This window comes from Ruegeria sp. CI8, assembly GCF_056536865.1.
Genome location: NZ_JBQFQL010000005.1, coordinates 1 through 53,624 on the forward strand (window position 1 = coordinate 1; position 53,624 = coordinate 53,624).

Annotated in this window: 62 protein-coding genes and 2 tRNA genes (1 of these 64 running past the window's edge); 22 read left to right on the plus strand and 42 right to left on the minus strand. The window is 61.7% G+C overall.

The genetic code is table 11. From position 1 onward, the window contains the following. The first annotated feature begins 11 nt into the window (after positions 1-11). A tRNA-Met gene (locus ACR0DA_RS17085) sits at positions 12-88 on the plus strand. Between the two features lie 204 nt (positions 89-292). Here the strand turns inward: ACR0DA_RS17085 and ACR0DA_RS17090 are convergent. From ACR0DA_RS17090 to ACR0DA_RS17155, 14 genes are all read right to left on the minus strand, one after another. Beyond that, on the minus strand, positions 293-988 hold the full coding sequence (locus tag ACR0DA_RS17090; RefSeq protein ID WP_480755042.1) for an RraA family protein: 696 nt from the start codon (positions 986-988) through the stop codon (positions 293-295). Beyond that, positions 985-1,680 (minus strand): alpha/beta fold hydrolase, encoded by a 696-nt coding sequence (locus tag ACR0DA_RS17095; RefSeq protein ID WP_480755044.1) that lies wholly within the window; start codon positions 1,678-1,680, stop codon positions 985-987. Before ACR0DA_RS17095 ends, ACR0DA_RS17090 begins: the two co-directional genes overlap by 4 nt. After that, positions 1,677-2,804 (minus strand): cobalamin-independent methionine synthase II family protein, encoded by a 1,128-nt coding sequence (locus ACR0DA_RS17100; protein ID WP_480755046.1) that lies wholly within the window; start codon positions 2,802-2,804, stop codon positions 1,677-1,679. The genes ACR0DA_RS17095 and ACR0DA_RS17100 overlap by 4 nt, the downstream gene beginning before the upstream one ends. Positions 2,805-2,821: 17 nt before the next feature. After that, complete coding sequence (locus ACR0DA_RS17105; RefSeq protein ID WP_170448790.1) at positions 2,822-3,790, minus strand: cupin domain-containing protein; 969 nt, start codon at positions 3,788-3,790, stop codon at positions 2,822-2,824. A 179-nt stretch (positions 3,791-3,969) separates the two neighbouring features. Then, positions 3,970-4,959 (minus strand): nuclear transport factor 2 family protein, encoded by a 990-nt coding sequence (locus ACR0DA_RS17110; protein ID WP_480755048.1) that lies wholly within the window; start codon positions 4,957-4,959, stop codon positions 3,970-3,972. After that, positions 4,956-5,999, minus strand: coding sequence for a LacI family DNA-binding transcriptional regulator (locus tag ACR0DA_RS17115; RefSeq protein WP_170408007.1), 1,044 nt, complete (start codon positions 5,997-5,999; stop codon positions 4,956-4,958). The genes ACR0DA_RS17110 and ACR0DA_RS17115 overlap by 4 nt, the downstream gene beginning before the upstream one ends. Next, positions 5,999-6,763 carry an SDR family NAD(P)-dependent oxidoreductase gene (locus tag ACR0DA_RS17120; protein WP_480755049.1) on the minus strand — a complete coding sequence of 255 codons (765 nt, stop codon included), beginning with the start codon at positions 6,761-6,763 and terminating at the stop codon, positions 5,999-6,001. Before ACR0DA_RS17120 ends, ACR0DA_RS17115 begins: the two co-directional genes overlap by 1 nt. Beyond that, complete coding sequence (locus ACR0DA_RS17125) at positions 6,763-7,815, minus strand: ester cyclase (RefSeq protein ID WP_480755051.1); 1,053 nt, start codon at positions 7,813-7,815, stop codon at positions 6,763-6,765. The genes ACR0DA_RS17120 and ACR0DA_RS17125 overlap by 1 nt, the downstream gene beginning before the upstream one ends. Further along, positions 7,812-9,140: a histidinol dehydrogenase gene (gene hisD / locus ACR0DA_RS17130; protein ID WP_480755052.1), complete on the minus strand. Its 1,329-nt coding sequence runs from the start codon at positions 9,138-9,140 to the stop codon at positions 7,812-7,814. Before hisD ends, ACR0DA_RS17125 begins: the two co-directional genes overlap by 4 nt. 11 nt (positions 9,141-9,151) lie before the next feature. After that, a complete protein-coding gene (locus ACR0DA_RS17135; protein ID WP_480755054.1) occupies positions 9,152-9,682 on the minus strand; it encodes an ester cyclase in 531 nt (176 codons plus the stop codon). A 130-nt stretch (positions 9,683-9,812) separates the two neighbouring features. After that, positions 9,813-10,967, minus strand: coding sequence for a carbohydrate ABC transporter permease (locus ACR0DA_RS17140; protein WP_170361381.1), 1,155 nt, complete (start codon positions 10,965-10,967; stop codon positions 9,813-9,815). 1 nt (position 10,968) lies between these two features. Further along, a complete protein-coding gene (locus tag ACR0DA_RS17145) occupies positions 10,969-11,943 on the minus strand; it encodes a carbohydrate ABC transporter permease (RefSeq protein ID WP_244952478.1) in 975 nt (324 codons plus the stop codon). Between the two features lie 115 nt (positions 11,944-12,058). After that, positions 12,059-13,270, minus strand: coding sequence for an ABC transporter substrate-binding protein (locus tag ACR0DA_RS17150; protein WP_480755055.1), 1,212 nt, complete (start codon positions 13,268-13,270; stop codon positions 12,059-12,061). A 75-nt stretch (positions 13,271-13,345) separates the two neighbouring features. Beyond that, positions 13,346-14,395: an ABC transporter ATP-binding protein gene (locus ACR0DA_RS17155; RefSeq protein WP_480755056.1), complete on the minus strand. Its 1,050-nt coding sequence runs from the start codon at positions 14,393-14,395 to the stop codon at positions 13,346-13,348. Between the two features lie 165 nt (positions 14,396-14,560). Here ACR0DA_RS17155 and ACR0DA_RS17160 point away from each other — a divergent pair, with 165 nt between their 5' ends. Then, the gene (locus ACR0DA_RS17160) at positions 14,561-15,568 is read left to right on the plus strand and encodes an ester cyclase (RefSeq protein WP_480755057.1); all 1,008 of its coding nucleotides are present in this window, start codon (positions 14,561-14,563) and stop codon (positions 15,566-15,568) included. A gap of 35 nt (positions 15,569-15,603) precedes the next feature. Here the strand turns inward: ACR0DA_RS17160 and ACR0DA_RS17165 are convergent. Further along, positions 15,604-15,679, minus strand: a tRNA-Ala gene (locus ACR0DA_RS17165). Positions 15,680-15,823: 144 nt separating this feature from the next. Beyond that, complete coding sequence (locus ACR0DA_RS17170) at positions 15,824-16,144, minus strand: TIGR02300 family protein (protein ID WP_170342794.1); 321 nt, start codon at positions 16,142-16,144, stop codon at positions 15,824-15,826. Between the two features lie 100 nt (positions 16,145-16,244). Here ACR0DA_RS17170 and ACR0DA_RS17175 point away from each other — a divergent pair, with 100 nt between their 5' ends. From ACR0DA_RS17175 to ACR0DA_RS17185, 3 genes are all read left to right on the plus strand, one after another. Beyond that, positions 16,245-16,940, plus strand: a complete 696-nt coding sequence (locus ACR0DA_RS17175; RefSeq protein ID WP_254429025.1) for a M48 family metallopeptidase — start codon at positions 16,245-16,247, stop codon at positions 16,938-16,940. A 30-nt stretch (positions 16,941-16,970) separates the two neighbouring features. Continuing rightward, entirely contained in the window at positions 16,971-17,618 is a 648-nt protein-coding gene (locus ACR0DA_RS17180) for a GntR family transcriptional regulator (RefSeq protein ID WP_093965127.1), read from the plus strand. 112 nt (positions 17,619-17,730) lie between these two features. Next, positions 17,731-18,870, plus strand: a complete 1,140-nt coding sequence (locus tag ACR0DA_RS17185) for a lytic murein transglycosylase (RefSeq protein WP_170361404.1) — start codon at positions 17,731-17,733, stop codon at positions 18,868-18,870. 4 nt (positions 18,871-18,874) lie between these two features. On the opposite strand, the gene ACR0DA_RS17190 is transcribed toward ACR0DA_RS17185, so the two are convergent. After that, positions 18,875-19,837, minus strand: a complete 963-nt coding sequence (locus tag ACR0DA_RS17190) for an acetyl-CoA carboxylase carboxyltransferase subunit alpha (RefSeq protein ID WP_480755059.1) — start codon at positions 19,835-19,837, stop codon at positions 18,875-18,877. A gap of 120 nt (positions 19,838-19,957) precedes the next feature. Then, positions 19,958-20,554 carry a LysE family translocator gene (locus ACR0DA_RS17195; RefSeq protein ID WP_480755060.1) on the minus strand — a complete coding sequence of 199 codons (597 nt, stop codon included), beginning with the start codon at positions 20,552-20,554 and terminating at the stop codon, positions 19,958-19,960. Positions 20,555-20,626: 72 nt separating this feature from the next. On the opposite strand from ACR0DA_RS17195, the gene ACR0DA_RS17200 reads away from it, so the two are divergent. Together ACR0DA_RS17200 and ACR0DA_RS17205 are read left to right on the plus strand one after the other, a co-directional pair. Further along, positions 20,627-21,079, plus strand: coding sequence for an Lrp/AsnC family transcriptional regulator (locus ACR0DA_RS17200; RefSeq protein WP_170373309.1), 453 nt, complete (start codon positions 20,627-20,629; stop codon positions 21,077-21,079). A 119-nt stretch (positions 21,080-21,198) separates the two neighbouring features. Next, positions 21,199-21,774 carry a PA14 domain-containing protein gene (locus ACR0DA_RS17205; RefSeq protein WP_170372621.1) on the plus strand — a complete coding sequence of 192 codons (576 nt, stop codon included), beginning with the start codon at positions 21,199-21,201 and terminating at the stop codon, positions 21,772-21,774. A gap of 58 nt (positions 21,775-21,832) precedes the next feature. Here ACR0DA_RS17205 and ACR0DA_RS17210 read toward each other — a convergent pair whose 3' ends face one another. Beyond that, the gene (locus tag ACR0DA_RS17210; protein WP_480755062.1) at positions 21,833-22,795 is read right to left on the minus strand and encodes an L-malyl-CoA/beta-methylmalyl-CoA lyase; all 963 of its coding nucleotides are present in this window, start codon (positions 22,793-22,795) and stop codon (positions 21,833-21,835) included. Positions 22,796-23,088: 293 nt separating this feature from the next. Here ACR0DA_RS17210 and dgcN point away from each other — a divergent pair, with 293 nt between their 5' ends. The 3 genes from dgcN to ACR0DA_RS17225 all read left to right on the plus strand — a co-directional run bounded on the left by dgcN (position 23,089) and on the right by ACR0DA_RS17225 (position 26,038). Next, the gene (gene dgcN / locus ACR0DA_RS17215; RefSeq protein ID WP_170453004.1) at positions 23,089-24,090 is read left to right on the plus strand and encodes an N-acetyltransferase DgcN; all 1,002 of its coding nucleotides are present in this window, start codon (positions 23,089-23,091) and stop codon (positions 24,088-24,090) included. A gap of 72 nt (positions 24,091-24,162) precedes the next feature. Continuing rightward, a complete protein-coding gene (dgcA, locus tag ACR0DA_RS17220) occupies positions 24,163-25,128 on the plus strand; it encodes an N-acetyl-D-Glu racemase DgcA (RefSeq protein WP_170601411.1) in 966 nt (321 codons plus the stop codon). Between the two features lie 49 nt (positions 25,129-25,177). Further along, positions 25,178-26,038, plus strand: a complete 861-nt coding sequence (locus ACR0DA_RS17225) for a D-amino-acid transaminase (protein ID WP_005981128.1) — start codon at positions 25,178-25,180, stop codon at positions 26,036-26,038. 42 nt (positions 26,039-26,080) lie between these two features. On the opposite strand, the gene ACR0DA_RS17230 is transcribed toward ACR0DA_RS17225, so the two are convergent. The 3 genes from ACR0DA_RS17230 to ACR0DA_RS17240 all read right to left on the minus strand — a co-directional run bounded on the left by ACR0DA_RS17230 (position 26,081) and on the right by ACR0DA_RS17240 (position 27,530). Further along, positions 26,081-26,395, minus strand: a complete 315-nt coding sequence (locus ACR0DA_RS17230; protein ID WP_170601413.1) for a DUF1244 domain-containing protein — start codon at positions 26,393-26,395, stop codon at positions 26,081-26,083. 71 nt (positions 26,396-26,466) lie between these two features. Next, positions 26,467-26,706: a DUF6868 family protein gene (locus tag ACR0DA_RS17235; protein WP_093965143.1), complete on the minus strand. Its 240-nt coding sequence runs from the start codon at positions 26,704-26,706 to the stop codon at positions 26,467-26,469. Between the two features lie 86 nt (positions 26,707-26,792). Further along, positions 26,793-27,530 (minus strand): N-formylglutamate amidohydrolase, encoded by a 738-nt coding sequence (locus ACR0DA_RS17240; protein ID WP_170421867.1) that lies wholly within the window; start codon positions 27,528-27,530, stop codon positions 26,793-26,795. 117 nt (positions 27,531-27,647) lie between these two features. On the opposite strand from ACR0DA_RS17240, the gene pyk reads away from it, so the two are divergent. Further along, a complete protein-coding gene (gene pyk, locus ACR0DA_RS17245) occupies positions 27,648-29,093 on the plus strand; it encodes a pyruvate kinase (RefSeq protein ID WP_170361425.1) in 1,446 nt (481 codons plus the stop codon). A 2-nt stretch (positions 29,094-29,095) separates the two neighbouring features. On the opposite strand, the gene ACR0DA_RS17250 is transcribed toward pyk, so the two are convergent. Then, entirely contained in the window at positions 29,096-29,581 is a 486-nt protein-coding gene (locus ACR0DA_RS17250; RefSeq protein ID WP_093965149.1) for an Lrp/AsnC family transcriptional regulator, read from the minus strand. Positions 29,582-29,770: 189 nt separating this feature from the next. On the opposite strand from ACR0DA_RS17250, the gene ACR0DA_RS17255 reads away from it, so the two are divergent. From ACR0DA_RS17255 to rplT, 4 genes are all read left to right on the plus strand, one after another. Beyond that, positions 29,771-30,208: a universal stress protein gene (locus tag ACR0DA_RS17255; protein WP_480755064.1), complete on the plus strand. Its 438-nt coding sequence runs from the start codon at positions 29,771-29,773 to the stop codon at positions 30,206-30,208. 14 nt (positions 30,209-30,222) lie between these two features. Continuing rightward, a complete protein-coding gene (locus ACR0DA_RS17260; RefSeq protein WP_170361427.1) occupies positions 30,223-31,776 on the plus strand; it encodes an alanine/glycine:cation symporter family protein in 1,554 nt (517 codons plus the stop codon). Between the two features lie 181 nt (positions 31,777-31,957). Continuing rightward, positions 31,958-32,158: a 50S ribosomal protein L35 gene (rpmI, locus tag ACR0DA_RS17265; RefSeq protein ID WP_039523697.1), complete on the plus strand. Its 201-nt coding sequence runs from the start codon at positions 31,958-31,960 to the stop codon at positions 32,156-32,158. A 14-nt stretch (positions 32,159-32,172) separates the two neighbouring features. Further along, positions 32,173-32,538: a 50S ribosomal protein L20 gene (gene rplT / locus ACR0DA_RS17270; protein ID WP_170344760.1), complete on the plus strand. Its 366-nt coding sequence runs from the start codon at positions 32,173-32,175 to the stop codon at positions 32,536-32,538. A 55-nt stretch (positions 32,539-32,593) separates the two neighbouring features. Here the strand turns inward: rplT and ACR0DA_RS17275 are convergent, their stop codons facing one another. Continuing rightward, complete coding sequence (locus ACR0DA_RS17275; protein ID WP_480755065.1) at positions 32,594-33,238, minus strand: hypothetical protein; 645 nt, start codon at positions 33,236-33,238, stop codon at positions 32,594-32,596. A 255-nt stretch (positions 33,239-33,493) separates the two neighbouring features. After that, positions 33,494-33,673: a hypothetical protein gene (locus tag ACR0DA_RS17280; RefSeq protein ID WP_170448817.1), complete on the minus strand. Its 180-nt coding sequence runs from the start codon at positions 33,671-33,673 to the stop codon at positions 33,494-33,496. Between the two features lie 170 nt (positions 33,674-33,843). On the opposite strand from ACR0DA_RS17280, the gene ACR0DA_RS17285 reads away from it, so the two are divergent. After that, positions 33,844-34,620: a methyltransferase domain-containing protein gene (locus tag ACR0DA_RS17285; protein ID WP_480755066.1), complete on the plus strand. Its 777-nt coding sequence runs from the start codon at positions 33,844-33,846 to the stop codon at positions 34,618-34,620. A 120-nt stretch (positions 34,621-34,740) separates the two neighbouring features. Here the strand turns inward: ACR0DA_RS17285 and ACR0DA_RS17290 are convergent, their stop codons facing one another. Further along, positions 34,741-36,132: an aminotransferase family protein gene (locus ACR0DA_RS17290; RefSeq protein ID WP_170530340.1), complete on the minus strand. Its 1,392-nt coding sequence runs from the start codon at positions 36,130-36,132 to the stop codon at positions 34,741-34,743. A 222-nt stretch (positions 36,133-36,354) separates the two neighbouring features. On the opposite strand from ACR0DA_RS17290, the gene ACR0DA_RS17295 reads away from it, so the two are divergent. Next, complete coding sequence (locus ACR0DA_RS17295; protein ID WP_170601420.1) at positions 36,355-37,983, plus strand: acyl-CoA synthetase; 1,629 nt, start codon at positions 36,355-36,357, stop codon at positions 37,981-37,983. Here ACR0DA_RS17295 and ACR0DA_RS17300 read toward each other — a convergent pair. The 7 genes from ACR0DA_RS17300 to hmgA all read right to left on the minus strand — a co-directional run bounded on the left by ACR0DA_RS17300 (position 37,980) and on the right by hmgA (position 44,604). After that, positions 37,980-38,321, minus strand: a complete 342-nt coding sequence (locus tag ACR0DA_RS17300) for a DOPA 4,5-dioxygenase family protein (RefSeq protein WP_480755067.1) — start codon at positions 38,319-38,321, stop codon at positions 37,980-37,982. The two genes, ACR0DA_RS17295 and ACR0DA_RS17300, sit on opposite strands and share 4 nt — an antisense overlap. 90 nt (positions 38,322-38,411) lie before the next feature. Then, entirely contained in the window at positions 38,412-39,050 is a 639-nt protein-coding gene (gene maiA, locus ACR0DA_RS17305; RefSeq protein ID WP_480755069.1) for a maleylacetoacetate isomerase, read from the minus strand. After that, positions 39,047-39,238, minus strand: coding sequence for a DUF2783 domain-containing protein (locus ACR0DA_RS17310; protein ID WP_149776332.1), 192 nt, complete (start codon positions 39,236-39,238; stop codon positions 39,047-39,049). Before ACR0DA_RS17310 ends, maiA begins: the two co-directional genes overlap by 4 nt. Before the next feature lie 5 nt (positions 39,239-39,243). Continuing rightward, on the minus strand, positions 39,244-40,854 hold the full coding sequence (locus tag ACR0DA_RS17315) for an FAD-dependent oxidoreductase (protein ID WP_480755070.1): 1,611 nt from the start codon (positions 40,852-40,854) through the stop codon (positions 39,244-39,246). Positions 40,855-40,988: 134 nt separating this feature from the next. Further along, entirely contained in the window at positions 40,989-41,939 is a 951-nt protein-coding gene (locus ACR0DA_RS17320) for an MBL fold metallo-hydrolase (protein WP_170343371.1), read from the minus strand. A gap of 10 nt (positions 41,940-41,949) precedes the next feature. Next, complete coding sequence (fahA, locus tag ACR0DA_RS17325; RefSeq protein WP_480755071.1) at positions 41,950-43,206, minus strand: fumarylacetoacetase; 1,257 nt, start codon at positions 43,204-43,206, stop codon at positions 41,950-41,952. Positions 43,207-43,248: 42 nt separating this feature from the next. Next, on the minus strand, positions 43,249-44,604 hold the full coding sequence (gene hmgA, locus ACR0DA_RS17330) for a homogentisate 1,2-dioxygenase (protein WP_480755072.1): 1,356 nt from the start codon (positions 44,602-44,604) through the stop codon (positions 43,249-43,251). A 56-nt stretch (positions 44,605-44,660) separates the two neighbouring features. Between hmgA and ACR0DA_RS17335 the strand changes: the two genes are divergently transcribed. Both ACR0DA_RS17335 and ACR0DA_RS17340 read left to right on the plus strand, forming a co-directional pair. Next, positions 44,661-45,113 (plus strand): MarR family winged helix-turn-helix transcriptional regulator, encoded by a 453-nt coding sequence (locus ACR0DA_RS17335; protein ID WP_093965172.1) that lies wholly within the window; start codon positions 44,661-44,663, stop codon positions 45,111-45,113. 59 nt (positions 45,114-45,172) lie between these two features. Further along, positions 45,173-46,405 carry an adenylate/guanylate cyclase domain-containing protein gene (locus tag ACR0DA_RS17340; RefSeq protein ID WP_170343374.1) on the plus strand — a complete coding sequence of 411 codons (1,233 nt, stop codon included), beginning with the start codon at positions 45,173-45,175 and terminating at the stop codon, positions 46,403-46,405. Here ACR0DA_RS17340 and ACR0DA_RS17345 read toward each other — a convergent pair. Further along, complete coding sequence (locus ACR0DA_RS17345) at positions 46,402-47,211, minus strand: division plane positioning ATPase MipZ (protein WP_093965175.1); 810 nt, start codon at positions 47,209-47,211, stop codon at positions 46,402-46,404. The two genes, ACR0DA_RS17340 and ACR0DA_RS17345, sit on opposite strands and share 4 nt — an antisense overlap. Before the next feature lie 218 nt (positions 47,212-47,429). Here ACR0DA_RS17345 and ACR0DA_RS17350 point away from each other — a divergent pair, with 218 nt between their 5' ends. Both ACR0DA_RS17350 and ACR0DA_RS17355 read left to right on the plus strand, forming a co-directional pair. Continuing rightward, positions 47,430-48,317: an AEC family transporter gene (locus ACR0DA_RS17350; RefSeq protein ID WP_475142717.1), complete on the plus strand. Its 888-nt coding sequence runs from the start codon at positions 47,430-47,432 to the stop codon at positions 48,315-48,317. A gap of 25 nt (positions 48,318-48,342) precedes the next feature. After that, positions 48,343-48,663, plus strand: a complete 321-nt coding sequence (locus tag ACR0DA_RS17355) for a Dabb family protein (protein WP_480755074.1) — start codon at positions 48,343-48,345, stop codon at positions 48,661-48,663. 64 nt (positions 48,664-48,727) lie between these two features. Here the strand turns inward: ACR0DA_RS17355 and rpmE are convergent, their stop codons facing one another. Both rpmE and rplS read right to left on the minus strand, forming a co-directional pair. Next, a complete protein-coding gene (rpmE, locus tag ACR0DA_RS17360; protein WP_093965180.1) occupies positions 48,728-48,949 on the minus strand; it encodes a 50S ribosomal protein L31 in 222 nt (73 codons plus the stop codon). An 11-nt stretch (positions 48,950-48,960) separates the two neighbouring features. Then, positions 48,961-49,344, minus strand: a complete 384-nt coding sequence (gene rplS, locus ACR0DA_RS17365; RefSeq protein ID WP_039541573.1) for a 50S ribosomal protein L19 — start codon at positions 49,342-49,344, stop codon at positions 48,961-48,963. 395 nt (positions 49,345-49,739) lie between these two features. Between rplS and ACR0DA_RS17370 the strand changes: the two genes are divergently transcribed. Next, entirely contained in the window at positions 49,740-50,543 is an 804-nt protein-coding gene (locus tag ACR0DA_RS17370; RefSeq protein WP_170343377.1) for a glycoside hydrolase family 25 protein, read from the plus strand. Here the strand turns inward: ACR0DA_RS17370 and trmD are convergent. The 6 genes in view from trmD to rpsP are tightly spaced (at most 12 nt apart) and all read right to left on the minus strand, a layout consistent with a single transcriptional unit that may run on beyond the window. After that, a complete protein-coding gene (gene trmD / locus ACR0DA_RS17375) occupies positions 50,540-51,349 on the minus strand; it encodes a tRNA (guanosine(37)-N1)-methyltransferase TrmD (protein ID WP_170366215.1) in 810 nt (269 codons plus the stop codon). The genes ACR0DA_RS17370 and trmD overlap by 4 nt on opposite strands. Continuing rightward, positions 51,346-52,164: a hypothetical protein gene (locus ACR0DA_RS17380; RefSeq protein ID WP_480755075.1), complete on the minus strand. Its 819-nt coding sequence runs from the start codon at positions 52,162-52,164 to the stop codon at positions 51,346-51,348. The genes trmD and ACR0DA_RS17380 overlap by 4 nt, the downstream gene beginning before the upstream one ends. After that, entirely contained in the window at positions 52,161-52,664 is a 504-nt protein-coding gene (gene rimM / locus ACR0DA_RS17385) for a ribosome maturation factor RimM (protein ID WP_093965189.1), read from the minus strand. Before rimM ends, ACR0DA_RS17380 begins: the two co-directional genes overlap by 4 nt. Continuing rightward, complete coding sequence (locus ACR0DA_RS17390) at positions 52,657-52,806, minus strand: hypothetical protein (protein WP_480755076.1); 150 nt, start codon at positions 52,804-52,806, stop codon at positions 52,657-52,659. The genes rimM and ACR0DA_RS17390 overlap by 8 nt, the downstream gene beginning before the upstream one ends. A 6-nt stretch (positions 52,807-52,812) precedes the next feature. After that, positions 52,813-53,448 (minus strand): 5,6-dimethylbenzimidazole synthase, encoded by a 636-nt coding sequence (gene bluB, locus ACR0DA_RS17395; protein ID WP_480755078.1) that lies wholly within the window; start codon positions 53,446-53,448, stop codon positions 52,813-52,815. 12 nt (positions 53,449-53,460) lie between these two features. After that, positions 53,461-53,624 carry the 3' end of a 30S ribosomal protein S16 gene (gene rpsP, locus ACR0DA_RS17400; RefSeq protein ID WP_093965193.1) on the minus strand. The gene runs 232 nt beyond the window's last position, so only the last 164 of its 396 coding nucleotides appear in the window; its start codon lies beyond the right edge, outside the window — the gene reads right to left on this strand; the stop codon is at positions 53,461-53,463.

The window sequence follows — 53,624 nt, forward strand, 5'->3', positions numbered from 1 at the left end:
ACCCAAAGTGTCGCGGGATGGAGCAGCCCGGTAGCTCGTCAGGCTCATAACCTGAAGGTCGCAGGTTCAAATCCTGCTCCCGCAACCAAAACAGTCCAACAAAACACCGAACGAGCCGCCCAAGGGCGGCTTTGCTCGTTCTCAACCGCTCGTTCAGCACCAACCCAACAATCGCCGACAAATAAATGGTAAGAAACGCGCAAAATGCGCGATCGGATCTCCCAAGACGTAGGCTACGACCGACAAACGAACTGCCGAGCCACGTCAGGGATCAGTCAGACTGCGTACACCCTTACACGCGCGCTTTTTCAAATGCGGCCCAAGCGATTTCAAATTTCTCGAAGTTGAAGCCGGGTTCAGAAGCCGCATTCAGAATTATTCGTTCGGTTTCAAAGAGTTTCAGAATGGCGTGTTCGATCCGATCAATCAGATCAGCAGGTACGACAACAGCACCATGCCGGTCCGCATGGATGAGATCAGATGGATTGACCGTCAGGCCGAAGATCGAAACAGGCGTGTCGATTTCTCGGACGTGAACGAAACCATGGCTGGGCCCGATAGAGCCGGCGATGACCGGGAATCCTTGCTGCATGTCACCAAGGTCCCGCATGACCCCGTTGGTGAGTGCGCCGGCCATTCCGAACCCTTTGTGCACAGACGTATTGATTTCGCCCCAATAGGCGCCGATGCAGGAGGGGAAATCGACATCCTCAACCACTGCAACTGAGGGCGCCGGGGCCTCGGCCATGTATCTGTAATAGTCCATTCGCCGCTGCCTGATGACTTCCGGCGCTTCGGAGGGCGGTTGCACCGCAGCGATCTTGGCGGTGCGGGCAAATCCGACGATTGCGCCCTCGGACGGGGCCGAGCAGAACATCGTGCCACGCGTGAATTGATCAAACCCGCGCTTGCCTTGGGCCATCTCGATGGCATTGCAGACTGTGGGTGTGTCGACCTTGCGCAGCAAGGCAAGTAGGGACGGTGTCATGGAGCCTCCAACCAACGGCGCAACGCCGCTGTAGTTTCCTGGGGTCGCTCGAGGGTGGGCAGGTGCCCCGCACCGATTACGACCTCCAGCGTGCTGTTTCCGAGAAGCTTGTGCATCAGTTCGTGCCGCTCCAACGGACATAGTCTGTCATCCTCGCCGCATAGAACGAGGCTTGGACCTTGATAAACGGACAAGGTGTCCGTTTGATCCGGGCGGCCCATGAGTGCGATGGACTGGCGAAGAAAAACCTCGGGGCCCAGATCGGTTGCCATGGCCATGCACAGGTCCAAAATTGCGCCCTGCCGAGGGCCATCGGCCAGATAGTTCGGCTTCAACTCGTCACGCATGACCTGCCGCAATCCACCTTGGCGCACGGCCTCCATCTGCGGACCGCGCCGGGTTTTGACCTCGTCTGCTTCGGCCAGAGGGTTCGTGTCCAGGAGTGCCAGCCGTTCAACGCGTTCTGGCGCCTGGCGCAGGACCTCCATGGCAACGATCCCGCCCATGGAAAGCCCCGCAAGAGCAAATACCGGCGGCGCGTGGCTTAGCACATCGGCCGCCATTGCCTCGACGCTGTCCTGGACGCTCAGCGAGTGGGTCATCAACGGCACCCGTCCGGACAGGGCCTCGATTTGCGGCCCGAACAGTCGGGCATCGCACATCATTCCGGGAAGAAGAACCAGGGGCGTCATGCCGAGGCCAATCTAGCACCTTCGGCCAGGGAGGCCAGCTTGGCATAGGCGATGTCTGGGTCGACCGCCCCGAAGCCGGCAAAAGTGCCAAACCCACAGTCACTCCCTGCGATGACCCGATCCGGCCCGACGATGTTGGTGAACCGCTCGATGCGTTGCCGCACCAGCTCGGGGTGTTCGATGAAATTCGTTGTCGTGTCCACGACGCCGGGTACAAGGATCTTGTCGTCCGGGATTTCGCTCTTGCGATCCCGGAAGACGGTCCACTCATGGGCGTGGCGCGGGTTCGACGTTTCGAACAGAACATAGCGGGATTTGGTTGCCATCAGGGTCGTGAACACCTGATCCATCGCAATGTCGCAGCAATGCGGGCCTTCGTAGTTGCCCCAGCAGATATGCACCCGGACCCGATCCTGCGGGACATTCTGCAGCGCGTGGTTCAGGGCTTCGACATGCATTTCGGCGATCGCGATGAATTCGGCATCGGAAAGATCAGCGAACAGCATGTGCCGGGACAGGGCCAGATCGGGGCAGTCCAACTGAAGATCCAGTCCCGCTGCGACGATCGTTTCATATTCCTGCTTCATCGCATCGGCGAGCGCGGCCAAATAGGCCTCACGGCTGGGGTAGTGGGCGTTCTGCAGAAACAGAGAAATCACCCCGGGCGAGGCGGCGTTCATGAAGCCACGTTCGACTCCGTTCTCAGCCATTGCCTGCTTGAGGTTGCTGATATCCTTGTTCAGTTCGTCCTGGCCTTTGGAGCGAACGTCGCCCGTGCATTGCGGCCGGGCGTATTGGGGTGTGCCCCCTTCGTTGGCAAGACGTTGCAAAAAGCTGGGAAACATCTTCAGGTCCGCGGGGGCATTCCGTGGACTGTCCCCCGAGAAACCTGTGTAGCGGTCCTTTACGTATGTCGCATACGAGATTTTTGAGGTCTCTCCGTCGCTGACGATGTCGACACCGGCCTCGACCTGACGCCGAACCGTTTCAGATACGGCCTTGGTCATGCAACTGTCGAACGCATCGGCGTCATAGGGCTCATTCCGCTCGCGCGCAAAGATGAAGTCGACAACTTCCTGGGATCGGGGCAGAGACCCCACATGGGTGGTGAGTATCGTTGTCATGCGGGGTCCTTTCTTGATCAGTCGCCGGTCCAGGTTGCGCCAGCAGGATCGTCGGTCGCGGTGATGCGGTACAACCCGGCCGTTCCGGTCATGGATGGAGTGATGGTATAGGCCTCGCCGGGCAGCACCAGTACCGTATCCCCGCCCGAAATCGTGGTTTCGACATCCTCGACAGTGACCCGCCAATGGCCGCTTGCCGGCATCAGCACGACGGGCTTGGCCGATTTGGTGGGGTCTTGAACACCTGAGCCACGGGTCAGGAAGTCGACCTCAAAGCCGGGCTTGTCCTTGATCAGACCGTTTTCACCGATCACCTTGGCGGGTTTGTCGGCCGCCAGCGCCATCAGGTCCCAGTAGCGGGCCACGTATTTGCCGATCACGGCTTCGACCGGCACTTCGGGATAGGATTCCAGCTGCTCCTCGGTCAGCAGAGGCATGGGCCGGACGTTGTGCGGGAGGTCCTGGCCCTTCTTGCTGTCGTAGAGCACGCCGTTGTCACCCAGCATCAACCCGTGCGCCCGGGCGTCCTCAATGACCTGAGGTGCCCAGGTGACGCCGCCGCCGGCATCGTCACCACCCAGAATGGACATGATCATCCCGTAGTCGTCGCCCACGTTCTCGAAGCCGCGGAAGATGCCGGTGGGAATGTTGAAGATGTCTCCTTCCTCGGCAATGAACTCGCCCGCCGTGCCATAGCGACCCCAGAAAAACCGCCAGCGGCCCTTGGCGACAAAAAAGACCTCGGCCGTCGTATGGCTGTGCAGCGAGTTGCGGCATTTGGGCGGCTGGCCGGCGGCCCCGATATTGAAGCCGATCTTGTCGGTTATGTGCACATGCTGATCCGGAGACTCCGAAACTCCGCCGCCGATTATGGTAAAGTTCTCTTTTTGATCGCTGCCCGGCGTGTGGGCATCAATGAAGGCCGTCTTGCACGGCTTGAGCTCGCCATAACGGACGATGCGTGATGCGATGGTTGATTGTGTCATGGTTCTGGTTCCGGATTATGCGTTTGAGGGAATGGTCGGCAGATGCGCGATCACGTTCCCGGAGGCCGCAAATTCAGGCGGCGCGCTCGAAGGCTTTGCCGGAATAGGTGAAAGCGCCGGCTTGCACCGGTCTCGCGCAGGCCGCATGCCAGAACACGATATTTGACCGGAGCGTGCATTCAGACCTCTGCGCCTTGCAGAAGGATCTGCTTCCAGACCGAGGTTTCATCAAACAGGGTGTATTCGCGGCGCAGCTTGGGCTGGCCGCGGATCAGTTCGCCGAATTCGGCATGGCTGATGCCCAGAACATAGACCTGCGCCCCGGTGGGGGCGCCGAACACCCCCCATCCGTCATGCTTGCCCCACAGGCTCCAGCGCAGTGCGGCACGGGGTGGCATGTTGGGATCGTCGCGGCCGATCTGGTGCTCGATGCGGAACTCGGCGTTGGGGAAGCTGGCCCGCAATCCCATCCAGAACCGGTCGACCGTGTCCCAACCGTGTCCGGTGACCCCGCCGACATATTCCGACTGCACCGCACGGTCGTATTCAGCCCCGATCGCGCCCATGTCGGCGTTCATGATCCGGGTCAGAATATCGGCATAGCGCTGGCCCCATTCATTGTCGTTGCCTCGACCCTTGTAGGGGCCGGGCTGGTCGATCTCGGGCGTCAGAGGTTTCACGCAGTTTTCCGGCCCGCCCTCGCGAGCGATCAGGTCGGCTGCGTATTCCTTGGGGTCCCAGCCCATCTGGCGCACGATAGCCCCCTGATCGCGGATCAGCCATTCATCGTTGATCTGATTGTCGATCGCATGGCAATCGGCCAGAATCCGGTACCGCAGCTTGGTTCCGGTTGGTTTGCCATAGACACCTTCGGCAAGGTGCGTGGCGGTCGAAATAATGCGGTGGGAACTCAGCATCCCCTCTTCGGGCGTGCCTGACCAGATCACGTCTTCGCCCAGAAGCTGCCGGTCGGGAAACTCGGCGAGGGTCGCCATCGTCGCGCCGATGACGTTTTGGTTGCCCAGCACGACCGAACCCGGTGAACGGACAACGATGTCGTCGCTGTAATATTCATGCAGCGTGGCGATCCCGCGATCTTCCCAGATTTCCTTGGTGATGCCGATGATATAGTCGGGAAAATCCCGGAATTTGGGGTCAAATCCCTTCATGTGTTCGTCCTTTTCGGGTTCCATCCCTTGGGCAACCGGGCCGAGGTTCGTACGATCAGCGGTCCGTCAATTGCCACCTTGCGGGGTTCAGAAGTCTTGGGCTCTTCGATGTGATCAAGCAGCGCGGCAACCGTTTCCGCGACCATCAGGTTCGCCCGCTGCCGAATCGTCGTCAGATTGTATGCGGGCCATCCGGCAGGGGGCACATCGTCATACCCCACGACCGAGACGTCTTCGGGGATGCGCAGGCCCAGCTCAAAGCGTAGAACATCCATGACCGCCAAAGCCATGTGATCGTTGGCGACGAAAACCGCGTCAGGTCGGCGCTCCGGTGCCACGTCGAACATGGTTCGGGCCGCCGCACGGGCATTTTCGGTGTGAAACTCGCCGATCCCATGTGCAAAAAGATCGCTTCCGGCATCGCGCAGTGCGGCAAGGAAACCAGCCTCGCGGTCGCGCTGGGTCGAGGCGCCCTGCCAGCCTGCGATGTAGCCGATGCGCTGGTGCCCGCCCGCCAGCAAAAACTCGGCTACCTTGCGGCCGCCGGCATAGTTGTCCGAGGTTACTGTGGTGATGCCCTCGATATCCTGACTGCGGTTGAACAGCACCACCGGAACGCCCGCCTGCTGGCAGCGCGTAGCGATGTCCGACGACATCGGCACCGAGGCCAGAATGACCCCGTCCACCTGATAGTCGAGGATTTCCTCCATCACGTCGTCGATGTTTCCGGCCGAGCGCGAAGCCATGAAGATCAGCACGTGATAGCCATGCTCCTGCAGGCGGTTGGACAGTTTCTCCAACGCTTCGGGATAGAAGTAGTTGTCCAGATAGCCGACCACCAGGCCGATGATCCGGCTTTTGCCCGACACCATCGCCCGCGCCAGCACGTTGGGACGATAGCCCAATTCGGCCGCCGCCTTGCGTACCTTTTCCTCGGTCTTCTTGCTGACCGAGGCGCCGGGGGTGAACACCCGACTGACCGCCGACTGGCTGACGCCGGCCAGTTGCGCGACCTGAAGCGATGTGACCTTGTCCGCCATCAGTCCGCCGTCCATCCGCCGTCGATCAGCATCGACGTGCCGGTGACCAGCCCCGAGGCGTCGGACGCAAGATAGAGGACCGCGCCCATGATATCCTCGACCTCGCCCACACGGTTCAGCTTGATCTTGTCCATGATCCAGGCCGCGCGTTCAGGGTTGTCGAAGGTCGCTTGCGTCAGCAGGGTTCGGATGAAAGTCGGGCAGACCGTGTTGATGCGCACGCCCTGCTTGCCCCATTCGATCGCCATCGCCTTGACCATGCCTTCCAGCCCGTGCTTGGTCGCACAGTACAGCGCCCGGTCGATGCCGCCGACATGGCCCATCTGGCTGGAGATATGGATGATCGAACCGGGCCGCCCGGCCGCCATCAGCGCCTTGGCCGCGTAGGCCGACAAGAAATAGGCCGAGCGCAGGTTGACACTCGTGACCGCGTCGAAATCCTCGGGCGCGGTTTCGACCGCCGGCCCGTGCCGCGCGGTCCCGGCCGAGTTCACCACCACGTCAAAGACCCGGCCGTTAAACAGCGCATGCAACGCGGTCAGGTCGCCCTGATCCAGCACCCGCCCCTCGGCCGACCAGCCCTGCGCTTGCAGGGCGGACACCGCTTCGTTCAACCGCTCGGCCCCGCGCGCGGCGCAGACCACATGCGCCCCGGCCTCGGCCAGGGCGACAGCGCAGCCCAATCCGATACCCGAAGACGCGCCGGTGACCAACGCGGTCTTGCCGCTCAGCGAGAACGAAGGGGTGCGGGGCAGTTGGGTCATCAGCTCATTCCATCCGGGATTTCAATGCGGCCCAGGTTCCGGGCCTTGTTGAATTCCCGCAGGCGGGCAAAGACGTCAACGCCAAGCTGCGCATAGGCGTCCAAAAGATCGACCAGAACCCAGTTTTCGCGGATTCGTCCGTTCTCCAGCCGCCAGAAATCGAGGCTGCGCATGGTGATCCGCTTGCCCGAAGGCGCGATGCCCATCCACCCGTCATGGGTGACGGTCTGGATCATGTTGGGCCAGCCGGTCACTGCCGCGTATTCGCCATCGCCGAAGAAATGATAGGTGATGTCATCGACATATTGCCCGCGATCCGGCATCCCGTTCAGGAACGGGATCTGGTGCCAGTTGCGGAACCCGGCACAGCCGCGCCCGGTGCCGATGCCCGAAGGCCCGTACCAGTTCATGCGCGGATGCCAGAACCGCTCCATCTCCATCACCTCGGGGCCGCCCTGCGAGGGGTGCTTTTTCAGATGTTCCAGCATGTCGACGATGTGCTGGCAGGTGGCGCGGCCCTGGTCGGCGTCATAGGGCCCCGGCACCAGACCGTCCTGCGTGGCCGGGCCGGGCACATGCCATTCGCGGCCCAGGCTGGGCGCCATCGGCCAGGCACGGGCCTGCATCATCACCTCGGGGATGTCCCACAGGGCCTGCATTTCGACGATCCGGCCGTTCTCGAACCGGTAGAACTCGTGAAACCGCATGGTGACCTGATGGCCGGTGGGCGGGATGTCCAGCCACGGACCGGTGAAAGTGCCGGTGTAGTAGCCGCCGCAGCCGACCCAGTCGGCGCCGAACTCGTCCGGCCCGGCCATCACGATATAGTCGCGCCGTTCGAGGTCCGGCCAGGCATCCAGCAGGCCCTTGTAGGCCAGATCGTAGAACGCCTCGCTGCCGGTGCTGTCACCGAAGGGGTGGCACAGGCGGAACAGGGCGTCGGGCGCGGTCACCTGCGCCAGCGCGGCCCGCACGCCGGATTCGTCGAAATCATACATTGCCGCCCGAAGCGGCGCGATCAGCGCCTTGTGCTGCGTATGCCTGTCACTCATTCGGCGGCATCCCGGTATGGGGCCGGCGCGCCATAGGGCACGTTGATGCCGCCATAGCGGCGCACCCGCACGTTGCATTGTTCGGCATGCCCCACGAAGCCTTCCAGCAGACACAGGCGCGAGCCGTACTCGCCGATCAGGGTTGCCGCCTCGTCGGTCAGGATTTTCTGATAGCTGTGGGTCTTCAGGAATTTGCCCACCCACAACCCGCCGGTATAACGCCCGGCCTTCTTGGTGGGCAGCGTGTGGTTGGTCCCGATCACCTTGTCACCATTCGATACGTTGGTGCGCGGCCCCAGGAACAGCGCGCCATAGCAGGTCATGTTCTCCAGAAACCAGTCATCGCGGTCGGTCATGACCTGAACATGCTCCGAGGCGATCTCGTCGGCGACCTGCAGCATCTCGTCATAGCTGTCGCACAGGATCACCTCGCCATAATCTTGCCAGCTGACCCGCGCGGTGTCGGCCGTCGGCAGGATGCCCAGCAAGCGGTCGATCTCGGACAGGGTCTCTTCGGCCAGCTTGCGCGAATTGGTGACCAGAACCGCGGGCGAGTTGTAGCCGTGTTCGGCCTGCCCCAGCAGGTCGGTGGCACAGATCTCGGCATCGACGGTTTCGTCGGCGATCACCATGGTCTCGGTCGGGCCGGCGAACAGGTCGATGCCGACGCGGCCGAACAGCTGGCGCTTGGCCTCGGCCACGAAGGCATTGCCGGGGCCGACCAGCATGTGCACCGGGTCGATCGTTTCGGTCCCCAGAGCCATGGCGCCGATGGCTTGGATGCCACCCATGACATAGATCTCATGCGCGCCGCCCAGATGCATGGCGGCGATCACCGCCGGATTCGGCTTGCCCTGGAACGGAGGGGTGCAGGCGATGATGCGCGGCACACCCGCAACGCTGGCCGTGGCCACGGACATATGGGACGAGGCCACCATCGGGAACTTGCCGCCGGGCACATAGCAGCCCACCGACTGCACGGGGATGTTCTTGTGGCCCAGGATCACGCCCGGCAGGGTCTCGACCTCGATATCGGTCATCGAGGCACGTTGCGCGCGGGCAAAGTTCATCACCTGCTCCTGCGCGAACTTGATGTCGGCCAGTTCGCGGTCTGACAGCTGAGCGATCAGGGCGTCGATCTCCTGTTGCGACAGGCGGAACGAGGCGGGCGAATAGTTGTCAAACTTCTCGCTCAGCTCGCGCACTGCGGCGTCGCCACGGGTTTCGATATCCTTCAGAGTCGCCTCGACCACGGCGCGGGTCTTGGCGTCATCCTCGGCCCGGTCTGCGTCGGACTTGCCGCGTTTGAGATACTCGATTGCCATTGTCTTGATCCTCAGTTGTCGGGGCGGGGCGGAGTTTTCTCTCCCCGGTCATATGCTTCCCAGCCGTGGCCCTGGAACAGGTCGACGCCCAGCTGCGCGGCGACATGGGCGAAATCAACGTTCACCCAGTTGTCGACGATCTTTCCGTCGACGACTTTCCAGAAATCCATGTAGCGGATCTCGACCCGCTTGCCGGTGGGCGGGATGCCCAGAAATTCGCCCGAATGGGTCGCTTCCTGCCGGCCGAAGGCCGCGGCCCATTCACCCATGTAAAGCCGCGCCTCGTCGATGCAGACCTTGTCGGAAAACGCGGCCTGGAAGGGGCGCTGCCAGTTGTCCTGAAACCCTTGCAGACCGTTCTTCGTGCCGCAGCCCTGGTTGCCCATCCAGCGGAATCCTTCGGCGAAGAACTCGCCAATGTCGTTGATGCGGTGGTCATTCAGGCCGTCGACCATGGATTCGATCACGCGGCGCGTGTCTTCGGTCTTGCTCAGGTCAGTGTCGCGGGTCAGAACCGCTTGTTCAGGTCGGGAACCTTTCATCGTCTTGTCCTTGTCAAGTTGTCAGGGATTGGGGATCGGGGGGACATTCCCCCAAATCCGGGAAAATCCCTGGGCAACCTGTTCAGCGCCGGATGGCGCGTCAGGGCGTTATGGCGGAACCGGCGGCTCATCAGCCTTTGACCGCGCCGGCGGTCAGGCCGCTGACGATCTGGCGTTGGAAGATCATGACCAGGAAGAACAGCGGCGCGGTGATCGACACGGCGGCGGCCACGGCGACGACCTGGTCGGTGGTGGTGGTTTCGCGGTTGAACATGCCGGCGATGGCCGGAACCATGGTCTGGTTCTGCGCGTCCAGCAGCAGCGAGGTCACCAGAAAGTCGTTGTAGGCCAGCAAGAAGCTGAACAGCCCGGTGGTGATGACACCCGGCCACATCACGGGCATGATCACCCGACGGAAGGCCTGGAAATGGTTGCAGCCATCCACGCGCGCGGCTTCGTCCAGCTCGGCCGGGATGTTCTGGAAGAACGACCGCAGCATCCAGATGGTAAAGGGCTGGTTGATCGCCACCAGAACTGCGATTACGGCAAAGGGCTTGCCGTACAGCGTGGGCGCGTTTTCCCCCAAGATCGGGCGCAGCCATTCGGCCGAGTTGATGAAGACTGGCAGATAGCCCGCCACCAGAACCGAGTGCGGCAGCGCGCGAAACACCAACGCGACGATCAGGATCCAGAACGCCAGCGTCGAGCCCGACCGCGCCAGCCCATAACCCGCCAGCGTGCCCACGGTCAGCGACACGGTCACGACGCCCGCGGTAACGATCAGCGAGTTCTTGAAGTTGTTGGAAAAGCCGCGGTCGATCCAGACGGTCTTGTAGTGCTCGGTCGTCAGACCAACCACGTCCCGCCCCAGCGGGCCGAACAGTGGGTTCAACACGTTCAGAACGGCCGGCAAGATCACGAAAAACACCAACAGAAAACCCATCACCAAGGCCAAACCGCCGATGATCCAGCCGAACCAGGCCTGACCCGGCTTGGTGTAGGTTCTGACCATCGAGGGCAGTGTCTTGGTCGTCGCAATCACCGCGACCCAGATGGTGACAATGCCGAGGATGATGTCGAGGATGGAAAGGCCCTCTCCGGTCGCAAGTGTCGCTGGACCGAAGATCACGTTCAGCGCGTTGCTGTCGAATGCGTCCACGGGTGATTTGAAGCTCATCACCGCGATCCAGAAGATCGGGAAGGCCGCCACGAGGCACCAGAACGCCAGAAACAGGTTCGACGACAGGCGCAGGCCGAGCGGTTGGCGAAGGGCGCGCGAGGACATATCAGTGACCTCCTTTGTGGTCGCGCCATGTCCGGCGCAGCGGTGCGATGAGAAGGATGACGATGCCGACCATGGTCAGCATGGCGCTGGCCGAAGCCCGACTGATCGAACGGTTGCCCGCCTGATCCGGCACGAGGAAGTCATAGGTCAGCCATTGCAGCGAGATGACGTAGCCCTGGCTTGAGAAGCCGACGATTTCTTCGAACACCCGGTAGGAGTCCATCAGATGGATCATCGACACGAAGATAATCAGCGGCATCAGGTGCGGGATGACGATGTATTTCAGGCGCTGCCAGCGGCTTGCGCCGTCGATCACCGCGCTTTCAAGGCTGTCCTGGTTCACGGTCTGAAGACCGGCGTAAAACACGATCGCGGCAAAGGGTGCGACGTGCCAGACGCGGTACAGCATCATCAGCAACTCGATCGTCCAGGCCTGCGCGAACAGCGCGATGTCGCGGTTCAGCCACCATTCCAGCAGGGCCGTGAGGATACCGTCGCCGCGAAACAGCCAGTTGATCGAAAGGGCCCCGATGACCGGCGTGATGATGAAGGGCAGGAGCGACACAAAGATCACCGGACCACGTATTGCCGATGCAGCATTGTTGATCACGATGGCGATCAGCAGCCCGGTACCGATCACCAAGGGCAAAGTGATCAAGGTAAAGGTCAACGTAAAGCGCAGCGCCTTCCAGAAATTGATCGTGGACAGCACGCTCCAGCTGCCTTCGCTGATCGCGCGCCAGGCGCGTTCGGGCTCCAGCACGTTGCGATAGCTTTCCAGCCCGACAAACTGGGTCTGCGTGATGATCTCGCCCTCTTCGTCCAGCCTCGGAATGGACTTTTCCTCGGTCACGCAGGTCTGGGTCAGGAAGCCCGGCGTGCAGGTCTCGACCTCGACCGTCTCATAGATGGGCTGGGTGACGTAGAAACTCTGCTTGAACACGCTGACCAGCGGGAAAGCGATAAAGAGAAGCATCATAAAGACAGAGGGGCCGACAAAGGCGGCAAATGTCCGGAAATTCATGGCTCTGCCTTTCTCATGGTTCTCGTTGGATTGGGTGCGGGAGGGTCGAGGCCCTCCCGCGGCAGGATCAGTTGTTGACCAGTCCGGCCTCTTTCGCGGCAGTCAGATAGTCCGCCTCGATGTCTGCCAGCGTGGTCTGTGCGTCCTTGGCGCCAGTCAGGTAATCGGCCAGGCCATTGCCAAGCGCGGTGTGCATGATCCCCATCGGGCCAGATGCGGGATAGGCTTTGGCGCCGGCTTCTGCCGAAGCGGCTGCACCTGCGGCCAGATTACCGGGCTTGTAGGCAGGGTTCAGCCAGACGGCGGCGTTGTTGTTGGCCTCGACCATTTCTGCGTCCATGCCTTCCAGCGCCACGCGGAATGCGGCATCGGCTTCCTCGTCGCTCATGTTCGAGGCAAGAACGATACCGTCCCACCAGATCGTGGTTGCCGGAGCGGCCGAGCCCATCGGAGCGGCCGCCATGACGACCTTGCCGACGACCTGGCTTTCGGCCTCATCGTTCATTGCGGCCGCGCGGCTGGCCCACAGGTTGGCCATGGCGATCTTGCCTTGTTGGAACTGCTGCTGAACGTATGTGGAATCCGACACCAGATACTCGGGGTCCATGTATTCGGTCATGGCCTTGAGCGTCTCCAGAGCCTTCACGCCCTGATCGTTGTTGATCGCAGGCATGTTGCCGTCAGCAAAGAACTCACCGCCTTCGCCCAGATACATGTTCACGAATTCCTGACCCAGGTTCCAGCCGGTCTTGAAGGTGCCGCCGATGGGGTAATCCATGACGCCGGCCTCTTTGATCTTGGCTGCAGCGGCCAGAACATCGTCATAGGTCTTGGGCTCTTCGATCCCCAGATCGGCCAGAACGTCGCTGCGGTACATCAGGTGCTGGGCGTTCACCATCATGGCGATCGCCATGGTTTGGCCGTCCACCTTGATCAGCTGGTTCGGCAGCAGATCCTGGCCATATTTCGCGACCAGATCATCCAGCGGACGAATGGTGCCTGCGTTCAGCAACGGCACCAGCGTTGCGTTCGACACGCCGCCGATCTGGTACAGAGCCGGATCCGCCGCGAAGGCTTCGGGCTGCTTCTCGCGGAACTCCTGGTCCAGCGATGCGCCGAAATTGCCGCACTCGGCCATCGCGTCGGTGACAGCCTTCCAGGCTTCGAACCCGGCGGACAGTGATTTGAGCGGAACGGTGTTCTCGAACGAACACGCCGCCCATGCTGTGCTGGTCACCATGGTCATGGCGCCTGCCATCAGAATTGTCTTGAGTTTCATGCGTTTCTCCCTGTCAGGATCGGTCCGTCGTCGACGTCCGGACCGTTGGTTGGCCCTTTCGGGCTTTGGTTGGGGTCAGCCCCCGATCCGCGCACCGCTCTCTGCTTCGAACAGGTGACAGATTTCTTTCGGCACCGAGAACGAGACCATCTCGCCTATTTCGGCACGGAATGCTTTGTCGGCTTTGACCGAGACCAGTGCGCCGCCAACCCGGACCGAAATCATGGTGGCGTCACCCAGCAGTTCGAGCGTGTAGATCGGTGCAGTGATCTGGCCTTGACCTTCGGCCAGTGTCGCATCCTCGGCGCGGAACCCCAAGGTCAGCGGGCCATCAGCAACGTCCACCCCCGGGATTTCGACACCCTTGGTCCGGAAAACGCCGCCCTCGACCTGACCATCCATCAGGTTCATGGCGGGCGAGCCGATGAAACTGGCGACGAAAGTGTTGGCCGGGCGGTCGTAGATTTCGGTCGGGCTGCCGACCTGTTGCACGATGCCCTTTTTCATCACCACCACGCGGTCGGCAAGCGTCATGGCCTCGATCTGGTCATGGGTGACATAGATCGTGGTGACGGCCAGTTCGTGGCTGAGATTCTTGATCTGCGCGCGGGTGGATACACGCAGCTTGGCGTCGAGGTTGGACAGCGGCTCGTCCATCAGGAACACGTTCGGTTCGCGCACGATCGCGCGGGCCAGAGCGACACGCTGACGCTGACCGCCCGACAGTTCAGCCGGCTTGCGATGGAGAAAATCGTCCAGCTCGACCATGGCGCTGGCGCGGCGCACCTTCTCGTCATGGGTCGCGGGGTCGATCCCGCGGACCTTCAGCGGGAAGCGGATGTTTTCATAGACGTTCATGTTGGGGTAGAGGGCATAGCTCTGGAACACCATCGCCACGTCGCGGTCCTTGGGTTCAAGATCGTTGACCACCTTGCCGTCGATCAGGATGTCGCCCTCGGTCACGTCCTCAAGCCCCGCGATCATGCGCATTGTCGTGGTCTTGCCGCAGCCGGACGGGCCAAGCAGAACCAGAAACTCGCGATCGGCAATCGTCAGATCGAAGTTGTGAACCCCAACAAACGATCCCCATCGCTTGCCGACATTGCGCAGTTGAATTTCCGCCATGAAGCCCCCCGGGAAGGAATCGTTTTGCATACGTTTGCAAAAGGGTATTCTTGGTTTACCAATTCTGGCAAGACATTTTTGCATACGTATGCAAATATGCCGGAAATCAGTGATTCACCCCCAGGCAATAACAGGCGCAAGATGCTGCAAAACAATGAAAAACAGATGAGCTTTCAAAAAGAGAAAGGTCTGGTGAAGGAGTTCTATGAGGACCTGCAGTTGGCCACCAACGACAAACTGTCAGATGTCATGGGGCGATTCTGTGCGCCGAATCTGCTGTGGCGCGGCTTTCACCCGTTCGGTCAGATTTCGGGGGTCCACGACGTAGCAGAAAACTTCTGGGGCCCGCTGCGAAACAGCCTCAAACGCATGCAGCGGCGTCAGGACATATTCTTTGCGGGGTGCAACTCGCTGACCGACGAGCGCGAGGTCTGGGTGGTTTCCATGGGCCATCTGATGGGTCTGTTCGACCATTCCTGGTTGGGCATTCGACCGACAGGCAAAATGGCGTTCCTGCGCTATTGCGAGTTCAACAAGGTGCAAGACGGCAAGATCGTCGAGACCGCGATGTATTTCGATATCCCGCATCTGATGGTGCAGGCTGGTCAGAACCCGTTTCCGCCCCAGACCGCAGCCCATCTTGTACAGCCCGGGCCCCTGACACACGACGGTATCCTTGGCACGGATCAACCCGCCGAAGAAGGGGAGCAGACTCTGGCGCTGATCAACGCCATGATTTCTGACCTGGGTCAGTGGAATAGTGGCCTGACCCTGAGCGAAGAGCTGAGCCGCACCTGGCATGACGACATGATCTGGTGGGGGCCCGAGGGAATTGGCGCCACCTACACGATTGAACGGTATGGCAAGCAACACGCCGGTCCCTTCCGCGCGGCATTCGCCGAGCGGTCAAAGACCAAACATGTCTGCCGGCTGGCCGAAGGTCACTACGGCGGGTTTTTCGGCTGGCCGAACTTCACGGCTGTTCCGACCGGAGGGTTCATGGGTATGCCGGCGACCCAAACGCCCGGTGAGTTTCGGGTGATCGACATCTATCGCCGCGCAGGCGACAAGCTGGCCGAGAACTGGATCTTCATCGACCTTCTGCACTTCTGGAAACAGCAGGGCGTGGACATACTGGAAAGAACCACGGGCATCGGATCGGCGCAGGTGTAGCCCGAGTGGCGGAATGGATGCAATGGGAGGGGATTTGGTGGAGCCTAGGGGAGTCGAACCCCTGACCTCTTGCATGCCATGCAAGCGCTCTCCCAACTGAGCTAAGGCCCCTTTCCGGTACCGCCTGTGCGGTGGACGGACGTTTATGAAACGACGTGCGCGAGTGCAAGACCAAAAAATCGGATTCGGTGAAAAAAGATGCGCGGCGCACGGGGCGCATCGGGGCGCGGGGCAGCCTGCGCCGCCCCGGCCGGATCACGAGTCTTCGTCTTCCGACGCGACGTCGGTGATGTCGTCCAACGAGACGTTGTCCTCGTCGTCGTCCTCAAGCAGATCGTCGTCTAGATCGACATCGACTGCGTCATCATCGTCCAGCAGTTCGTCATCGGACGAGGCTTCGCGCGCCTTGACCGACGCTGCATCTTCGGCGTCGGCTGCGATCATCCGGCTTTTGCCGGTTTCCAATTCCACGATCTCGCCGGTGTAGGGGCTGATGATCGGGTCCTTGTTCAGGTCATAAAACCGCTTGCCAGTGGTCGGACAAACGCGCTTTACGCCCCATTCTTCCTTGGGCATGTCAATTCCCCTTGATATCAGGTGAGTCGTATCAACGATTCAGGTCACCTGCCACATGCGGCGGGTACTGTCAAAGCCTTTGCGCCAAGGAGATCGCACCATGGGGCGACATTCATTGCCCGGACAGCCTCCCGTTGCGCTGACCTTGCGCAAATCGGCTCGGGCACGCCGCATAAGCTTGCGGATTTCCCAGTTGGATGGCCGGGTTACGTTGACTTATCCGCAGGGTGTGTCCGAATCCGAGGCAATCGGCTTTGCGCGCTCAAAGGAGGACTGGATCCGCCAGCATCTGGGCGCGCGGCCCGTTCCGGCGTCAGTCGGCTTCGGGGAAACCCTGCCGGTCGAAGGTGTGCCAAGGCGAATCGTACCGGCGGAGGGGCGCCGGGTCAGTTTGCACGCCGATCAGGTTGCGGTGCCCGAAGGGGCCGAGGCGCGGCGCCTCGCCCGCTTTTTGAAAGAGTTGGCACGTGATCGACTGACCGAAGCCTGCGACGACTATGCGGCCATGCTGGGGCGGGGCTACTCTAGCCTGACGATGCGCGATACACGGTCGCGGTGGGGGTCGTGCAGTGCAGCGGGAGGGTTGATGTTTTCGTGGCGGCTGATCCTGGCGCCCCCTGAAATCCTGCACTATGTCGCGGCTCATGAGGTCGCGCATCTGGCCGAAATGAACCATTCGGCGGCGTTCTGGGCGCAGGTCGAGCGGCTTTTTGGGCCGTACAAAGCGGCCCGGCACTGGCTGCGCGACAATGGGGCCGAACTGCACCGTTACAGGTTCGATGCGCCCGCCGGTTGACCTCACGGGGATTTGTGATCACATAAGGGCATGTTGACCACCCGCAGCTCCGACTCCCAGATCGCGACCCATGATCAGGTATACCGCGCCCTGCGGTCTCGAATCATGCATGGGGAAATTCCACCCGGTCAGGCGCTGACGCTGCGCGGAATAGGCAAGGAGTTCGGTGTGTCCATGACGCCGGCGCGCGAAGCCGTGCGCCGTCTGGCCGCCGAAGGGGCGCTGTTTCTGTCCAACTCGGGTCGGGTCTCCACGCCCGAACTCAGCAACGACCGGATCGAAGAATTGGCCGCGCTGCGGGCCCTGCTGGAGGTCGAGCTGGCCAGCCGTGCGCTGCCTCGGGCGCATATGGCTCTGATCGACCGGTTGCAGAGCATCAACATGACCGTGGCCGAAATGGTGACCAAGCGCGATGCGGTCGGCTACATCCGCACGAACCTCGAGTTTCACCGCACGCTTTATCTGCGGGCGCAGGCTCCGGCCATGCTTGCGATGGCCGAAACAGTCTGGCTGCAGCTTGGTCCGACCATGCGGGCTCTTTATGGCCGCCTGCGACGGACCGAGCCGCCGCATTACCACAAGCTGATCATCGCCGCTCTGAAGGCGGGGGACGAGCCGGGTTTGCGGTTGGCGGTGCGATCGGATGTGACCCAGGGTCTGCGCCTGCTGGTCAGCTGAGCGGGCCTTTGCTCAAAGTGTGAAATCCAAACGGGCGGCGGTTGCGAAGCTGGCCTCAAGGCATTTGCTGCGCTACGCTGCTGCCAACAACAAACAAGAGCAGATTTCAGCCATGATCAATCGACGGACATTCTCACTGGGCCTCGGTGCAGGTTTCCTGAGCGCCTGCGCGGGCGGGTCCGCGCCTACCGGAACAACCGCGTCGCGAATGCGGGCAGTGCCCAATGCCGGCTGGGATTCCTGGGTTGCAAGTTTCAAGGCGCGCGCGGCAGGGCAGGGTATTTCGCAAGCGACGATCGACCGGGCGTTTCAGGGGGCCGGTTACCTGCCAGATGTGATCGAACGCGACCGCAACCAGGTCGAATTCAAGCGCTCGCTCGAAGACTATCTGGCCATTGCCGCGTCAGACGAGCGGATCAGTACCGGCAAGCAGATGCTGCAACGCCACAACGCCACCCTCACGCAGATTGAGTCGCGCTATGGCGTGGACAAAGAGGTTGTGGTGGCGGTCTGGGGGCTGGAAAGCCGCTATGGGCAGCGGCGGGGCGATGTGCCCGTGATTTCGGCCCTTTCCACGCTGGCCTATGACGGGCGTCGCGGGGCGTTCTTCGAAAGCCAGCTGATTGCGGCGTTGAAGATCCTTCAGAACGGTGACACGTCGCCGGCGAACATGACCGGTAGCTGGGCCGGCGCCATGGGGCATACGCAATTCATCCCGACCTCGTATCTGGCCTACGCAGTGGATTTCACCGGAGACGGCCGACGCGACATCTGGTCCGACGATCCGACAGACTCGTTGGCTTCGACAGCTGCCTACCTGTCACGGGCGGGTTGGGTGCGAGGGCAGCCTTGGGGAGGTGAGGTCGGATCTGCAGCGGCAAATTCGGGCACACCGGTTGCAATTCTGCAGCCGCAGAAACCCGGGCCGCGCATAGCGGTGTTCCGCAATTTTCAGGTAATCAAACGCTACAACAACTCGGACAGCTACGCGATCGGGGTCGGGCACCTGTCCGATCGGATCGCCGGTGGCGCACCTTTTCAGGCGTCATTCGGGCCCGATGAGACCGGCCTGACGCTGGAAGATCGCAAAGAGTTGCAGCGGCGTCTGACTGCTGCCGGGTATGACACGCAAGGGGCTGATGGGGTGATCGGCAAGAACACCACCGCGGCCATCACCGCGTATCAGCAAGCCAAGGGCCTGCCCGTTACGGGCGTACCCTCGGTCAGCTTGTTGCGCTCTTTGGGTGGTTGACGGATCAGGCCGCCAGTCCCTTGGATCCGAGCTCCAGGAACTTCTGACGCCGGTCCTTGATCAGCGCGGCGGCATCCTTGCCGTTCAGTTCCTTCAGCATCTTGGCGATCGCCTTGCCCACGGATTCGATCGTGGCCGGGCGGTCGCGATGCGCGCCACCTTTGGGTTCGGGGATGATCAGGTCGCAGACGCCCAGCTTTTGAAGGTCCTGCGCGGTCAGGCGCAGCGCCTCGGCGGCCTCGCGCATTTTTTCGGCATCTTTCCACAGGATCGACGCGCAGCCTTCGGGCGAAATCACCGAATAGATCGAGTGTTCCAGCATCGCTACCCGGTTGGCCGTGGCAAAGGCCACCGCGCCGCCCGAGCCACCTTCGCCGATGATGACAGACACCAGCGGCACACCGATTTTCAGACACATCTCGGTTGAACGGGCGATCGCTTCGGATTGCCCGCGTTCTTCGGCGCCCTTGCCCGGATACGCGCCGGCAGTATCCACCAAGGTGATCACCGGCAGACCAAACCGACCAGCCATTTCCATAAGGCGCACGGCTTTGCGATAGCCTTCGGGGCGGGCCATGCCGAAGTTGCGCTCGATCCGCGATTTGGTGTCCGAGCCTTTTTCATGGCCGATCACCATCACCGGCTGATCGTTGAACCGCGCCAGGCCGCCAATGACCGCCAGATCGTCGGCAAAATTGCGGTCGCCGGCCAGCGGGGTGAATTCGGTGAACAGGGCCTCGACATAATCCTTGCAGTGCGGACGTTGGGGATGGCGGGCTACCTGGCATTTTCGCCAGGGCGTCAGGTCCTTGTACAACTCGTCCAGCAGCTTGGCCGCCTTGGCGTCCAGCGCGGCGGCTTCGTCCGCTACGTCCATCTCTTCGTTGGCGCGGGCCAGGGCGCGCAGCTCTTCGGCTTTGCCTTCAATCTCGGCCAGCGGTTTTTCGAAATCCAGATACTGGGTCATGACGCCTCTCAACGCGAAAGTTCTCCGCTATATGACCCGAGGTCGCCCCGGATGCAACTCGGCACCGCATGTCGGGGTGCGTTTCCCGCGCGGGGCGGCAAGGTAGGCGGGCCGGCGACTTCAGCCCGGCCACAGCACCGGGTACAAGGAAATCACCAGAAGAACCGCCATCGACCAGTTGAACACGGTCAGACGTCGCCGGTTGGTCAGCACGCGCGCCATCTGCTGGCCCAGAACCGTCCAGGTGCTGACAGATGGCAGATTCACGCAGCCGAATACAATGGCAACCAGCGCAATGGCTTGCAGGGTCTGGCCCGGGGCATAGGCGGTCGTCGCCGTCAACGCCATGGCCCAGGCTTTGGGGTTCACCCATTGAAACGCCGCCGCCTGCAGAAACGTCATGGGTCGTCCGGCGTGTCCCGGGCCCTTGGCAGGAGCCGCATTGGCAATTCGCCACGCGAGGAATAGCAGATAGGCCACCGACGCGATTTTGAGGATCACGTGGCTGACGGGGTAGGCTTCGAACACCTGCACCAACCCTGCGCCGACCAACAAAACCATCAGCATGAAACCCAGGCCGATACCCAGCATATGGCGGACTGTTCGCCGGAACCCGAAATTCGCCCCTGAGGCCATGAGCATCAGATTGTTCGGCCCTGGCGTGATGGACGAGACGAAGGCAAACGCGACCAGCGCAAGTAGGATGTCGTAAGTCATGGCGCAAAGATCGCCCAGGTATGGTCAAATGAAATTGCGATTTCGCGCTCGATTACATAAAGCTTGCAACAAATGGCGAATATTGACCTCAAGAATCAGCAAATATTGCAAGAGCTGGCCCGGAATGGCCGGATCAGCAACCTTGAACTGGCGGACCGCGTAGGGCTTTCGCCGTCTGCCTGTCTGCGCCGGGTTCAAGAGCTTGAGCGGTCGGGCATTATCAGCGGGTATCGCGCCGTTTTGAACCCTGCGGCGATGGGTGTCGGTTTTGTCGCCTATATCGGCGTCGGACTGGGTGAGCATACAAAGACCGCCCAGGAAGGTTTTGAAAAAGCGGTGCAATTGGCGCCCGAAGTGGTCGAATGCCACAACATCACCGGTACGATCGAATACTTGTTGCGGGTGGAATGCGCCGACCTGTCGGCCTACAAGACCTTCCATACCGACGTATTGGGCACGTTGCCCCATGTCACCTCGATCACGTCCTACGTGGTCATGGGATCCCCGAAAGACCTGAGGGCCTGAGCTTGAACCCACTGCCGCAAGGACCTTGCAGGCATATGTATCCCGGAATATCGTCAGCCTGAAAGCGCCAGAAACTCGGCATCAGATCGAACAGGGCGCGATGTCAGGGAGACACGATCATGAGTTTTGTTCGGACAGGCGCACTGGCGGCCGTGATGGCGATTGTCGCCGGTGCCGCATTTGCCGCGCCTTTGAAATTGCAGCCCGCCAACCCGCAGCCCAATCCCAAGGCGGGGTTGAACGTGAAATATGTGGGGCAGGGTACTCAGAGAAAGATCCGCGATCTGAGCCAGGCCAAAAGCGTGTTGTCCAAGGCCAAGCCGGGCAAGCCACTGCGCGGGCTGGACTACGCCGACACCAACAAGGGCGAGCCGGTTTTGACATTCACGGACCCCTACAATGTTGCCGCTGAAATCACCGGGTACATGCGCTTTGATTCTCCGGGCATTTACGAGCTTGAAACATGGTCCAATGACGGGATCGAGGCCTATGTCGGTGGTCAGCAGATCGGCCGTGTCACCGGGATCCAGGGGTGTGAAGCCAACCAGCGCACGGAAGTCGAAGTTCCAAAGGCGGGCTGGTACCCTCTGAAGATCATCTATTTCCAGAAGCTGGGAACGTCCTGCCTGATGATGAAATCCGGCAAGCAGGGTGAGAAGTTTACCTGGACCCCAAACAACGTGTTCGGCCGCTGAGGCCAACCGAAGTCAGGAAAAGGCGCTCGGAACGAGCGCCTTTTTTCGTAAGTCCCTGTCAGCCGTTTGCGGCGATCAGCTCGGCCTGTGCTACGATCACCTCGGCCTGCTTGATCGAGGCGATGTCGACCAACCGCCCCTTGTAGACGGTAGCGCCTTCGCCCTTGGCCTTGGCTTGCTCCATCGCGGCCAGAATCTCGCGCGCTTCGGCCACCGCCTCGTCCGACGGGGTGAAGACTTGATTGGCCAGCGCGATCTGCTTGGGGTGGATCGCCCATTTGCCGACCATGCCCAGCGTCGCCGAACGGCGCGCCTGCGCGATATAGCCTTCGTCGTCCGAGAAGTCGCCGAACGGCCCGTCGACCGGCAGCACCCCATGGGTGCGGCAGGCAGCCACGATGGCAGCCTGGGCCCAGTGCCACGGGTCCGACCAGTATTTCTGACCCTCGCACAGCATGTAATAGTTTTCCTGCGTGCCGCCGATTCCCGTGGTCTGCATCCCCATCGAGGCGGCGAAATCGGCCGCGCCCAGGCTCATGGCCTGCAGGCGTGGAGAGGAGGCCGCGATTTCCTCGACATGGGCGATGCCGGCGGCGGATTCGATGATGACTTCAAAGCTGATGGGCTTGGTGCGGCCCTTCGCGCGTTCGATCGCAGTGACCAGAGCGTCAACCGCATAGACATCTTCGGCGCAACCCACCTTGGGGATCATGATCTGATCCAGCCGGTCGCCGGCCTGTTCCAGCAGGTCAACGACATCGCGGTACCAATAGGGCGTATCCAGCCCGTTGATGCGCACCGACATGTACTTGTTTCCCCAGTCCACGGTGTTCAGCGCCTCGATCACGTTGGCGCGGGCGGTGTCCTTGTCGGACGGGGCCACCGAATCTTCGAGGTCGAGGTTGATCACGTCCGCGGCCGAGGCGGCCATCTTGGGGAACAGCTTGGTGTTGGAACCGGGGCCGAACAGCTGACAGCGGTTTGGTCGCGCCGGGGCGGCGGGTTGGGTACGAAAGCTCATCGGCACCTCGTTGGGTAATGAAATTGCGATTTCAGTTGGCAATTGGGTATTAAATTGCGCGACCCTGCGCAAGCCTGATTGTGCAACTGCGGCAATGCTGTTGCAGAAAGCTGTGCGCACCCCCCGGAACGCGGCGGTCAAAGTTTCATCGTTTTGAAAATTTCGAAGTTTTTCGCGCCGCGCGGGGGAATCTTGCAAAATTCTCCGGCCGAGGTGCGGGAGGTCGGAGGAAAACGAGAAACGCTCGTTGACGGCCTTCAATAGGTTGGGGCGGAAGAAAAGGAGAGCGCGCGATGATCGAGACACCGTATCTGCTGTTTTTGGGCGATGCCCCCGACCAACTGGCCGCCAAGGTCGCGATCGGCATTCGGGATTGGCGCCCGGAAAACGCCGTGGGTCAGCTACGGATGGAAGGCTGCAAGGCCGACCTGGGCCTGACCGACATGACCCTGGCCGAAGGCAAGGCCGCCGGCGCCAAGACGCTGGTCATCGGTGTCGCGAACCGCGGTGGCGTCATCAGCCAGGCCTGGAAAGAGGTCCTGATCGCCGCGCTGGAAATGGGCTACGACCTGGCCTCGGGCCTGCACAACCTGCTGCGCGACGAAGGCGATCTGGTGGCCGCGGCCCAAACCCATGGATGCACCCTGCATGACGTTCGCGTGCCCACGGTGGGCTATCCGATCGCCAACGGGCGCAAGCGCAGCGGCAAGCGCTGTCTGGCGGTGGGCACGGATTGTTCGGCGGGCAAGATGTACACGGCCATGTCGATGGATGCCGAGATGCGCAAGCGCGGCATGAAATCGACCTTCCGCGCCACCGGCCAGACCGGCATTCTAATCACCGGTCAGGGCGTTCCGCTCGACGCCGTGGTGGCCGATTTCATGGCCGGTTCCGTCGAATACCTGACGCCCGAGAACGATCCCGATCACTGGGATCACATCGAGGGGCAGGGGTCGCTGTTCCACGTCTCGTATTCCGGCGTGACCATGGCGCTGATTCATGGCGGTCAGCCGGATGCCCTGGTCCTGTGCCACGAACCGACACGCACCCATATGCGCGGTCTGCCGGAATACTCCTTGCCGACGCTGGAGCAGCTGCGCGACACGGCCCTGCCTTTGGCGCGCGTCGCCAACCCCGCCTGCCAGGTTGCGGGTGTTTCGATCAACACACAGCACCTCAGCGAGGAGGACGCGAAAGCCTACATCGCCAAGGTCGAGGCCGAGATGGGCCTACCGGCGACCGATCCGTACCGGTTCGGCGCGGGCAAGCTGGTGGACGCGCTGGCCGCGATGTGATCCAACCGGGGCGTCGATGGCGGGGATACCTGCCTCCGGCGCTGGAAACTGCAAAGACAGAGGAGTGGGCGCGTGCAGATCGACGTCTCTCGTGATGTGTTCCGGCTGGCGCAGGTGTTCACCATCTCGCGCGGGTCGCGGACCGAGGCAAAGGTATTGACGGTGCGCCTGACGGGTGGGGCGCATCAGGGTTGGGGTGAATGTGTGCCCTATGCCCGGTATGACGAAACGCTGGAATCGGTCGAGGCTGAGATCCGCGGTCTGCCCGATACGTTCTCGAGCCAGTCGCTGATGGACCTGCTGCCCGCCGGTGCCGCGCGCAATGCGGTCGATTGCGCCCTGTGGGACCTTGAGGCCAAGCGGGCGGGCAAGCGCGCCTGGGAACTGGCCGGCCTGCCCGCGCCCAAACCCGAGGTCACCGCCTATACCCTGTCGCTGGACACGCCCGACGCGATGCGGGCGCAGGCGGCGAAGAACGCGCATCGTCCGCTGTTGAAGATCAAGCTGGGCACGCCCGACGACATGCCGCGGCTCGAGGCCGTGCGAGCCGGGGCACCGGATGCAAAGATCATCGTGGATGCCAACGAGGGCTGGTCGGCCGAGGTCTACGCCGATCTGGCGCCGCATCTGGTGCGTTTGGGCGTCGCGCTGGTCGAACAGCCGCTGCCCGCCGGCGATGACGAGGCGCTGATCGGGCTGGATCGCCCGGTGCCGGTCTGCGCCGACGAAAGCTGCCACGATCGCGCCAGCCTGCCCGGGTTGAAGGGCAAGTATGACGTAATCAACATCAAGCTGGACAAGACCGGCGGTCTGACCGAGGCGCTGGAACTGCGCCGCGCGGCGCAGGCCGAGGGCTATGGCATCATGGTGGGCTGCATGGTCGGCAGCTCTTTGGCGATGGCGCCTGCGACACTGGTGGCGCAGGGTGCCCTGGTGACGGACCTTGACGGCCCGCTTCTGTTGGCCGAAGACCGCGACACCCCCCTGGTTTTCGACGAGGCCGGAGTACATCCGCCGCAGGCGGCGCTCTGGGGGTGACGCGCTGAGGCGAGGAATGGGCGCAGCCCAAGGACGAGAAGGATATGACATGACCCGCACCGTTTACGTGAACGGCGAATACTTGCCCGAGACCGAAGCCAAGGTCTCGATATTCGACCGAGGCTTTCTGATGGCGGATGCCGTCTATGAGGTGACCAGCGTGCTGGACGGCAAGCTGATCGACTTCGAGGGTCACGCGGTGCGCCTGAAGCGGTCGCTGGACGAATTGCAGATGGCCGAACCCTGCAGCAAGGACGAGCTGCTCGAAATCCACCGCAAGCTGGTCGAGTTGAACGGCATCACCGAGGGGCTGGTCTATCTGCAGGTCACACGCGGCAGCGACGGCGACCGCGATTTCGTCTTCCCCTCGGCCGACACCAAGCCGACGCTGGTTCTCTTCACCCAGAACAAGCCCGGGCTGGCTGACAATCCGGCGGCGAAAAAAGGGGCCAAGATCATCTCGATCGAGGATATCCGCTGGGGCCGCCGCGACATCAAGACGGTGCAACTGTTGTACCCGTCCATGGGCAAGATGATGGCCAAGGCCGCAGGGTGCGATGATGCATGGATGATCGAAGACGGGTATGTGACCGAAGGCACCAGCAACAACGCCTATATCGTCAAGAACGGCAAGATCGTCACCCGCCCGCTGTCGAACGACATCCTGCACGGGATCACCCGCAAGGCCGTGCTGCGCATGGCGGCCGAGGCGCAGATGGAAGTCGAGGAACGCCTGTTCACCATCGACGAAGCAAAAGAGGCCGACGAGGCCTTTACCACCTCGGCCAGTGCTTTCGTGATGCCTGTGGTCGAGATCGACGGTGTCGCGCTGGGCGACGGCACGCCGGGCCCGATCGCCAGGCGGCTGCGCGAGATCTATCTGGACGAAAGCCGCAAGGCGGCGATCTGAACGCCATGGCCCGCCGATCTGGCGGGCCTTTTCGTTTTGGCGTCAGTCTTTCTTGCCGACGTTCTCTTCGAACGCGACCTTGAAGGCGGCCTGTTTCTCGGGGCTGGCCTCGGTATGGTATTTCGATTTCCACTCATCCATGGTCATGCCATAGAAAATCTCGCGGGCTTCGTCCTTGCCCATTTCGATGCCTTTTTCATTGGCGGCCTCCTGATACCACCGCGCCAGGCAGTTTCGGCAGAACCCGGCCAGATTCATCATGTCGATGTTCTGAACGTCGGTGCGGTCCTGCATCAGGTGTTTCTGCAGGCGGCGGAAAGCGGCGGCCTGAAGTTCGATCTCGGTCTGGGGGTCCATGGTCGGGCTCCGGTTCGTGGGATTTGATCCAGACCTAGCAAGCCCGAAGCCATTGCACAACGCGCGCCGGTTCAGACCAGCTTGAGAGCAATCCAGGGCATCAGGCAGAAGATCAGTGTCAGGATCTTGTAGTTCGCCAGATACTTGAAATAGGCCTTTCTGACCTCGGCCTTGTCCATCTGGAACATGCGACCGTGAATGGCGGCGATGCGGTCCTGCAGGGCCACCACCATCAGGGTCGACAGCAGCAGAACCGCAAAGTTCAGAACGGTCATCCAGCCGAAAAAGGCTGTCAGGGTTTCAGGTGTCATGACGGCCTCCTTTCAGCTCAAAAAATGGGGGCCGCCCTCGCGCCGCGCAAGAGCGCGGGCGTCGTTTGGTCGCGGATTTTCCAGCGTTACAGCCCGCTTGCGGCCAGCGCGTCCTGCAGGATCGGCGCCAGCCGTTCGGCCCAGGCGCGTTGCCCGGAATGATCGGCGATCAGGTCGTTGCGCAGCTCGATCAGTGCGTTGGGGCGGCCAAAGGCGGTGGCGTGCCGGTCGATCGCATCCCCCGGCAACACGCCGGTGTAGGGTTCGTTGACGCCGACGCACAGATCCTCCTCGGCCCGAAGCCGGTCGATCAGAGGGGCCGAGAACCGTTCGTCCGCAGTGTGCAGGATGCCGACATGCCAGGGGCGCGGCGGACGGCCCCGCAACTGGCGCGTGAAGGAATGCATCGACACGACAACGGCGTGGGGCAGGGCGGCCATCTTGGCCAGCGCCTCGTGATAGGGGCGATAGCACAGGTTCAGGCGTCGTTCGCGCTCGGCGGCGTCGGCATGACGGTTGGCCGGAATGATCGACCCGTCATACAGTTTCATCAGCAGGGTCGGGTCGTCCTCGCCCCGGTTAGGGTCGATCACCAGCCGCGAGAAATTGGCCGCGATCACCGGCGCGTTCAGGATCTCGCCCAGATGTTTCGACACCTCGTAGGCGCCTACGTCATAGGCGATGTGGCGCTCCATGTCCTCACGCGGGAGGCCCAGATCGCCGCCGTTGATCTGCGGCGGTACGGTGTTGGTGGCATGGTCACACGTGATCAGCCAGCGGGACGGGCGATCCGCCCCGTGCACATAAAACGGAGTGTATGTCATGAGCCTGTCATCTAGTTTGCCGCAGGTGTAGGACAGTTGCCACGGAAAGGGAATTGCGCAATAAGCGACCCGAACACTGTTTGCGGTAACATTCGGCCATCAAGGAGAGCAAGCGCGATGCGACGCCTGAGAAATGTGAAAATCGTGGCGACGCTGGGCCCGGCGTCCAACGACTATGATATGATCCGTGCTCTGCACGAGGCCGGCGCCGATGTTTTCCGCCTGAACATGAGCCATGGCAGCCACGACGAAATCCGTGAGCGCCACCGGATCATCCGTCAGATCGAAAAGGATCTCGACAGTCCGATCGCCATTCTGGCTGACCTTCAAGGCCCGAAACTGCGGGTCGGTGTGTTTGCGAATGATGCAGAAGAGTTGGTCGAAGGTGCCGCGTTCCGTCTGGATCTGGACGAAACTCCGGGCGATGTCAGCCGGGTCTGCCTGCCGCATCCCGAGATTTTTCAGGCGTTGGAAGCGGGGGCGCATCTGCTGGTCAATGACGGCAAGATCCGGCTTGTGGTTGAGAAATGCGGCCCCGATTTCGCTGATTGCAAAGTTGAAATCGGCGGGACCATCTCGAACCGCAAAGGTGTGAACGTGCCTGACGTAGTGCTGCCGCTGGCAGCCCTGTCGGAGAAGGACCGCGACGATCTGGAGTTCGTTTGCCAGCTGGGTGTCGACTGGCTTGCGCTGAGCTTCGTGCAGCGGGCCAAGGACGTGTACGAAGCGCGCGCCCTGGCCGACGGCCGCGCCGCCATTCTGTCCAAGATTGAAAAACCCGCCGCGGTCGAGGCGTTTGACGAAATCCTCGACGCATCGGACGGCATCATGGTCGCCCGTGGCGATCTGGGGGTCGAACTCCCGGTCTCGGCCGTGCCGCCGATTCAAAAGCGACTGGTCCGCAAGTGCCGCGCCGCCGCCAAGCCGGTGATCGTTGCCACCCAAATGCTGGAAAGCATGATCGAAAGCCCGATGCCCACTCGCGCCGAAGTGTCGGACGTCGCCACCGCCATCTATGAGGGAACCGATGCCATCATGCTGAGCGCCGAGTCGGCTGCGGGCTCGTATCCGATCGAGGCCGTTCAGACCATGAACAAGGTCGCGATCGAGGTCGAAGCCGACCCAACATACAAACAGATCATCGACGCCTCGCGCCAGACCAAGGGAACGACCGTTGCCGACGGCATCGTGGCCGCGGCCCGTGAAATTGCCGAAAAGACCGACATCAAGGCGATCTGCTGCTTTACCCAAAGCGGCACCACCGCGCTGCTCACCGCCCGCGAGCGTCCCGGTGTCCCGATCATCGCCATGACGTCGCTGCGGGGAACCGCGCGGCGTCTGTGCCTCAGCTGGGGCTGTCACTGCGTGATGACGCCCGAGCTCGAGCGGTTCAAAAGCGCCGTGGTCAATGCGGCGCGCGCCGCGCGTGCCAGCGGATTTGCCGGCGCCTCGGATCAGATCGTGGTGACCGCCGGTGTTCCGTTCAACGTGCCAGGCTCGACAAACATCCTGCGCGTCGCCCCCTGCGACGAGCGTCTGATCTACTCGACGGATCCCGAATAGGATCAGCCACCCGGTCCGCCGGGTCTTGCTTTGGCGCCGACGGGTTCTTTTACGGTCTCCATCACCGTGAAAGAGCTTGTCTGGTGTATCCCCGGAAGCTTGTTGATCTTGTCGCCCAAAACCGTTCGGAAATGCGCGATGTCGCGTGTCCGCACGGTCAGCATGTAGTCGAATGATCCGGCGACCATCAGGCAGGTTTCGATTTCAGGTACCCGTCGCACGGCCTCGTTGAAACGATCCAGCGAGTGTTCGGCTGTGGCCGTCAGCGAAACCTGCACCACCGTCAAGTGCCCCAGTCCCAGCCTCTCCTTGTCGATCACCGCGCTGTAGCCGGTGATGTACCCGCTCTTTTCCAGCCGTTTCACCCGCTCGGAACACGGCGTGTTGGTCAGGTTTACTCGGGCCGCCAGTTCGACTATTGGCAGGCGTCCATTGGCCTCAAGCTCGGCCAATATCCGTTGATCGATCTTATCCAAATCCCTGTCCATCAGGCAATTTCCCTGCGTTTTTGAGGTCTGACGGCATATTTTCCTGAAAATAGACCGAAAAAATCTCCTTTTCCTAGTGATTTTTCCTGATACTTGACCGAAGGGCAGTCTTGTAAAACGAGTTCCAGGTTCCGGCTGCCCTGCCGGGGGCACGGGCCCCGGCCAAATCAACAAAAACGGAGGAACGAGATGACAACGAAAATTGTCATAGGACTGGACGGGACAGAGACCGGGGATCGCGCGGTCGGCTTTGCCAAGGATCTGGCAAGTCGGATTGGATCGTGTGAACTGCTGGTTGCCTATGTCATCGAATGGTCGCCCTATACTTTCCAGACTCCCGAGGAAAACGCCTTGCCGCACAAGCGGCGCGAGGAGGAAATCGCGCTGGCCACCAGCCGCGTGGTGGAACCCGCCGTCGAGGCCCTGAAGGCCGCAGGCTTCAGCGCCCGCGGTATTGTCCGCCATGGCGATGTGGCCGAAACGCTGAACGCGATCACGGTCGAAAACGGCGGATCGCAGATCGTCGTGGGACGATCCTCGGCTGACGGCATCAAAAAGCGAATCTTCGGCAGTTCGACCCAGAATTTGGTCATGCACGCCGACGTTCCGGTCACAGTCGTGAACTGACGGGAGGAGCAGACATGAAATCGATCAAAACCCTGGGCCTGTCGGGTGCGGCCGCGGCCCTGCTGGCCAACCCCGCATTTGCGCAGGAGGCCCCCGGTCTGGATGAAAAGATCAACCAGACCTTCGCGAATCTGACGGGCCCCTTCGTCAGCTTCATCTTCGCACCGTTTCCGGGGACGAGCTTTCCCTGGATCGTGATGTGGCTGGTCGTGGCCGCGACGGTGTTCACGCTGTATTTCGCCTTTGTGCAGATGCGGTTCTTCAGCCATGCGATTAGCCTGGTCAAAGGTGACTATTCCGACCCCAACGATGCGGGCGAGGTCAGTCACTTCCAGGCGCTGGCAACGGCGCTGTCCGGTACGGTCGGCCTCGGCAACATCGCGGGCGTCGCGGTGGCGGTCGGCATCGGCGGACCCGGTGCGACCTTCTGGATGATCCTCGCGGGCCTTCTGGGCATGGCGTCGAAATTCACCGAATGTACGCTGGGTGTGAAGTACCGCAACGAGTACGAAGACGGCACCGTTTCGGGCGGCCCGATGTACTACATGTCCAAGGGCTTTGCCGAGCTGGGTCTGCCCGGCGGCAAGATCCTGGCGGTCCTGTTCTCGATCTTCTGTATCCTTGGCGCGCTGGGCGGGGGCAACATGTTCCAAGCCAACCAGGCGCACCAGCAGATCGCGGGTATCGTCGGTGACTATCCCGGTTGGATCACCGGCCTGGTCTTCGCGGCCGTGGTGTTCATGGTCATCGTGGGCGGCCTGAAGTCGATCGCCCGCGTGACCGAGAAGGTCGTGCCGTTCATGGGCATCCTGTATGTCGCCACTGCGCTGGTCATCATCATCATGAACGCCGACATGATCGGCTGGGCCTTCGGTCAGATCTTCGCTGGTGCCTTCACCGGTCTGGGTGTCGCCGGCGGCATGGTCGGTGCTCTGATCCAGGGCTTCAAGCGCGCCGCATTCTCGAACGAGGCGGGCGTTGGCTCGGCTGCCATTGCGCACTCGGCCGTCCGCACCAAGGAACCGATCACCGAGGGCTTTGTTTCGCTGCTTGAGCCGTTCATCGACACCGTGGTGATCTGCACCATGACCGCGCTGGTGATCATCATCACCCAGCAGCTGGTGATCGACCCGGCAACCGGCCTGTACGTGCTGAACGAAGCCGGCACGGCGATCGCAACCGTGGATGGGAACTCGGGCGTCAGCCTGACTTCGGCCGCCTTCGGCAGCGCCTTCAGCTGGTTCCCCTACATCCTGGCCATCGCGGTGATCCTGTTCGCCTTCTCGACCATGATCAGCTGGTCCTACTATGGCCTCAAGGCCTGGACCTATCTGTTTGGCGAGGGCCACACCAAGGAGCTGGCGTTCAAGCTGATCTTCTGCATCTTCGTGGTGATCGGGGCTGCGGCCAACCTGGGCCCGGTCATCGACTTCTCGGACGCGGCGATCTTTGCCATGGCCGTGGTCAACGTCTTTGCGCTCTACTTCCTGATGAAAGTGGTGCGTCAGGAACTGGCCTCGTACAGCGCGCGACTGAAAAGCGGCGAAATCCGCAAGTTTGCCGACTGATGACACCAACCGGGGCGGCCTTGCTGCCCCGGTTCCCGACCCCGGTGCAAAAAGCACCCGAACAGGTCAAAAACCCCTTGCCAGCATGACCGAACTTGCGTAAACGGCGCATCTGATCGCGCGACCGGCCGATGTGGCATGCCGAGTCGCGTTTCGGACCGAACCCTGAAAGGAGACGGAAATGCCCAAGATGAAGACAAAATCGAGCGCCAAGAAGCGCTTCAAGGTGACCGCGACCGGTAAGGTCATGTCGGCTCAGGCCGGCAAGCGGCACGGCATGATCAAGCGGACCAAGAAGTTCATCCGCGACGCCCGTGGCACCACCACCCTGTCCGCCCCCGACGCCAAGATCGTCAAGGGCTACATGCCCTACGACCGCTAAGAGGAGATACCGATATGTCCCGCGTTAAAGGTGGAACCGTAACTCACGCCCGTCACAAGAAGGTCATCAAGGCCGCCAAAGGTTACTATGGCCGCCGCAAGAACACCTTCAAGGTTGCCCGTCAGGCCGTCGACAAGGCCAACCAGTACGCAACCCGCGACCGCAAGAACCGCAAGCGCAACTTCCGCGCCCTGTGGATCCAGCGCATCAACGCCGCTGTTCGTTCGCATGACGAAGCTCTGACCTATTCCCGCTTCATCAACGGCCTGAACCTGGCCGGTATCGAAGTGGACCGCAAAGTTCTGGCCGACCTGGCCGTGCACGAACCGGAAGCGTTCGGCGCGATCGTCGCCAAGGCACAGGCCGCTCTGACCGCCTGATACTCTTTCGAGAGACAGTGAAAGAAAGGCCGTCCCGTTCGGGGCGGCTTTTGTGTTACGAAAGGCGCGTTCCCAACAGTTCTTTGGCCTTATTGGCAATAGCCTGTGCGAATCCGCTTTCAACTTCAGGGGCCAGCCTTAGATGGATATCAGTCCCTCCTGCGCAAAACGATGGTTTTGACAGCCCGGGACGTTCCTTCAGACCAGTTGTCTCACGTAAGTCGACGTATGGGAAGTTTCTTGCCTGAGCTGCGTCGCTCAGAGCCGTGGTAAGCTTAGTGTTGAGCTGACGGTGAACGTCGGTTGTGATCTTACGCAGACGCAGGGCCCGCACCACCTGCCGTTGCATAAGGCCGAGTTCCTGATGAAGGTTTCTGGCGACCATTCGGTGCAAGGCTGCCGTTTCGTGCAGTGTCGAAGTGTTCAGTCCTTTTATTAAAAACGGCCGACCATCCGCGACATCTTTGCAGGTGTCAAGATAGGAACCCAATTTGGCAATCCGCGTCTCAAGAGCGCTTTCCAAATTAATAGAATCGCGCAGGGCAACGAAGTAACAGCTTAGTTCAGCGTCAACTTGCCCGAACCCAAAAACCAAAAAATCAGGGTTCAGGCGCTTTATTGCTTTGGTTGCTTTCGCAAAAGGCGAGTTTTGATGATCCTTTTGTCGAAATCCAGCAGCGGTAGCGCCTTTTATGCTCAATAGGTGGGTCGCCCTGAAACCGGGTACTTCGGCGGGACAAAGGCGGCCATACTTAAAACGGGAGTTTTCAGGCTTTGAGCCGATGAGACGAGTGTGTGAATCCCCGATGCACAATAGGGCAGACATGGCAGGCCTTGGGACAAATTACATGTTTGTTGCAGTTTCATGCGGCGATGTAGTTAAGTTGCTTAGTACCCAATAGCAGAAAAGATCGACGACGAAACCTACTGGTCAATCCGTTGATTGCTGGGGGTGCTATTTGGGGCCCTTCTTCATCAATTGCGCCGCAAACGCCACGCCATTTCCGGGTCCGGCATAAGTCACCATGATTACATCATCCAGGAAGACCCCGTTGAATACTCCCGACGACACGGTTTCCCATGAAATCCTCGCTTCGGCCAGAACAAAGCGTGTGGTGTCGTCGCTGGGGTGCATGCCCCTCTGGCCTCCTGATCCCTATTCGCTAAACAGTGAAAGAAAAGCCGCCCCACTAGGTGCGGCTTTTTTGATGCCTGAGTGCCGCCTTTTTGCGAAGGCAGACAATCAGACCAAAAACCGCTAGGCTTGCGCATGCTGAATTGACCAACACTGGTTTTGCGAGTGCCATGCTTGAATTTGATGCAGCAACAACGCGTCTACTCGATAGCGTGTATCAAGGTGCCGATGTCACCCGGCGGCGGCGAGGGTCTTTTGACGCGTTGCGACCAGTCCCGGGTGATGCCATTGCGGACGTTGGATGCGGCAACGGTCTTTTGACAGCAGAACTGGCGCGGGCGGTTGGTCCGACCGGGCGTGTTTTGGGGATCGATCCAAGTGAGGCGATGCGGAGTTCCGCCAAAAACCGCTGCCACGAATATGACTGGGTCCAGATCATGGAGGGTGAGGCAGGCCAACTTCCGGTCGAGGATGCGTCACTCGACAAGGCGGTGTCGGTTCAGGTTTACGAGTATTTAGACGACATTGCCGCCGCGGTGGCGGAGGCCCATCGCTGTCTCAGGACGGCTGGTCTGCTTGTCGTGGGCGACATCCATTTCGACAGCCTGGTTTGGTACAGCAACGATCCGGCGAGAATGCATCGGATGATAAAGGCCTGGGACAAGCACTTTGTCGGGAGAGACGTGCCCGCTCTACTGCCGCCGATTTTGAGAGACCAGGGTTTCACAGTGGAAAGCGTCGCGCCGATCACGATTTGCGATAACGAACTCCGGCCAGATGGGCTGGCCAATATGATGATCACCCTGATGAAAAGGTTCGCCGAGTCCAACAAGCTCGTTCCGGATCAGGAAGCCAAGGAATGGGCGGATGAGCAGAGATCGTTGGCCGCGAAGGGCCGGTTTTTCTTTTCGCTAACCCATTTTGTCATCAGCGGGCGCAAATCCTAGACTTTGGTCTGGATGCGCTGATTGACTCAAACAAAGGCTATTGCCTGAGCAAATGGAGCTAAAAAAAGAAACCGGCGCGAAGAACGCCGGCTTCACTTGGTCTTTTATCCCGCGCTGGGTTTACCCGAACACACGCCCCAGTGCGCCATCAACCGCATCGGTGATTTGGTCGATATCGTCCGCCGTGGCGATCAAAGCCGGAGAGAAGCACAGCGTGTTGTTGCGGCCGGGGACCGAGCGGTTGGTGACACCGATGATTACCCCTTGCGCCATGCAATCGGCCACGACCGCTTGGGCCAGCTTTTCGTCCACCGGTTCTTTGGACGCGCGATCCGCGACCAGCTCGGCCCCCAGGAACAGGCCCTTGCCGCGCACGTCGCCGATGACATTGTGCTTGTCCATCAGTGCCTGCAGATTGCCCATCATGCGATCCCCCATCGCGGCGCAATTGCCCAGCAGGTTCTCTTCTTCGATGATTCGCATATTCTCGATCGCCGCGGCCGGCCCGGCGGTGCAGCCGCCAAAGGTCGAGATGTCGCGGAAATAGTTCATCGGGTCCGCGGCATCGTCTTTGAACATGTCAAAGACTTCCTCGGTGGTCACCATGCAGGCAATCGCGGCATAGCCCGAGGCCACGCCTTTGGCCATGGTCACGAAATCGGGTTTCACGCCATATTGCTGGTACCCGAACCAGGTGCCGGTGCGGCCCACGCCGCAGACGACCTCGTCGATATGCAGCAGGATGTCGTACTTCTTGCAGATCTCCTGCACGCGCTGCCAATAGCCCTCGGGCGCTTCGATCACGCCGCCGCCGGCAGTCACCGGTTCAAGGCACAGCGCGCCCACGGTGTCGGGACCTTCGCGCAGGATCACGGCTTCGATCTGATTGGCGGCCCATTCGCCAAAGTTCTCGTCGGGCGCGCCGTCCAGTTCGTGCTTGCGGTATTCCATGCAGTGCGGCACGCGCACGAAATCCGGCGCAAAGGGGCCGTATTGCGCGTTGCGCTCATCCTGACCGCCCGCCGACATCGCCGCCAGGGTCGAGCCGTGATAATCGCGGTCGCGATACAGGATCTTGGTCTTCTTGCCTCCGTACTTCTTGTGGGCGATCTGGCGGACCATCTTGAACGCCTTCTCGTTCGCCTCGCTCCCCGAGTTGGTGTAGTAGACCCGGCTCATGCCTGGCATCTTCTCGATCAGCTTTTCGGCAAACAGCGCCCCGGGGATCGAGCCCGCCGAGTTCGCAAAATAGCACAGCTTCATCAGCTGGTCGTAAACCGCCTTGCAGATGGATTCGCGGCCATAGCCCACGTTCACCGTCCAGACGCCGCCCGAGACGGCATCCAGGTGTTCCTTGCCTTTCTGATCCCAGACGCGCATGCCCTTGCCTTCGACGATGATGCGCGGATCGTTTGTCTCAAACGGCTTGTGCTGGATCAGGTGGTGCCAGATATGGGCGCGGTCGGCCTCGACCACGCGGGAAAGATCGTTTTCGTTGAACGTGCCGTCCATGACATGTCCTTTCATTAAGACGCGACGCGCGGGAATCAGGATGCCCGGCAGGCGCGGATGAACCAGATACCGCAGATCAGCCCGAAAGCCCGGTACGCAGTAGGGCCAGATTACCCGATCGCGTAGCTCCAGTATATTCGTCTCGGGTATTTTTACGGGTTTGTTTTGCGGCAACCTTTGTGCTCAATACGAAAAATCCGACGAATTGGGGAGGAGAGACGGATGGCGACCCACAGCATTTATCAGCGCGATCTGGACAAAGGCCCGGCCAATTTCACGGCCCTGTCCCCGCTTAGTTATATCGAGCGGGCGGCAGCCGTTTACCCTGACTATCCGGCCGTGGTCTATGGCGACCGGCGCCATAGCTGGGCGCAGACCTATGCGCGCTGCCGCCGGTTGGCCAGCGCGCTGGCTGCGCGTGGGGTGGGCACGGGCGATACGGTCTCGATCATTGCCGCCAACATCCCCGAAATGTATGAGGCGCATTTCGGCGTGCCCATGGCAGGCGCGGTGCTGAACACCATCAACACAAGGCTCGATGCCCCGATCATCGCCTTCATCCTGAACCACGCCGAATCCAAGGTGCTGCTGGTCGATCCCGAATTCTCGGGCGCGGTGAAGCAGGCGCTGGAGCAGGTAGATCACGACATTCTGGTGATCGATATCGAGGATCCCAGCTTCGATGGCGGTGAGAAACTGGGCGCGCTGACGTATGACGACCTGCTGGCCGAGGGCGACCCGGAATTTTCTTGGTCTCTGCCCGCCGATGAATGGGACGCGATCACGCTGAACTATACTTCGGGCACCACGGGCAACCCCAAGGGGGTGGTCTATCACCACCGTGGCGCGGCGCTGAACGCCACGTCGAACATCCTGACCTGGGGCATGCCGCAGCATTCGGTCTATCTGTGGACGCTGCCGATGTTCCACTGCAACGGCTGGTGTTTCCCCTGGACCATGGCCGCGAACGCGGGTACGTCGGTCTGCCTGCGCGCGGTGCGGGACGAGCCGATCTACAAGGCGTTCCGGGATGAGAAGGTCACCCATTTCTGCGGTGCGCCCATCGTGCTGAACATGCTGGCCAACGCGCCCGATCATCTCAAGGATTTCGACCATGAAATCAAGGTGATGACCGCAGGCGCCCCGCCGCCTGCCGCGGTGATCGCTGCGATGGAGGGGATGGGGATCGAGGTCACTCATGTCTATGGCCTGACCGAAACCTACGGTCCGTCGGTCGTGTGCGCGTGGAAAGACGAATGGAACGACAAGCCCGCCGAGGAACGCGCCGCGCTCAAGGTCCGGCAGGGGGTGAAATACGTTGCCCTGTCGGGGCTGATGGTGGCTGATCCCGAAACGCTCGAACCGGTGCCGGCCGATGGCGAGACCATGGGCGAGATCTTCATGCAGGGCAACATCGTGATGAAAGGGTATCTCAAGAACCCCGAGGCCACGCAGAAAGCCTTTCGCGGCGGCTGGTTTGCCTCGGGCGATCTGGGGGTGAGGCATCCCGACGGTTATATCGCGCTGAAGGACCGGTCAAAGGACATCATCATCTCGGGGGGCGAGAACATCTCTTCGGTCGAGGTCGAGGATATCCTCTACAAGCACCCCGCAGTGATGGAGGCCGCCGTGGTCGCCAAACCGGACGAGAAATGGGGCGAGACGCCCTGCGCCTTTGTCGAGCTGAAGCCGGGCGCCGAAGCGACCGAGGCCGATCTGATCGCGTTCTGCCGCGACCACATGGCCCATTTCAAGGCGCCCAAGACGGTGGTGTTCGGGCCGCTGGCCAAGACATCCACGGGCAAGATCCAGAAATTCAAGCTCAGAGATCAGGCCCGGGCGCTGGGCTAGGCGCCCGGCCGGTCAAAGATCGACAGGTCCAGGTCCAGCATCTCGCCCATCCAGATCGCCCGGTCGCGGTGGTCGGGCAGGTGCTCGCCGGTTTCGGCGTGGGTGAACACGGTCAGCCCCTGCCGGTTGAGCATCAGCCACGGGATCACCTTGTCGAAGGCATCGGCGGCAAAGCTCAACTGGCAGCTCCAGCGCGGGTGGGGGCCGATATTGCGGCTGTGCATGTGGCCCATCTGGACGGGGAACAGGCGGGCAGCCTCTTCGCAGACACGGCGGGCGGTCTCCTGCGTTTCGGCGTCGAAATAGACATGGGCGTGATAGCCGGTGATCTGTGGCATCGGGGGCCTCGTGCGGTGATTTCCGGCACAAGGCTAGGCCCGATCGGCGCCGGTGCACAGACGCATCGGCACACAGACCCTGTGCGCGGCTCAGCCCGGCGCGTGGGTGTCCGGGTGGGCCGCTGCAAAGGCAGGGTGGTCGGCGCAGGCCGCCTCGACCGCCAGAATGCGCGGCATGTCCGACAGATCGACCTGCCAGCGCCGGGCGTTGTACATCTGTGGGATCAGGCACAGATCGGCCAAACCGGGCGCCGATCCCGTGCAATAGGGGGCTTGCTCGAACCTTTCCAGCATCGCCTCAAAGGCCAACAGGCCGGGGCGGATGAAATGGCGCATCCAGTCGCCGGGCATGTCGCCCCGTCCGCCGCTCAACTGCGTGGCGTGCCGGGCGACCTTCAGGTTGCAGACCGGGTGCAGATCCACCGCGATGGCATGGGCCAGCGCCTGGGCCCTGGCCCGGGCAACCGGGTCGTCCGGCAGCAGGTTCAGGCCCCGCGTCCGGTCGAGATAGTCCAGAATGGCCAGCGACTGGGTCAGTTGCACGCCGTCGATCTCGAGCACTGGCACAAAGCCCTGCGGGTTGCGCGCCAGATGCGCGGGCGCGGTCTGCTCGCCCTTGACCAGATCGACGGTCTGCGCGCGATAGGCGATCCCGGCCAAGTTCAGCGCGATGCGCACCCGGTAGCTGGCCGAGGATCGCCAATAGTCATACAGGACGACGTCGCTCATCGGGCTTTGGCCGCGTCGATCGCCTGTTTCAGGATGGTCCGGTCGCCGATGTGGTTGGCCAGCACCAGTACCAGCCGCGCATTCAGCGCGTCGCTTTCGGCCTTGTCCAGACCGTCGTGCGCGGCCAGCAGATCGGCATAGAAATCATCCGCGCCGTCGATATTCGGGGTGAGGATCAGTTCATCCATTGTGCCTACTCCTTGCCGATGGCCCGGCGGATCGCATGCCGGAACGCGTTGTCTTCATAGCTGTCGCGCCGTGCCGCCACATGCTGGTCGGGCCGGATCAGATAGACCGCACCTTCCGCGTCGCCCAGATACCGCCGCTTTAGCGCCAGCGTCCGGTCGTCCTTGACCGACAGCGCCAGCCGCTCGACCGTCACACCCTCTTCCTCGATCCTGTCTGGGGCGTCGGCGTCGATGGTCAGCAGGGTGAACTTGCCTGCCAGCTTGGGCAACAGGAATTCATCCCCCAGCGGCGCATCGGGGCAGGGCGAACCGGGGCGCGTTTCGGCCGGGCCATCCAGCGCATCCGCCGAATTCAGCGGCGAGCCGTCATAGGTGCAGGGCACGCTCAGCCGGCCGGAATTCACCAGCGGCCGGGCGAACTCGTAATGTTCGCTCAGGTCCAGAACCGCGTCGCGCAAGATGCGCGACATTTCCGATTTTGGCGTGATGAAATCGGTCGAGCGGGTCGAGTTCAGGATGTTCTCGTCCGCACCATGGATGCGCTCGACATCATAGCTGTCCAGCAGGTCGTCAGGGGCGGTGCCGTCAAGGACCATCTTCAGCTTCCAGCACAGGTTGTCGGTGTCCTGCAGGCCCGAATTGGCCCCGCGCGCGCCGAAGGGGCTGACCTGATGGGCGCTGTCGCCGGCAAACAGGACGCGGCCGTGGCGGAACTTCTCCATCCGGCGGCACTGGAAGGTATAGATGCTGACCCATTCCAGCTCGAACTGGACATCCGCGCCCAGCATCGCCTTGAGGCGTGGGATCACGTTTTCAGGGCGCTTTTCCCGTTCCTTGTCGATGTCCCAGCCCAGTTGCAGGTCGATGCGCCAGACATTGTCGGGCTGTTTGTGCAGTAGCGCCGACTGGCCGCGGTTGAAGGGCGGGTCGAACCAGAACCAGCGCTCGGACGGGAAATCGGCCTCCATGATCACGTCGGCGATCAGGAAGTTGTCCTCGAACACCCGGCCCACGAAATCCAGCCCCAGCATCCGGCGGGTGGGCGAATTGGCCCCGTCGCAGGCGATCAGCCAGTCGGCTTCGACGGTGTACGACCCCTCGGGCGTTTCCACCTCGAGTTTGACGTGGTCGTCATGGGTACCGATCGCCTCGACTTTGTTGCGGCCACGGATCTCGATCGGCGCGCCCTGGGCCTGCAACGCGCGGACCCGTTCGACCATGAACTGCTCAAAGTAGTATTGCTGAAGGTTGATGAAGGCCGGATGGGCATAGCCCTCATCGGGCTGAAGGTTGAATTCATAGACCTTGCGGTCGTCAAAAAACACCTTGCCGGTGTTCCACAGCACGCCCTTGTCCACCATAGGCCGGGCACACCCCAGCCGGTCGGCGATTTCCAGCGTGCGCTGGGCGAAACAGATGGCGCGGCTGCCGAAACTGACCTTGTCGTTGTCGTCCAGCACCACCACTTCGACGCCTTGCTGGGCCAGGTCGATGGCGGCGGCCAGCCCGACCGGGCCCGCACCGATCACGATCACCTGATGCCGCACCGGGGCGGGGGCATCCTGATCGGGGCTGCGGGCATAGGCATAGAGCGGCTGTTCAAAAATCTTGTTCATGGGCTCTCTCCCCAAGTTCTGTGCGCCGGGCGCACATTCCCTGCCCACCGGCGCGGGGCGCCGATGGCTCTCCTCCATGGTTGCATCGTTTTCAGGCCGGCAACACGATCTGGATCAAGTTGCCGGGCTATTTCTCAGCCCTGCAGGGCCTCCCACATCTCCAGGTCGCGCTGGGCGGTCCAGATGCGCGGGGTGTCGATGCCGCGCGCCTCGTCATAGGCGCGGGCCACGTTGAAGGGCAGGCAGTGTTCATAGATGGCGTAGTCCGAGAATTTCGGATCGCACTCCGCACGCACCGCGTCCCAGGCCTCTTTCAGGCTGCCGCCGCGTGCCGCCACCTTGGCCGCCGGGCGATAGGTGCTTTCGACGAAATCGCGGGTGTTCTCGATGGCGGCGTTCACCATTTCCTTGCCGACAAGTGCATCGCCGCGCCCCGGCGCGATGGCGTCGACGTCGAACCACTGGATCTGATCCAGCGTATCGCCCCAGTCGCTGAAATGCCCGTCGCCGCAATAGCAGGCCGAGTGATATTCGACGATGTCGCCGGTGAACATCACGTTCTGGTCGGGCACGTGGATGACGATGTCACCGGCCGTATGCGCCCGGCCCAGATGCATCAGATCGACCCGGCGGTTGCCCAGATAGATCGTCATCGTGTCGTTGAAGGTGGTGGTGGGCCAGGTCAGGCCGGGGATGCTCTCATGCCCTTCGAACAGGCGCGGGAAGCGCTGGAACTCGCTGTCCCAGTCCTCTTTCCCGCGTTCGACGACCATGGCGCGGGCCATGTCCGACATGACGATCTGCTGCGCGCCGAAGGCGCTGGCGCCCAGCACGCGGACCGCGTGGTAATGGGTCAGCGCCACATGGGTGATCGGCTTGTCGGTTACCGAACGGATGCAGTCGATCACCTTTTGCGCAAGGCGCGGCGTGGCCTGGGCCTCGACCACCATCACGCTGTCATCGCCGATGATCACGCCCGAGTTCGGGTCACCTTCGGCGGTGAAGGCATATAGCCCTTCGCCCACCTCGGTGAACGAGATCTTCTTTTCGGTCATGTCCCCCTGGGACGCGAATGCCTTGGCCATTTGGCGCTCCTTATCGTGCGTATGGGTCTTCAAGGGCAGGCAGCACCGTGCCGGTGCAGTCGCCGAAACCGATCGTGTAGCCGTCGCCCCGGGCGGCGCCCTTGAGGGTCAGCGTGTCGCCGTCTTCGATGAAGCTGCGGGTTTCGCCGGTCTCCAGCGTGATCGGTTCCTTGCCGCCCCAGCTGAGTTCCAGAAGCGAGCCGCGGCTGTCCTTCGTCGGGCCCGAGATCGTGCCCGAGCCGAGCAGATCGCCTACGTTCATCGGGCAGCCCGAGGTGGTGTGATGCGCCAGTTGCTGCGCCGAGGAATAATACATTTCCTTGTAGTTGGTGCGGGCGATGGTGGACGCCAGTTTGCCCTCGGGCGCCATCGTCACCTCGAGCTCGATGTCATAGAGCATCGGGCCGCAGTCCTTGAGGTGGTCCAGCAACTCGACCTCACGCGGGGGCGTGTCGCAGCGGAACGGGTCCAGCGCGGCCTTGGTCACGATCCAGGGCGAAATCGAGGTGGCGGTGGCCTTGGCCTGGAACGGGCCCAGCGGCTGATATTCCCAGGCCTGGATGTCGCGCGCCGACCAGTCGTTCAGCAGGACATAGCCAAAGATGTGGTCGTCTGCCTCCTGCACGGTGATCGGGCCGTCGGACGGGGTGCCGACGATGGCCCCCATCTCCAGCTCGATGTCGAAGCGGCGGCTGGGCAGGAAGGCGGGTCGGTCATGGTCGGGCGATTTCAACTGCCCCCACGGGCGGCGGATATCGGTGCCCGAAACCACCACCGACGAGGCCCGTCCGTTGTAGCCGATGGGGATGTGCAGCCAGTTGGGTGGCAGCGCGTTTTCCGGGCCGCGGAACATGGTGCCCACATTGGTGGCGTGGTGCTTGCCCGCGTAGAAATCGGTGTATTCGCTGACGGCGAAGGGCATGTGCAGTTGGGCCTCGGCCTGCGGAACCAGCAGCGGTTCGACCTTGTCCTGTTCTTTTGATCCTTTGGCCAGCAGGGCAGTCAGTCGCTCGCGCAGCGCGGCCCAGACGGCCGGTCCCTGTTCCATCAACGGGTTCCAGAAGGGCAGGTCGAACAGCGGCTCGTCGCCCAGCGTGATCAGCCCTTCGGCCTCGGCGGCGGACACGTCGAGGATCATGTCCCCGATGGCCACGCCGCAGCGCGGTTCGGACCCTGCGGTCGAAAAGACGCCATAGGGCAGGTTGTTCTGCGGAAACGGGTGGTTCGCGTCATTGGCCGAGGCCACCCAGGATTTCATCAAAGGCATTGCGTTTCCTTGTGCGGTGCGGTGGCCGTGGGGCCACCGGTGTCATTTCTTGCCGGGCGTGCCGTCGAATTTCTTTTCCAGATCCGTCCAGCAATCGATGTAGTCATCCTGCAGCGGCGCCTCGTTCGCGGCAAAGGCGGTCAGGTGCTGCGGAAAGCGGGTCTCGAACATGAAGGACATGGTGTTGTCCAGCTTGTCCGGCCCCAGATTGGCGTTGGACGCCTTTTCAAAGGCTTCTCTGTCGGGGCCATGCGGGATCATCATGTTGTGCAGGCTCATGCCGCCCGGCACGAAGCCCTGCGGCTTGGCGTCATACTGGCCGTAGATATTGCCCATCAGCTCGGACATGATGTTCTTGTGGTACCACGGCGGGCGGAACGTGTCCTCCATCACCATCCAGCGTTCGCGGAACAGCACGAAATCGATATTGGCCGTGCCCGGCACGCCCGAAGGCGCGGTCAGCACGGTGAAGATCGACGGATCCGGGTGGTCGAACAGGATCGCCCCGACTGGGCAGTAGGTGCGCAGGTCGTATTTGTAGGGCGCGTAGTTGCCGTGCCAGGCCACCACGTCCAGCGGGCTGTGGCCGATCTTGGTGGTGTGGAACTGGCCGCACCACTTGATCGTCACGGTCGAGGGCACCTCGCGATCTTCGAAGGCCGCCACGGGCGCCTTGAAGTCGCGCGGGTTGGCCATGCAGTTCGCGCCGATCGGGCCGCGGCCCGGCAGCTCGAATTTCTGGCCGTAATTCTCGCAGACGAAGCCGCGGCAGGGGCCTTCCAGCACCTCGACCCGGTACACCAGACCGCGCGGGATGATGGCGATTTCCTTGGGTTCCAGGTCGATGATGCCCAACTCGGTCGCAAAGCGCAGGCGGCCTTCCTGCGGCACCACCAGCAGCTCGGAATCGGCCGAGAAGAAATAGTCGTCCACCATCGATTCGGTGACCAGATAAATATGGCTGGCCATGCCGACCTGGGTGTTCACGTCGCCGGCGGTGGTCATGGTGCGCATGCCGGTCAGCCAGGTCAGCGGTTGGTCGGAATGGGGCACCGCGTCCCAGCGGTACTGGCCCAGGCTGATCACGTCCGGATCGACATTCGGGGCGCTTTTCCAATAGGGCAGGTCGGTCTTTTCATAGCGGTGCGAATGCTTGACCGACGGCCGGATGCGATAGCACCAGGTGCGCTCGGGCGGGTTGGCAGTGAAGGCGGTACCGCTGAGCTGTTCGCCATAAAGGCCATAGTTGCATTTCTGCGGGCTATTCATGCCCTGCGGCAGCGCGCCGGGCAGCGCCTCGGTTTCAAAGTCATTGCCAAAGCCGGGCATATAGCCTGCATGGGTGCCAACGGGCGTGCTGGCTTGGGTCAGAGCGTGCGGGTCAGTCGGACGATTCATCGGGGTTCCTCCGTTTGCTGCTTGTCGGATAATAGTTGATTTTGTAACTAACAACCATGACACAGCCAGATTCCGCCGAAAAAGATGACTTCGACCTGCGAAATTTCCTGCCCTTCCTGCTCAACCAGGCGGCCGAGGAAAGCTCGTTGGATTTCCAGAAGGTTTACAAGAACCGCTATGGGATGCTGCGAACCGAATGGCGCGTGTTGTTCCACCTTGGCAATTACGGAGAGATGACCGCCAAGCAGATCGGGGAACGTGCCAAGATGCACAAGACCAAGATCAGCCGCGCGGTGCACAAGCTGGAACAGCGCCGATACCTGCGGCGCACCCGCGATGAAAACGACCGCCGGATGGAGCGGCTGACCCTGACCCCCGCCGGTCTGACGGTGTACCGCGAATTGCGCGACATCGCCCGCGACTATGACGCCCGGCTGGCGGGCATGTTCACGACGGGCGAGGCGGCGCTGTTGCGGATGATGCTGCGGCGGCTGGCCGGGATGGACTGACCTCTGGTAATCTGGCCCCGCAGCCCCCAAGTGGGGTCCAGACCAGACGGAGCCCCAAGATGCCATCCACCGACCCCAAATCCCGCGCCGATGACCTGATTGGATGGTTGCTGGACCGAGGGCTGGAAGGGGCGGAACAGTCGGAAATACTCGAAGGCTATTGCCTGCGGCTTGTGGATGCGGGCGTTCCTCTGATGCGGTTTCACGCCGCCCAGAGCGCCTATCACCCCACTTACGGCGGCACCGGCTTCAACTGGTACCGGGACGAAGGGGGCAGTGTCGAGAATTATGAGCACCGCGAGGAATTGCCTGATCAGTGGGTTTCCAGCCCGCTCTATGCGATGCTGCAGTCCGGCGCGAAGGAGCTGCGTGAAAGGCTGAAAGACCAGAACGAACCCAGCCGATTTCCGTTTTTGAACGAGCTGCATCAGAAAGGTGCCACCGACTACTTTGCATCCGGTCTGGTTCTGCAGAAGGTCGAGCCCGAAAACCGGATTGCCCTGGATCAGATGCCCGAGGGGGTCTTGATGTCGTGGACGACGGACCATGCCGAGGGGTTCGACGACATTCACCTGGATCTGATCCGATATGCTCTGCCGCATCTGGGGCTGGCCTTGAAATCGGCCTCGAACCGGAAAATGGCGCAGGATCTGCTGCGCGTCTATCTGGGGCGGGATGCGGGTCGGCGCGTGCTGTCGGGGGAAATCCGGCGCGGATCGTTGCAGCAGATCGACGCCGTGATCTGGAACTTCGACCTCGAGGGCTTTACCGGCCTGGCCGAACGCCTTCCCGGGTCGGACATCATCGCCATGCTGAACGACTATCTGGCCGTGGCGGTCGAGGTCGTTCAGGGTTGTGGCGGTAATATCCTGAAATTCATGGGCGACGGGCTGATGGCCATGTTCGACGTGGGCGAGATCGACGAGGACGCCCGCGCCGCGCTGGCCGCCGTTGGTGTTCTGCAGACGCGTATGGCCGAGCTCAACGCGGAACGGGCCGCCGCCGGCCTGCCGGTCGCCAATTTCACACTTGCCTTGCATTCGGGCGAGATCCTTTATGGCAATATCGGTGCTGAAAGCCGGCTGGATTTCACCGTGATCGGACCGGCGGTGAACCAGGCCGCGCGTATCGCAGGCATGCACCGCTCGCTGGACCGGCGTATCTTGATCTCGGATGACGTGGCCCGTGCCGCTCAGCCCTGCGAACAGGACCTGATCTCGGTCGGGCGCTATATGCTGCGCGGCGTGCCCGAACCCAAAGAGCTGTTCACGATCTACGCGCCGACGGCCTAGAAGTCGATCTCGACCCCAGGCAGGTTCAGTTCACGCATCATGTCGCGCAACTCCTGACGGGCAGCGATGTTCGAAATGTTGAGCTGTTTCACCCCGATATCCTTGAGGTCCAGCAGGGTCAGCCCGCGCGGGAAAAGCTCGCGAAAGATCACACGTTCGGAAAAGCCCGAGGCGACGCGGAAGCCGATACGCTGCGACAGCATCTCAATGGCGCGCTGCATCTTTTCCTTGTTGACCATGCGCTGGGTGCCCACGCGGTTGCGCACCACCACCCAATCGATCGGTTTCAGCCCGGCCTGCGCCCGCAATTGCCGCGCGTTCCAGACCATCTCGGAATAGACCGAGGGACCGAGGATCTTTTCGCCCTTCGAGTCGATCCGGGCCAGCAGGTCGAAATCGATGAAACTGTCGTTCAGCGGCGTGATCAGCGTGTCGGCCAGCGAATGGGCCACCTGGCTCAGCCTTGTGTGCGAGCCGGGGCAGTCGATCAGGATGAAATCGCTGTCGCTCTCCAACTCGGCCACGGCGGCCGACAGACGGTGGTCATAGATGTTCTCGCCGGGTTTGAGCTTGCTTGCGTCGATCTCGGGCAGGTCATGGTGACGCGGGCTGGGCAGCTCCAGCTTTTCCGTGGAAAGGAAATTACGGCGGTTCTCGAAATAGCGGCCCAGGCTGCGCTGCCGCAGGTCCAGATCCAGGGTGCTGACCTTGTTGCCCAAACGCGCAAGCGCGGTTGCAACATGCATGGAAACCGTCGACTTGCCTGCGCCGCCCTTTTCGTTCCCCACAACGATGATATGTGCCATACCTGTATTCCCAAGTCGCGCCGTGTTTGCCTACACGTTGTTTGAACCCACTATATGTTGTGTGATCCGCGAAGAAAAGCGGTCCTGTAGGGTCTGCGGGACAATATCAGTGTCTAAATTGGATTTTTTCGCGATACCCGCAGCTTGACGCTTGGTTGTTGCCAAACGGGGCGTGCGCCGCCACAGTCTGCAAACTGACTTGGAGGCAAGGACCCGGCTTGGAGCACGTATTCCTGAACGTATTGAACATCGTTCTGCCGGTGCTGATCTGTGCCGGTGTGGGGTACGGGCTGGCGGTCGCGCGCGCACCGTTCGACAACAAGGTGATCGGCGGGATTGTCTCGAAGGTGGGATATCCGACACTGATCATCTCTCATCTGTCCGCCACCAAGATTCAGATTGCCACGTTTCTGGACATGATGGCGGCCGCTGCCCTCGCCATTGCGGCATTCGGCGTGCTCGGGTTTTTGGCGTTGCGGCTGTTGCGCTGGCCGGTGCGGGCGTTTCTGACCCCGCTGATGCATGGCAATGTGGGCAATATCGGATTGCCGGTCACTCTGCTGGCACTGGGCGATGCGGGCATGGCCTATACGATGGCTTTTGTAGTCGTGGTGTTGGTGAGCATTTTCACGGTCGGCATGTGGATCCCGGCCGGAGAGTTCTCGGCCCGCAAGCTTGCAACGTCTCCGATCATCTATGCGGTTGTCATCGCGCTGACGCTGATGGCTACGGGTTCTGCCCTGCCGCAACCGATCGCCAAATCCTTTGACATTCTGGGGGGGCTGTCGATCCCGCTGATGTTGCTGACACTGGGTCACACGCTGGCCACGCTTCGGACCGGCAGCCTTGGCCGGGCGGTCGTTCTGACAGGTCTGCATCTCGTTCTGGCCGTCGGGATCGCCACCACGCTTGTCTGGCTGTTCGGCTTTACCGGGGTCGAACGCGGAGCGTTGATCCTGTGCTGCCTGATGCCGTCTTCGGTGGCGACATACCTGTTCATCGACCAACATGTTCCGGAATATGGCCCGGAAGTGGCCGGGTACATCATGGTCTCAACCCTGACGACGATCCTGGTGCTGCCACTCGCCTTGGCCTACTGGATCTGACTTTGCCCAACTAGGAACCGACATCATGATTCTGCACTGCGTGTTCTTCACTTTCCGATCAGATGCACCGCAGGACGCGCGCCGCGCCGTTCTGACCGGCTTGGCCGAGCTATGCGCTGATCTGGACGGGGCCTTGGCCTTTGAAAGCGGCCCCAATCTCGATTTCGAAGGAAAGTCGCAGGACTATCGCGATGGGTTCGTGATCCGCTTTGCGGATCGAACCGCCGTGAAGGCTTACGCCGAACACCCGACACACCGCCGGTTGGGCGGTCAGCTGTGTGATCTGTGTCAGAATGGTGCCGACGGGATCATCGTCTTTGACCTCGACGTTCCGGACTCGCAATAGAAGCGGCCAACGAAAAAGGCCGCCCCCTCGGGGACGGCCTTGGAAATTCCGCAAAGGCGCTGGTTCAGAAACCCAGGCCTTCGTATTTCTTTTTGAACTTCGACACGCGACCGCCGGCGTCCATCAGGCGCGACGAGCCACCGGTCCACGCGGGGTGCGAGGAGGGGTCGATTTCCAGGGCCAGCTGATCGCCTTCGGCGCCCCAGGTCGATTTCATCTGGATCACGGTGCCGTCGGTCAGTTTGACGTCGATCATGTGGTAGTCGGGATGGATGTCTTTTTTCATCTTTCCGCTCCTTACGCCTCGGCGCCAGCCTTGGGCTTGTAGTTGGTGACTTCTGCGATACGGGCGGATTTACCGCGACGGGTACGCAGATAGTACAGTTTGGCGCGACGGACGCGGCCACGACGGACAACGGTGATGCTGTCGATGTTGGTCGAATGCAGCGGGAACACACGCTCAACGCCTTCGCCAAACGAAATCTTGCGAACGGTGAACGAACCGGCGATGCCGCTGCCACCTTTGCGCGCAATGCAGACGCCTTCGTAGTTCTGCACACGGGTACGCGACCCTTCGGTCACTTTAAAGCCGACACGGATGGTGTCACCGGCTTTGAAATCGGGGATGTCTTTCCCCAGGGCGGCAATCTGTTCCGCCTCAAGCTGTGCGATCAGGTCCATCGCAGTTACTCCTATCTGCTCGTGGTTGGTCCACGAAGTTGGGCACGATCTGAGAGCTCTTGGTCTTCTCCGGGTCCCGCGATCTGCAGCCCGCCAGAGGTCAGGTCGAATGTTCCTTTTGGTCCGGGTTATTCCACAGCTTCCCTGATCCGAAGAAGGGCAGGTGCGTTCCTGCGATCAACCCAAAACACCGGAGTCGCCCCAGAGGCGGCACCGGATTGCGCCCGTTTAGGGAAGTCGGACGTGCATATCAAGCCCAAATCGCCGGTTTTCAGGCCAAATCGCGGTGGATTTGGTGGGAATCCGCCGTCACCTGTACCGCGGCGTTGCCTTGTGCCGGGGATCGGGCATTCTGGATCATAATTCAAGAGCAGGTTTAGAGGCAGAGCAACAGGATGAGCAAAGCGATTTTCTGCGTGGTTCTTGCGCTGGCACTGATGTCTTGCGGGCGTCGTGCGCCGGCGCCCCAAATCGTAGACCAACCGGTGGTTGCGGGACTTTCCGGGCCTTCGGTTCTGTACCCCGCCTTTGCGGATGCCGACCCGCATGACTGGGAGCGGCGGCGGCCCGAGCACTATCCCGTGCATGGGCTCGACGTCTCGCGCTGGCAGGGACCGATCGACTGGCGTCAGGCCAAGGCCTCGGGGGTCAGTTTCGTGTTCATTAAGGCGACCGAAGGGGGCGACGTGGCCGATCCGATGTTCCAGGATCACAGTCAGGGCGCCCGGGCGGCTGGGGTTCCGTGGGGTGCATATCACTATTACTACTTCTGCCGCCCCGCGGCCGAACAGGCCCGTTGGTTCATTCGCAACGTTCCCCGAGGGGCCGACCTGCCGCATGTGCTGGACATGGAATGGACCCCCCATTCCAAGACCTGCACCCTGCGCCCCGATGGCAAAACGGTGCGGGCTGAGGCGGAAAGGTTCCTCGACATATTGGAGCGACATTACGGCCGCCGGCCGATCGTCTACACCACGGTCGATTTCTACGAGGACACAGGTATCGGACGTCTGCCAAAGACCGAGTTCTGGCTGCGCTCGGTCGCGGGGCATCCGCGCAATGTCTATCCCAAGGCAGTCTGGCGGTTCTGGCAGTATACGGGCACCGGTTTGGTTCCCGGCGTGCAGGGGCGGGTGGACATCAACGCCTTCAACGGCTCACCTGATATTTGGGCGCGTTGGAAGGCGGGCGCACCCTAATCGTCGGCTTCCCCGCGCGCCTTCAGGTAGGCATCCCACAGGTCCGGGCGGCGCGTGCGGGTAATCTCTTCCGCCATCTGGTGACGCCATTCGGCGATGCGCCCATGATGTCCGGACATCAGGATCGGAGGGATCTCACGCCCGTTCCACTCGGCCGGCCGAGTGTATTGCGGGTGTTCCAGCAAGCCGGACGAAAAGCTCTCTTCCTCGGTCGAGGCCTGATTTCCCAGAACCCCGGGCAGCAGTCGCACGGTGGCGTCGATCAGCGCCTGCGCGGCAATCTCGCCTCCGGTCATGACGAAATCGCCCAGCGAGACTTCCTGGATGCCGTAGTGCTCCAAAACCCGTTCATCAACGCCTTCAAAGCGGCCACACAACAGGGTCATGCCATCGCAACGGGCCAAGTTCTGCATCATGCGCTGATCCATCCGGCGCCCGCGCGGGCTGAGGTAAATCAGCGGCCAGTTGCCCTGTACCCCATCCATAGTGTGATCAATGGCGGCCCCCAGTACATCCGGCCGCAACACCATGCCGGCACCGCCGCCTGCGGGCGTGTCGTCGACATTGCGATGCTTGCCGACACCGAACTGCCGCAGATCGACCGTTTCCAGTTGCCACAGCCCCTCCTGCAGCGCCTTGCCGATCAGGCTTTCGCCCAAGACGCCGGGAAAGGCAGATGGGAACAGCGTGATCACCTTGGCCTTCCACACGCCATGCAGGTCCGGCGTGGGCGTCAGCAGCTCACGCGGTTTCAGCGTGGGGCGAATAGCCTTGCGGCCATATGACTTTGCAGGTTTGTCCGTCATGTGTTCGTGGTCAGACTGATTTGAGCGCGTTCGACGATGCGGGCTTTCTGTCGGACCAGCGCCGCCTCGTCCAGCCCCGATCGGTTCAACTCGAGCATTTCGGACAGCGCTTCTTGCGGCAATGCCGGGTTTGACCGAGTGGGCTTGACCAGCAGGGTGGCCTTCTCGGGCGGCAGGTCCAGGAATTCGGCAAAAGGTGTGCCGGGGCCAAAGCTATGCTCACGCAGGTCTTCCAGCCATTCGGTCCGCACTCGAACCGAGGGTAGCCGATCACGAACGGCGTCCGCAGTCTGCTGCAGCGAAGGGAGCTCTTCGAGCCTCTCGCGGAACGTGTCGAAATCCTGCACCAGCCGCGTGCGCTGAAGATCATGGGCCCAGAGACTGCGGATCCAACTGCCGCGCTGGCGCAGCGAGAGATATACGGTGATGTTCAGTTCCGACCCGACCAGCCGGTTGCGCAGCGTATCGACCAGGCAGGCGGCCAGATCAGGGGCTTCGGCGTATCCCACAACCAGATTGCGGCTGGGGCGAAGCCCCGAGAAGTTCTCCTCGCTCAGGATCAGGCCGCGCTTCTCCCCGAAATCCAGCGTCGCCAGAAGTTCGCGCCAGCGATTGCCGAATTCGGACAGCGTACCGAATGTCCCATACAGCGAATGGCGCGTGGCGGCTTCGGATAACCCGGATTTGCGGGTGACATAGGGCAGAACCAATGCGTGGCGCGGCCAGATCAACGCTCGGTTCTCGAACAGAAAGGATTGCGCGGCGGTCGTGCCGGTCTTGTGAAGGCCCAGATGCAGCAGGATGCGCCGCGTCACAGCAGGCCCTCGGGAGGGTCGGCGACGATACGCCCGGCTTCAAGGTCAACCGTGGGTACGGCCGCTTTGGTGAATGGCAGAAATACAGTGGATTTCAGTCCCGGCCCGTGCAGTTCGAGCAGGTCGTCAGCGCCGTGGTTCTGTACCGATTTGACCCGCCCCAGCAGGGTTCCGCCGGTGTCATAGACCTCAAGCCCCAAAAGGTCGGCGTGATAGAATTCGTCATCCGGCAGCGATGGCAACTGCTCGCGCCGGGCATAAAGGCGCAGCCCCTTCAGGGCGTCCGCCTGTTCCTTGGTTTCGACCCCGCCCAGACGCGCGGCAAATCCGTTCTTGATCGCGCGTGTGATGATCAGCGGATAGCGCTGGGCGCCACTCTCGTCGGTCAGAGGGGAGTAGGTCTCGATATCCTCGGGTACCGCGCAATAGCTTTTCAGGCGGACCTCGCCGCGTACGCCGAAGGACCCGGCGATGCTGCCGACACAGATCAGATCAGTCATTGGGCATTTCCGTCGTCACGCATATTCCACTTTCCCAGACACCGAATTCGTCGCAGGCTTCGCGTTGATTGTTGCGCTCAAAGAACACGCCCACAATAAAGGCGATCAGCAGCAGGATGGGAAGGCGTATCAAACCAAACATGCCACCCTACCGCGTTTCCACCGGCAGGCTGCCGCGGCGGCACTCCCAGCCATGGGTTTCCAGTTCGGGCGTGTCCGAGCTTTCCTCGGGCCAGCCCACGCAGAAATAGCCGATCAGCCGCCAGCCCTCGGGCACCGACAGGTCGCGGGCCAGCCGGTCGGGATCGAGGATCGAGACCCAGCCCAGCCCCAGGCCGTGCGCGCGCAGCGCCAACCAGAACAAAGTGACGGCCGAGACCACCGAATAGCGGCGCATCTCTGGCATGGTGCCTGCGCCCAGCCCCCGGCCCTTGTCGGTGGCGTCATCGCAGAAAACCGCCAGCTGCACCGGCGCCTCTTGCATGCCCGACAGTTTCAGCTGGCTGTACAGCTGCGCCCGGTCACCGGAGTAGCCCGCCAGCGCGGCGTCATTAGCCGCCTTGAAGTTCTCCAGCGCCGCGGTCCGGGCCTCAGGGCTTTCGACGCGGATCACGCGCCACGGTTCGCTCAGCCCCACCGAAGGGGCCAGCTGAAACGCGTCGAGGCAGTGCGTCAGCACTGCCTCGTCCACCGCGTCGGTGCGGAACCGGCGCACATCGCGCCGGAGCCGCATCAACAGATCGAACTGCGTGCGGAAATCTTCGGTGAAAGCCTGATCCTGCACGCGCCCGCCTGATTACTCTTCTGCAGCAGCAGCTTCTTCTTCGGCCGGAGCGGCAGCAGCCTCTGCGGCTTCAGCAGCCTTGGCGGCTTTCTCTTCGGCGCGCTCCTGGGCTTTCTTGCCCGGGGTGCCCTTCTGAGGGTTGTTGCGCTCGGCTTTCTCCTTGGCGCCGGCGGCTT

Bases quoted from the DNA above. Each gene is read 5' to 3' on its own strand.
- ACR0DA_RS17090 (WP_480755042.1), bottom strand. From the start codon at position 988: ATGACACCGTCCCTACTTGCCTTGCTGCGCAAGGTCGACACACCCACA.
- ACR0DA_RS17095 (WP_480755044.1), bottom strand. From the start codon at position 1,680: ATGACGCCCCTGGTTCTTCTTCCCGGAATGATGTGCGATGCCCGACTG.
- ACR0DA_RS17100 (WP_480755046.1), bottom strand. From the start codon at position 2,804: ATGACAACGATACTCACCACCCATGTGGGGTCTCTGCCCCGATCCCAG.
- ACR0DA_RS17105 (WP_170448790.1), bottom strand. From the start codon at position 3,790: ATGACACAATCAACCATCGCATCACGCATCGTCCGTTATGGCGAGCTC.
- ACR0DA_RS17110 (WP_480755048.1), bottom strand. From the start codon at position 4,959: ATGAAGGGATTTGACCCCAAATTCCGGGATTTTCCCGACTATATCATC.
- ACR0DA_RS17115 (WP_170408007.1), bottom strand. From the start codon at position 5,999: ATGGCGGACAAGGTCACATCGCTTCAGGTCGCGCAACTGGCCGGCGTC.
- ACR0DA_RS17120 (WP_480755049.1), bottom strand. From the start codon at position 6,763: ATGACCCAACTGCCCCGCACCCCTTCGTTCTCGCTGAGCGGCAAGACC.
- ACR0DA_RS17125 (WP_480755051.1), bottom strand. From the start codon at position 7,815: ATGAGTGACAGGCATACGCAGCACAAGGCGCTGATCGCGCCGCTTCGG.
- hisD (WP_480755052.1), bottom strand. From the start codon at position 9,140: ATGGCAATCGAGTATCTCAAACGCGGCAAGTCCGACGCAGACCGGGCC.
- ACR0DA_RS17135 (WP_480755054.1), bottom strand. From the start codon at position 9,682: ATGAAAGGTTCCCGACCTGAACAAGCGGTTCTGACCCGCGACACTGAC.
- ACR0DA_RS17140 (WP_170361381.1), bottom strand. From the start codon at position 10,967: ATGTCCTCGCGCGCCCTTCGCCAACCGCTCGGCCTGCGCCTGTCGTCG.
- ACR0DA_RS17145 (WP_244952478.1), bottom strand. From the start codon at position 11,943: ATGCTTCTCTTTATCGCTTTCCCGCTGGTCAGCGTGTTCAAGCAGAGT.
- ACR0DA_RS17150 (WP_480755055.1), bottom strand. From the start codon at position 13,270: ATGAAACTCAAGACAATTCTGATGGCAGGCGCCATGACCATGGTGACC.
- ACR0DA_RS17155 (WP_480755056.1), bottom strand. From the start codon at position 14,395: ATGGCGGAAATTCAACTGCGCAATGTCGGCAAGCGATGGGGATCGTTT.
- ACR0DA_RS17160 (WP_480755057.1), top strand. From the start codon at position 14,561: ATGAGCTTTCAAAAAGAGAAAGGTCTGGTGAAGGAGTTCTATGAGGAC.
- ACR0DA_RS17170 (WP_170342794.1), bottom strand. From the start codon at position 16,144: ATGCCCAAGGAAGAATGGGGCGTAAAGCGCGTTTGTCCGACCACTGGC.
- ACR0DA_RS17175 (WP_254429025.1), top strand. From the start codon at position 16,245: ATGGGGCGACATTCATTGCCCGGACAGCCTCCCGTTGCGCTGACCTTG.
- ACR0DA_RS17180 (WP_093965127.1), top strand. From the start codon at position 16,971: ATGTTGACCACCCGCAGCTCCGACTCCCAGATCGCGACCCATGATCAG.
- ACR0DA_RS17185 (WP_170361404.1), top strand. From the start codon at position 17,731: ATGATCAATCGACGGACATTCTCACTGGGCCTCGGTGCAGGTTTCCTG.
- ACR0DA_RS17190 (WP_480755059.1), bottom strand. From the start codon at position 19,837: ATGACCCAGTATCTGGATTTCGAAAAACCGCTGGCCGAGATTGAAGGC.
- ACR0DA_RS17195 (WP_480755060.1), bottom strand. From the start codon at position 20,554: ATGACTTACGACATCCTACTTGCGCTGGTCGCGTTTGCCTTCGTCTCG.
- ACR0DA_RS17200 (WP_170373309.1), top strand. From the start codon at position 20,627: ATGGCGAATATTGACCTCAAGAATCAGCAAATATTGCAAGAGCTGGCC.
- ACR0DA_RS17205 (WP_170372621.1), top strand. From the start codon at position 21,199: ATGAGTTTTGTTCGGACAGGCGCACTGGCGGCCGTGATGGCGATTGTC.
- ACR0DA_RS17210 (WP_480755062.1), bottom strand. From the start codon at position 22,795: ATGAGCTTTCGTACCCAACCCGCCGCCCCGGCGCGACCAAACCGCTGT.
- dgcN (WP_170453004.1), top strand. From the start codon at position 23,089: ATGATCGAGACACCGTATCTGCTGTTTTTGGGCGATGCCCCCGACCAA.
- ACR0DA_RS17225 (WP_005981128.1), top strand. From the start codon at position 25,178: ATGACCCGCACCGTTTACGTGAACGGCGAATACTTGCCCGAGACCGAA.
- ACR0DA_RS17230 (WP_170601413.1), bottom strand. From the start codon at position 26,395: ATGGACCCCCAGACCGAGATCGAACTTCAGGCCGCCGCTTTCCGCCGC.
- ACR0DA_RS17235 (WP_093965143.1), bottom strand. From the start codon at position 26,706: ATGACACCTGAAACCCTGACAGCCTTTTTCGGCTGGATGACCGTTCTG.
- ACR0DA_RS17240 (WP_170421867.1), bottom strand. From the start codon at position 27,530: ATGACATACACTCCGTTTTATGTGCACGGGGCGGATCGCCCGTCCCGC.
- pyk (WP_170361425.1), top strand. From the start codon at position 27,648: ATGCGACGCCTGAGAAATGTGAAAATCGTGGCGACGCTGGGCCCGGCG.
- ACR0DA_RS17250 (WP_093965149.1), bottom strand. From the start codon at position 29,581: ATGGACAGGGATTTGGATAAGATCGATCAACGGATATTGGCCGAGCTT.
- ACR0DA_RS17255 (WP_480755064.1), top strand. From the start codon at position 29,771: ATGACAACGAAAATTGTCATAGGACTGGACGGGACAGAGACCGGGGAT.
- ACR0DA_RS17260 (WP_170361427.1), top strand. From the start codon at position 30,223: ATGAAATCGATCAAAACCCTGGGCCTGTCGGGTGCGGCCGCGGCCCTG.
- rpmI (WP_039523697.1), top strand. From the start codon at position 31,958: ATGCCCAAGATGAAGACAAAATCGAGCGCCAAGAAGCGCTTCAAGGTG.
- rplT (WP_170344760.1), top strand. From the start codon at position 32,173: ATGTCCCGCGTTAAAGGTGGAACCGTAACTCACGCCCGTCACAAGAAG.
- ACR0DA_RS17280 (WP_170448817.1), bottom strand. From the start codon at position 33,673: ATGCACCCCAGCGACGACACCACACGCTTTGTTCTGGCCGAAGCGAGG.
- ACR0DA_RS17285 (WP_480755066.1), top strand. From the start codon at position 33,844: ATGCTTGAATTTGATGCAGCAACAACGCGTCTACTCGATAGCGTGTAT.
- ACR0DA_RS17290 (WP_170530340.1), bottom strand. From the start codon at position 36,132: ATGGACGGCACGTTCAACGAAAACGATCTTTCCCGCGTGGTCGAGGCC.
- ACR0DA_RS17295 (WP_170601420.1), top strand. From the start codon at position 36,355: ATGGCGACCCACAGCATTTATCAGCGCGATCTGGACAAAGGCCCGGCC.
- ACR0DA_RS17300 (WP_480755067.1), bottom strand. From the start codon at position 38,321: ATGCCACAGATCACCGGCTATCACGCCCATGTCTATTTCGACGCCGAA.
- maiA (WP_480755069.1), bottom strand. From the start codon at position 39,050: ATGAGCGACGTCGTCCTGTATGACTATTGGCGATCCTCGGCCAGCTAC.
- ACR0DA_RS17310 (WP_149776332.1), bottom strand. From the start codon at position 39,238: ATGGATGAACTGATCCTCACCCCGAATATCGACGGCGCGGATGATTTC.
- ACR0DA_RS17315 (WP_480755070.1), bottom strand. From the start codon at position 40,854: ATGAACAAGATTTTTGAACAGCCGCTCTATGCCTATGCCCGCAGCCCC.
- ACR0DA_RS17320 (WP_170343371.1), bottom strand. From the start codon at position 41,939: ATGGCCAAGGCATTCGCGTCCCAGGGGGACATGACCGAAAAGAAGATC.
- fahA (WP_480755071.1), bottom strand. From the start codon at position 43,206: ATGCCTTTGATGAAATCCTGGGTGGCCTCGGCCAATGACGCGAACCAC.
- hmgA (WP_480755072.1), bottom strand. From the start codon at position 44,604: ATGAATCGTCCGACTGACCCGCACGCTCTGACCCAAGCCAGCACGCCC.
- ACR0DA_RS17335 (WP_093965172.1), top strand. From the start codon at position 44,661: ATGACACAGCCAGATTCCGCCGAAAAAGATGACTTCGACCTGCGAAAT.
- ACR0DA_RS17340 (WP_170343374.1), top strand. From the start codon at position 45,173: ATGCCATCCACCGACCCCAAATCCCGCGCCGATGACCTGATTGGATGG.
- ACR0DA_RS17345 (WP_093965175.1), bottom strand. From the start codon at position 47,211: ATGGCACATATCATCGTTGTGGGGAACGAAAAGGGCGGCGCAGGCAAG.
- ACR0DA_RS17355 (WP_480755074.1), top strand. From the start codon at position 48,343: ATGATTCTGCACTGCGTGTTCTTCACTTTCCGATCAGATGCACCGCAG.
- rpmE (WP_093965180.1), bottom strand. From the start codon at position 48,949: ATGAAAAAAGACATCCATCCCGACTACCACATGATCGACGTCAAACTG.
- rplS (WP_039541573.1), bottom strand. From the start codon at position 49,344: ATGGACCTGATCGCACAGCTTGAGGCGGAACAGATTGCCGCCCTGGGG.
- ACR0DA_RS17370 (WP_170343377.1), top strand. From the start codon at position 49,740: ATGAGCAAAGCGATTTTCTGCGTGGTTCTTGCGCTGGCACTGATGTCT.
- trmD (WP_170366215.1), bottom strand. From the start codon at position 51,349: ATGACGGACAAACCTGCAAAGTCATATGGCCGCAAGGCTATTCGCCCC.
- rimM (WP_093965189.1), bottom strand. From the start codon at position 52,664: ATGACTGATCTGATCTGTGTCGGCAGCATCGCCGGGTCCTTCGGCGTA.
- ACR0DA_RS17390 (WP_480755076.1), bottom strand. From the start codon at position 52,806: ATGTTTGGTTTGATACGCCTTCCCATCCTGCTGCTGATCGCCTTTATT.